The sequence below is a fragment of the Streptomyces sp. NPDC048751 genome (assembly GCF_043198595.1).
In the GTDB taxonomy this organism is placed as follows: Bacteria; Actinomycetota; Actinomycetes; order Streptomycetales; family Streptomycetaceae; genus Streptomyces.
The window spans coordinates 1-55774 of sequence record NZ_JBICUX010000015.1 but is presented as its reverse complement, the minus strand read 5'-3'; the positions used below and the strand labels follow the sequence as shown (position 1 = coordinate 55774).

Annotated in this window: 51 protein-coding genes, 1 rRNA gene, 4 pseudogenes and 2 riboswitches (1 of these 58 cut by a window edge); of the genes and pseudogenes, 24 read left to right on the top strand and 32 right to left on the bottom strand. The window is 70.1% G+C overall.

Going from position 1 to position 55774, the window contains the following annotated elements:
• The 11 genes and pseudogenes from ACGFNV_RS36810 to ACGFNV_RS36760 form a co-directional block, all read left to right on the top strand.
• Nucleotides 1-385: the end of an LLM class F420-dependent oxidoreductase gene (locus tag ACGFNV_RS36810; RefSeq protein WP_393628671.1), read on the top strand. Its footprint begins 539 nt before the window's first position; only the last 385 of its 924 coding nucleotides appear in the window; the start codon falls outside the window, past its left edge; its stop codon occupies nt 383-385.
• A 79-nt stretch (nt 386-464) separates the two neighbouring features.
• Nucleotides 465-1289, top strand: a complete 825-nt coding sequence (locus ACGFNV_RS36805) for a DUF1684 domain-containing protein (protein WP_393628669.1) — start codon at nt 465-467, stop codon at nt 1287-1289.
• Nucleotides 1290-1378: 89 nt separating this feature from the next.
• Nucleotides 1379-1492: riboswitch (SAM riboswitch) on the top strand.
• 19 nt (nt 1493-1511) lie between these two features.
• A complete protein-coding gene (locus ACGFNV_RS36800; RefSeq protein ID WP_311318808.1) occupies nt 1512-1643 on the top strand; it encodes a putative leader peptide in 132 nt (43 codons plus the stop codon).
• A gap of 215 nt (nt 1644-1858) precedes the next feature.
• Entirely contained in the window at nt 1859-3478 is a 1620-nt protein-coding gene (locus ACGFNV_RS36795; RefSeq protein ID WP_393628667.1) for an ABC transporter substrate-binding protein, read from the top strand.
• 3 nt (nt 3479-3481) lie between these two features.
• Nucleotides 3482-4441: an ABC transporter permease gene (locus ACGFNV_RS36790; protein ID WP_393628665.1), complete on the top strand. Its 960-nt coding sequence runs from the start codon at nt 3482-3484 to the stop codon at nt 4439-4441.
• Nucleotides 4438-5361, top strand: a complete 924-nt coding sequence (locus tag ACGFNV_RS36785; RefSeq protein ID WP_393628663.1) for an ABC transporter permease — start codon at nt 4438-4440, stop codon at nt 5359-5361. The genes ACGFNV_RS36790 and ACGFNV_RS36785 overlap by 4 nt, the downstream gene beginning before the upstream one ends.
• Nucleotides 5358-7043, top strand: coding sequence for a dipeptide ABC transporter ATP-binding protein (locus ACGFNV_RS36780; protein ID WP_393628662.1), 1686 nt, complete (start codon nt 5358-5360; stop codon nt 7041-7043). Before ACGFNV_RS36785 ends, ACGFNV_RS36780 begins: the two co-directional genes overlap by 4 nt.
• Nucleotides 7044-7056: 13 nt before the next feature.
• A complete protein-coding gene (locus ACGFNV_RS36775; RefSeq protein WP_393628660.1) occupies nt 7057-8115 on the top strand; it encodes an LLM class flavin-dependent oxidoreductase in 1059 nt (352 codons plus the stop codon).
• Nucleotides 8116-8200: 85 nt separating this feature from the next.
• Nucleotides 8201-8521, top strand: a pseudogene (locus ACGFNV_RS36770) (alpha/beta hydrolase domain-containing protein); the annotation flags it as partial.
• A 199-nt stretch (nt 8522-8720) separates the two neighbouring features.
• Entirely contained in the window at nt 8721-9383 is a 663-nt protein-coding gene (locus tag ACGFNV_RS36765; protein ID WP_393628659.1) for an NADPH-dependent F420 reductase, read from the top strand.
• A 588-nt stretch (nt 9384-9971) separates the two neighbouring features.
• A pseudogene (locus ACGFNV_RS36760) lies at nt 9972-10124 on the top strand (carbohydrate ABC transporter permease); the annotation flags it as partial.
• Between the two features lie 3 nt (nt 10125-10127).
• On the opposite strand, the gene ACGFNV_RS36755 reads toward ACGFNV_RS36760, so the two are convergent.
• The 3 genes and pseudogenes from ACGFNV_RS36755 to ACGFNV_RS36745 all read right to left on the bottom strand — a co-directional run bounded on the left by ACGFNV_RS36755 (nt 10128) and on the right by ACGFNV_RS36745 (nt 12402).
• Nucleotides 10128-10613 (bottom strand): nuclear transport factor 2 family protein, encoded by a 486-nt coding sequence (locus ACGFNV_RS36755; RefSeq protein ID WP_393628657.1) that lies wholly within the window; start codon nt 10611-10613, stop codon nt 10128-10130.
• 59 nt (nt 10614-10672) lie between these two features.
• Nucleotides 10673-11153, bottom strand: a pseudogene (locus ACGFNV_RS36750) (sulfite oxidase); the annotation flags it as partial.
• A 796-nt stretch (nt 11154-11949) separates the two neighbouring features.
• Nucleotides 11950-12402: a 4-oxalocrotonate tautomerase family protein gene (locus tag ACGFNV_RS36745; RefSeq protein ID WP_393628655.1), complete on the bottom strand. Its 453-nt coding sequence runs from the start codon at nt 12400-12402 to the stop codon at nt 11950-11952.
• On the opposite strand from ACGFNV_RS36745, the gene ACGFNV_RS36740 reads away from it, so the two are divergent.
• Nucleotides 12395-12883, top strand: a complete 489-nt coding sequence (locus ACGFNV_RS36740) for a MarR family winged helix-turn-helix transcriptional regulator (protein ID WP_393628654.1) — start codon at nt 12395-12397, stop codon at nt 12881-12883. The genes ACGFNV_RS36745 and ACGFNV_RS36740 overlap by 8 nt on opposite strands.
• 194 nt (nt 12884-13077) lie before the next feature.
• Here the strand turns inward: ACGFNV_RS36740 and ACGFNV_RS36735 are convergent, their stop codons facing one another.
• Nucleotides 13078-14307 (bottom strand): GNAT family N-acetyltransferase, encoded by a 1230-nt coding sequence (locus ACGFNV_RS36735; RefSeq protein ID WP_393628652.1) that lies wholly within the window; start codon nt 14305-14307, stop codon nt 13078-13080.
• Between the two features lie 259 nt (nt 14308-14566).
• Here ACGFNV_RS36735 and ACGFNV_RS36730 point away from each other — a divergent pair, with 259 nt between their 5' ends.
• The gene (locus ACGFNV_RS36730) at nt 14567-14791 is read left to right on the top strand and encodes a hypothetical protein (protein ID WP_133931764.1); all 225 of its coding nucleotides are present in this window, start codon (nt 14567-14569) and stop codon (nt 14789-14791) included.
• Nucleotides 14792-14818: 27 nt separating this feature from the next.
• Here ACGFNV_RS36730 and ACGFNV_RS36725 read toward each other — a convergent pair whose 3' ends face one another.
• From ACGFNV_RS36725 to ACGFNV_RS36710, 4 genes are all read right to left on the bottom strand, one after another.
• The gene (locus ACGFNV_RS36725; protein ID WP_393628650.1) at nt 14819-15652 is read right to left on the bottom strand and encodes a class II glutamine amidotransferase; all 834 of its coding nucleotides are present in this window, start codon (nt 15650-15652) and stop codon (nt 14819-14821) included.
• A gap of 2 nt (nt 15653-15654) precedes the next feature.
• Entirely contained in the window at nt 15655-16086 is a 432-nt protein-coding gene (locus ACGFNV_RS36720; RefSeq protein ID WP_393628649.1) for a hypothetical protein, read from the bottom strand.
• A gap of 14 nt (nt 16087-16100) precedes the next feature.
• Nucleotides 16101-16517 (bottom strand): SHOCT domain-containing protein, encoded by a 417-nt coding sequence (locus ACGFNV_RS36715; RefSeq protein WP_393628647.1) that lies wholly within the window; start codon nt 16515-16517, stop codon nt 16101-16103.
• Between the two features lie 98 nt (nt 16518-16615).
• A complete protein-coding gene (locus ACGFNV_RS36710) occupies nt 16616-17971 on the bottom strand; it encodes a hypothetical protein (RefSeq protein ID WP_393628645.1) in 1356 nt (451 codons plus the stop codon).
• On the opposite strand from ACGFNV_RS36710, the gene ACGFNV_RS36705 reads away from it, so the two are divergent.
• Nucleotides 17970-18107: a hypothetical protein gene (locus tag ACGFNV_RS36705; RefSeq protein WP_393628644.1), complete on the top strand. Its 138-nt coding sequence runs from the start codon at nt 17970-17972 to the stop codon at nt 18105-18107. The two genes, ACGFNV_RS36710 and ACGFNV_RS36705, sit on opposite strands and share 2 nt — an antisense overlap.
• Nucleotides 18108-18209: 102 nt before the next feature.
• Nucleotides 18210-18791 (top strand): potassium channel family protein, encoded by a 582-nt coding sequence (locus tag ACGFNV_RS36700; RefSeq protein WP_393628643.1) that lies wholly within the window; start codon nt 18210-18212, stop codon nt 18789-18791.
• Between the two features lie 39 nt (nt 18792-18830).
• Here ACGFNV_RS36700 and ACGFNV_RS36695 read toward each other — a convergent pair whose 3' ends face one another.
• The 4 genes from ACGFNV_RS36695 to ACGFNV_RS36680 form a co-directional block, all read right to left on the bottom strand.
• A complete protein-coding gene (locus tag ACGFNV_RS36695; RefSeq protein WP_133931758.1) occupies nt 18831-19028 on the bottom strand; it encodes a hypothetical protein in 198 nt (65 codons plus the stop codon).
• Between the two features lie 127 nt (nt 19029-19155).
• The gene (locus tag ACGFNV_RS36690; protein WP_393628641.1) at nt 19156-19677 is read right to left on the bottom strand and encodes a hypothetical protein; all 522 of its coding nucleotides are present in this window, start codon (nt 19675-19677) and stop codon (nt 19156-19158) included.
• 97 nt (nt 19678-19774) lie between these two features.
• On the bottom strand, nt 19775-21403 hold the full coding sequence (locus ACGFNV_RS36685; protein ID WP_393628639.1) for an MFS transporter: 1629 nt from the start codon (nt 21401-21403) through the stop codon (nt 19775-19777).
• A 544-nt stretch (nt 21404-21947) separates the two neighbouring features.
• On the bottom strand, nt 21948-22436 hold the full coding sequence (locus ACGFNV_RS36680) for a GNAT family N-acetyltransferase (protein ID WP_393628638.1): 489 nt from the start codon (nt 22434-22436) through the stop codon (nt 21948-21950).
• Nucleotides 22437-22757: 321 nt separating this feature from the next.
• On the opposite strand from ACGFNV_RS36680, the gene ACGFNV_RS36675 reads away from it, so the two are divergent.
• Nucleotides 22758-23177, top strand: a complete 420-nt coding sequence (locus ACGFNV_RS36675; protein WP_393628636.1) for a hypothetical protein — start codon at nt 22758-22760, stop codon at nt 23175-23177.
• A gap of 454 nt (nt 23178-23631) precedes the next feature.
• On the opposite strand, the gene ACGFNV_RS36670 is transcribed toward ACGFNV_RS36675, so the two are convergent.
• The gene (locus ACGFNV_RS36670) at nt 23632-26343 is read right to left on the bottom strand and encodes a LuxR C-terminal-related transcriptional regulator (RefSeq protein ID WP_393628634.1); all 2712 of its coding nucleotides are present in this window, start codon (nt 26341-26343) and stop codon (nt 23632-23634) included.
• Nucleotides 26344-26556: 213 nt separating this feature from the next.
• On the opposite strand from ACGFNV_RS36670, the gene ACGFNV_RS36665 reads away from it, so the two are divergent.
• Entirely contained in the window at nt 26557-27366 is an 810-nt protein-coding gene (locus ACGFNV_RS36665; RefSeq protein ID WP_393628632.1) for a PhzF family phenazine biosynthesis protein, read from the top strand.
• A gap of 65 nt (nt 27367-27431) precedes the next feature.
• On the opposite strand, the gene ACGFNV_RS36660 is transcribed toward ACGFNV_RS36665, so the two are convergent.
• Together ACGFNV_RS36660 and ACGFNV_RS36655 are read right to left on the bottom strand one after the other, a co-directional pair.
• Nucleotides 27432-28232, bottom strand: a complete 801-nt coding sequence (locus ACGFNV_RS36660) for a CPBP family intramembrane glutamic endopeptidase (RefSeq protein ID WP_393628630.1) — start codon at nt 28230-28232, stop codon at nt 27432-27434.
• 455 nt (nt 28233-28687) lie between these two features.
• Nucleotides 28688-30205 carry a glutamate--cysteine ligase gene (locus ACGFNV_RS36655; protein WP_393628628.1) on the bottom strand — a complete coding sequence of 506 codons (1518 nt, stop codon included), beginning with the start codon at nt 30203-30205 and terminating at the stop codon, nt 28688-28690.
• 588 nt (nt 30206-30793) lie between these two features.
• On the opposite strand from ACGFNV_RS36655, the gene ACGFNV_RS36650 reads away from it, so the two are divergent.
• The 3 genes from ACGFNV_RS36650 (at nt 30794) to ACGFNV_RS36640 (ending at nt 33135) form a co-directional block, all read left to right on the top strand.
• The gene (locus ACGFNV_RS36650; RefSeq protein ID WP_133931715.1) at nt 30794-31381 is read left to right on the top strand and encodes a hypothetical protein; all 588 of its coding nucleotides are present in this window, start codon (nt 30794-30796) and stop codon (nt 31379-31381) included.
• 266 nt (nt 31382-31647) lie between these two features.
• Nucleotides 31648-31854 (top strand): DUF5999 family protein, encoded by a 207-nt coding sequence (locus tag ACGFNV_RS36645; protein WP_393628970.1) that lies wholly within the window; start codon nt 31648-31650, stop codon nt 31852-31854.
• 210 nt (nt 31855-32064) lie between these two features.
• Nucleotides 32065-33135, top strand: a complete 1071-nt coding sequence (locus tag ACGFNV_RS36640; RefSeq protein ID WP_393628626.1) for a LacI family DNA-binding transcriptional regulator — start codon at nt 32065-32067, stop codon at nt 33133-33135.
• Nucleotides 33136-33159: 24 nt separating this feature from the next.
• On the opposite strand, the gene ACGFNV_RS36635 is transcribed toward ACGFNV_RS36640, so the two are convergent.
• From ACGFNV_RS36635 to ACGFNV_RS36615, 5 genes and pseudogenes are all read right to left on the bottom strand, one after another.
• Nucleotides 33160-34227 carry an endo-1,4-beta-xylanase gene (locus ACGFNV_RS36635; RefSeq protein ID WP_393628624.1) on the bottom strand — a complete coding sequence of 356 codons (1068 nt, stop codon included), beginning with the start codon at nt 34225-34227 and terminating at the stop codon, nt 33160-33162.
• A 55-nt stretch (nt 34228-34282) separates the two neighbouring features.
• Nucleotides 34283-35047: a carbohydrate ABC transporter permease gene (locus ACGFNV_RS36630; protein ID WP_393628969.1), complete on the bottom strand. Its 765-nt coding sequence runs from the start codon at nt 35045-35047 to the stop codon at nt 34283-34285.
• A gap of 68 nt (nt 35048-35115) precedes the next feature.
• Entirely contained in the window at nt 35116-36114 is a 999-nt protein-coding gene (locus tag ACGFNV_RS36625; RefSeq protein ID WP_393628622.1) for a carbohydrate ABC transporter permease, read from the bottom strand.
• Nucleotides 36115-36120: 6 nt separating this feature from the next.
• Complete coding sequence (locus tag ACGFNV_RS36620; protein WP_393628968.1) at nt 36121-37413, bottom strand: extracellular solute-binding protein; 1293 nt, start codon at nt 37411-37413, stop codon at nt 36121-36123.
• Between the two features lie 614 nt (nt 37414-38027).
• A pseudogene (locus tag ACGFNV_RS36615) lies at nt 38028-38252 on the bottom strand (potassium-transporting ATPase subunit B); the annotation flags it as partial.
• Between the two features lie 309 nt (nt 38253-38561).
• Between ACGFNV_RS36615 and ACGFNV_RS36610 the strand changes: the two are divergent.
• From ACGFNV_RS36610 to ACGFNV_RS36600, 3 genes are all read left to right on the top strand, one after another.
• Nucleotides 38562-40517 (top strand): amino acid transporter, encoded by a 1956-nt coding sequence (locus ACGFNV_RS36610; RefSeq protein WP_393628620.1) that lies wholly within the window; start codon nt 38562-38564, stop codon nt 40515-40517.
• Nucleotides 40518-40595: 78 nt separating this feature from the next.
• A complete protein-coding gene (locus tag ACGFNV_RS36605; RefSeq protein ID WP_393628618.1) occupies nt 40596-40991 on the top strand; it encodes a molybdopterin-binding protein in 396 nt (131 codons plus the stop codon).
• Between the two features lie 70 nt (nt 40992-41061).
• Nucleotides 41062-41481, top strand: a complete 420-nt coding sequence (locus tag ACGFNV_RS36600; RefSeq protein ID WP_393628616.1) for a molybdopterin-binding protein — start codon at nt 41062-41064, stop codon at nt 41479-41481.
• 68 nt (nt 41482-41549) lie between these two features.
• On the opposite strand, the gene gcvP is transcribed toward ACGFNV_RS36600, so the two are convergent.
• Nucleotides 41550-44435: an aminomethyl-transferring glycine dehydrogenase gene (gcvP, locus tag ACGFNV_RS36595; RefSeq protein ID WP_393628615.1), complete on the bottom strand. Its 2886-nt coding sequence runs from the start codon at nt 44433-44435 to the stop codon at nt 41550-41552.
• A 179-nt stretch (nt 44436-44614) separates the two neighbouring features.
• A riboswitch (glycine riboswitch) is annotated at nt 44615-44710 on the bottom strand.
• Between the two features lie 113 nt (nt 44711-44823).
• Between gcvP and ACGFNV_RS36590 the strand changes: the two genes are divergently transcribed.
• Nucleotides 44824-45195 carry a PRC-barrel domain-containing protein gene (locus ACGFNV_RS36590; protein WP_393628614.1) on the top strand — a complete coding sequence of 124 codons (372 nt, stop codon included), beginning with the start codon at nt 44824-44826 and terminating at the stop codon, nt 45193-45195.
• 140 nt (nt 45196-45335) lie between these two features.
• Here ACGFNV_RS36590 and ACGFNV_RS36585 read toward each other — a convergent pair whose 3' ends face one another.
• The 11 genes from ACGFNV_RS36585 to rrf form a co-directional block, all read right to left on the bottom strand.
• A complete protein-coding gene (locus ACGFNV_RS36585; protein ID WP_393628612.1) occupies nt 45336-46748 on the bottom strand; it encodes a DNA polymerase IV in 1413 nt (470 codons plus the stop codon).
• A gap of 70 nt (nt 46749-46818) precedes the next feature.
• Nucleotides 46819-47502: a MerR family transcriptional regulator gene (locus ACGFNV_RS36580; protein ID WP_393628610.1), complete on the bottom strand. Its 684-nt coding sequence runs from the start codon at nt 47500-47502 to the stop codon at nt 46819-46821.
• A gap of 287 nt (nt 47503-47789) precedes the next feature.
• A complete protein-coding gene (locus ACGFNV_RS36575; RefSeq protein ID WP_026253112.1) occupies nt 47790-48263 on the bottom strand; it encodes a bifunctional nuclease family protein in 474 nt (157 codons plus the stop codon).
• Between the two features lie 104 nt (nt 48264-48367).
• Entirely contained in the window at nt 48368-49105 is a 738-nt protein-coding gene (locus ACGFNV_RS36570; RefSeq protein WP_393628609.1) for a MerR family transcriptional regulator, read from the bottom strand.
• A 42-nt stretch (nt 49106-49147) separates the two neighbouring features.
• On the bottom strand, nt 49148-50053 hold the full coding sequence (locus ACGFNV_RS36565) for an FHA domain-containing protein (protein ID WP_133931701.1): 906 nt from the start codon (nt 50051-50053) through the stop codon (nt 49148-49150).
• A gap of 61 nt (nt 50054-50114) precedes the next feature.
• Nucleotides 50115-51011 (bottom strand): DUF881 domain-containing protein, encoded by an 897-nt coding sequence (locus ACGFNV_RS36560; protein ID WP_393628607.1) that lies wholly within the window; start codon nt 51009-51011, stop codon nt 50115-50117.
• A gap of 5 nt (nt 51012-51016) precedes the next feature.
• On the bottom strand, nt 51017-51349 hold the full coding sequence (locus ACGFNV_RS36555) for a small basic family protein (protein ID WP_003988855.1): 333 nt from the start codon (nt 51347-51349) through the stop codon (nt 51017-51019).
• Nucleotides 51346-52251: a DUF881 domain-containing protein gene (locus ACGFNV_RS36550; RefSeq protein WP_393628606.1), complete on the bottom strand. Its 906-nt coding sequence runs from the start codon at nt 52249-52251 to the stop codon at nt 51346-51348. Before ACGFNV_RS36550 ends, ACGFNV_RS36555 begins: the two co-directional genes overlap by 4 nt.
• 98 nt (nt 52252-52349) lie before the next feature.
• Nucleotides 52350-54845: a sugar phosphate nucleotidyltransferase gene (locus ACGFNV_RS36545; protein ID WP_393628604.1), complete on the bottom strand. Its 2496-nt coding sequence runs from the start codon at nt 54843-54845 to the stop codon at nt 52350-52352.
• 116 nt (nt 54846-54961) lie between these two features.
• Nucleotides 54962-55570 (bottom strand): CDP-alcohol phosphatidyltransferase family protein, encoded by a 609-nt coding sequence (locus tag ACGFNV_RS36540; protein WP_393628603.1) that lies wholly within the window; start codon nt 55568-55570, stop codon nt 54962-54964.
• Between the two features lie 109 nt (nt 55571-55679).
• Nucleotides 55680-55774: ribosomal RNA gene (gene rrf, locus ACGFNV_RS36535) — 5S ribosomal RNA — on the bottom strand; the annotation flags it as partial.

Sequence of the window (55774 nt, the reverse complement as noted above, 5' to 3'; positions counted from 1 at the left end):
GCCCTACCTGGCGGGACCGCGCGCCCTGGCGGACCGCATCGTGCCCACCCTGACCGTCGCGGCCGAGGCCGCCGGCCGCCCCACGCCCAGGATCGTGGCCCTGGTGCCCGGGGTGGTCACGGACGACGTCGACGCGGTGCGGGCCAAGGCCACCGAGAACCTCGCCTTCTACGAACAGATCCCTTCCTACGCCCGGGTCATCGAACTCTCCGGCGCACGGCGGGCCGCCGACCTGGCCGTCATCGGCGACGAGAAGACCGTCGAGGCCGAGGTACGCCGCTACCGTGACGCCGGCGCCACCGAGGTCGTGTTCTCAGCCACCGAGATCGCGGGAGAAGCCGATCGTCGACGGACCTGGCGACTCCTCGGCGAACTGGCCCGCTGAGTACACCCGTCGGCTCGACAACCCCCTTGCACCCCTGCGTCCCCTGCCGAAGGCACCCACGGAACAAAGGAGATTCCCCATGACCACCGAGGCCGCCACCACGGACCTGCACGCCTTCACCGAGACCTGGCTGGAGTGGTACCGCGCCCAGGAGACCCGGCTCGCCGCCCCGCACGGGTTCCTGGCGATCACCGGCCTGCACTGGCTCGACGACCGGCCACAGCGCTTCCCGGACGCGCCCGGCGCGTGGCGCACCGGCCCCGAAGGCGTCGTCGTAGACCTCGATGACGGCGAGGAACTGGTCGTCGACGAGACGCCGGTGCACGGTGAACACCGCTTCGGCGTGCTTCCCGAGCGCGGCGGCGTCGACGCCGTGTGGGGAGACGCGGTCATCGAGGTCGCCAAGCGCGGCGGCCACGACATCGTGCGTCCCCGGCACCCGGACGCCCCGCTGCGCACGGCCTTCACCGGAACGCCCGCCTACGCCCCCGACCCGCGCTGGGCCGTGACGGGCCGCTACATCCCCTTCGACACGCCGCGGCCGACCACCGTGGGCGCCGCGGTCGAGGGCCTTGAGCATGTGTACGACGCTCCCGGCAGGGTCGAGTTCGAGCTGGACGGACGCCTGCTGTCGCTGACCGCGTTTCCCGGCCCTGGTGCGGGCCGACTGATGGTGCTGTTCACCGACGCGACCTCCGGAGTCACCACCTACGCCGCCAACCGGGCCCTGTCCCTCGAACCGCCCGCCGCCGACGGCACGGTCGTCGTGGACTTCAACCGCGCCGCGAACCTTCCGTGCGCCTACACGGACCTGGCCACCTGCCCGCTGCCCCCGGCCGAGAACCGGCTGCCGGTGGCCATCGAGGCCGGTCAGAAGATCCCCCGCGAGCGAAGCGGCTCCTGAACCGGACACACTCTCGCCCCGGACTCCCCTGACGAGGCGTCCTTTTGCGCCATTGACGTACGCCAAGTCTGGTCCGTACGATCACGAACGGCATTGAGTGTCAGCGTCAAGCCCTGGCTCGCTGACCGGCAACCCTCCCGCGCGGCGGGGTGCTCCAGGTGAAAGCCCGGCGGGATCACTGACGATCTCTGCAAGCGCGTGGCCCCGTGACCGGGGCCGAAAATGTGGAGGACCGATATGCGGCACGGTGGTGACCTCAGCGCCCGCTTCGCCGGCGCCACCGTGTTCTCCCGGCTCTCGCGTCGGCGCCACATCGACCTCAAGCGCTCGACCAGTTGTCTCTGTCAGGCCTGACGGGCCTTCCCACCGCTGGTCGCAGTACGGCACCTGCCATCGCCGCACCCGCCTGCGCCTGATCTCCGTCTGTCTTTGATCCCGCGTTTCGCCCTGATCCCCGTCTGCACAGCGCTCCCCGGCACCCGCGTCGCGCCGGCCGGGGCCGCACGCCCACGCACGGCCGTGCCTCGTACGGCATCCGTGCCTGGTGACACGAGTAGGAGAAGCCCTCCGTGACTGCACTTCCCGATGTCAGAACCTCCCGGTGGGCGGCACTGACCGCCCTTGTGACCGCCAGTGTTCTGCTGACCGCCTGCGGCTCCGGCGGCGGCGATTCCGGCAGCGGCTCCGGGCAGCCCGAGTCCGGCGGCACCCTGACCTTCGCGGTGGGTTCGGACGCCGGCTGCGTGGATCCGCAGCAGGTCGCCAGCAACGAGACCATCTACTCGGTGCGCCAGATCGTGGACTCCCTGACGGACCAGGACCCGAAGACCGGCAAGATCGTGCCGTGGCTGGCGAAGAGCTGGGACATCAGCTCCGACGCCACGACGTTCACCTTCCATCTGAGGTCGGGCGTTACCTTCAGCGACGGCTCGAAGCTGAGCGCGCAGGTGGTCAAGGACAACTTCGACGCGGTGCCGAAACTCGGCGCCCTGGGGACGCTCGCCGAGGGCTATCTGAGCGGCGTCAAGAGCACCACGGTAGTCGACCCGCTCACCATCAAGGTGACCTTCAGCCAGCCCAACACCCAGTTCCTGCAGGCCACTTCGACCCACTCGCTGGGGATCGAGTCGTCGGCGAGCGTGAAGAAGACCCCGCAGCAGAAGTGCAGCGACGGGGTGATCGGGTCCGGGCCCTTCGTGCTGAAGCACTACGTGCAGAACCAGTCGATCACCCTGGCCAAGCGCACCGGATACGCCTGGGGTTCCTCACGGTGGAGCAAGAAGGGCGAGGCGTACCTGGACAAGCTGGTGTTCAAGGTCGTACCGGAGGCGGGCGTACGGGCCGGAAGTCTCCAGTCCAGCCAGGTAGACGCCATCAGCAGCGTCGGGAAGGCCAACGAGGCGGCGCTCAAGGGCGGCCAGGTCAACCTCCAGCGACGGGCCAACCCCGGCGTCGTGTTCGGTCTCGGCCTCAACAATTCGCGGCCGGCCCTGAAGGACGCGAGGGTGCGCCAGGCGATCCTGTTCGCCGTCGACCGGCAGCAGATCGCCGACACCGTCTTCCCCACCGGCACCCAGCCGGCGACCAGCGTCCTCGCGCACACCACGCCCGACTACGCCGACCTCGCCTCCGGCCTGACCTTCGATGCGGCCAAGGCCAAGTCCCTGCTGGATTCGGCCGGCTGGAAGACCGGCAGCGACGGCGTCCGCACCAAGGGCGGCAAGAAGCTGAGTCTGACCGTCAAGTGGTTCCCCAACGCCTCCACCAACCAGCCCGCCCTGGAGCTGATCCAGCAGCAGCTCAAGGCCGTCGGTGTCGACGTGGTCCTCAAGCAGCTCCAGGTCACGCAGTTCGCCCCAACCCTCCAGTCGGGTGACTTCGACGCGGTGTGGGGGAACGTGACCCGCGCCGACCCGGACATCCTGCGCAGCTCCTTCTCCACCAAGCTGGCCAACTTCTACCACCTGCCCGCGAGTTCCCTCGACACCGCGCTGTCCGAGCAGGCCGCGACCGTTGACGCAGCCAAGCGCAGGCAACTGGTCACCCAGGCACAGCAGTCGCTCGTGCAGAACGCCTACTACGTGCCGGTCGTGGAGCTCCAGACCCAGCTGGGCGTGTCGAAGAAGGTGCACGACCTGAACTTCGACGCCTCCAGCCGGCTCCAGCTGCACGACACCTGGATCGGGTAGCACATGCGCCGCTATGTGATCAAACGGCTCGCTCAGGCGGTCGGGGTGCTGTGGGCGGCCTACACGGTCTCGTTCCTGGTACTGGACTATCTGCCGGGCGACCCGGTCACGGCGATGGCCAGCGCCGGAATGGACTCGGGGCAGGTCGATCCGAAGCAGATCGCCGCCCTGCGGCACGAGTACGGCTTCGACAAGCCGGTGCTGGTGCAGTACGCCGAGTACCTCGGCCGGGCGGTGCGCGGGGACTTCGGCGACTCGGTGTCCACCGGCCGCCCGGTCACCTCGACGCTGGCCGACGCGTTGCCGCAGACACTGCAGTTGACCGGCGCGGCGCTGCTGCTCGCGGTGGTCCTCGGCGGCGGTCTGGCGGTACTGGCGACCTACACCGCCCAGCGCTGGCTACGGCAGCTGCTGCTGTCGCTGCCGCCGCTGGGGGTGTCCGTCCCGACGTTCTGGGTGGGGCTGCTGCTCGTCGAGACGTTCTCCTTCCGGCTGCACTGGTTCCCCGCGTTCGGCAACGACGGCCTGAGGGGGCTGGTGCTGCCGGCGCTGACTCTGGCAGTGCCGACGGGCGCGCAGATCGCGCAGGTGCTCGCCAAGAGCCTGCTCACCGCGCTGGACCAGGCGTATGTGGAAACCGCGCGGGCCAAGGGCGCCGGCCGGTGGCGGGTCCATGTGCGGCACGCGCTGCGCAACGCGTCCCTGCCGGCACTGACGGTCGTCGGCCTGCTGGTGGGGCAGCTGATCGCCGGTTCGGTGGTCGTCGAGACGGTGTTCTCCCGCGACGGCCTCGGCCGGGTGACCGCGGCGGCGGTCACGGCCCAGGACATCCCGCTGGTCCAGGGGGTGGTGGTGTTCGGGGCGCTGATCTTCGTGACGACGAACCTGGTCATCGACCTGGTCTATCCACTCCTCGACCCGCGGATCGTGGTGGCCTCGGGCAGAAGGGCGGCCCTCGCATGAGCCAGAGCCTTGTCGACGAACCCGCCGAAGCGGCACTGGGACTGGCCCGCCCGGTCGAGGCGGGGCCGGAGCCTGAGCCCGGGCGCCGCGTGGGCGTACGGCGGCTGCTGCGGTTCGTGGTGCGCCGCCCGGGGTTGCTGCTGTCGGTGGTCGTCCTCGTGCTGGTGGTGCTGGCCTCGTTCTGGCCCGGCCTGTTCACCTCGCAGGACCCGCTGAAGGGCGTTCCGTCGCAGAACTTCCGCGGTCCGAGCGGCAGTCACTGGTTCGGCACCGACGAGCTGGGCCGCGATGTGTTCTCGCGGGTCGTCCACGGCGCCCAACTGTCCCTGAAGGCAACGCTGATCGCGGTGCTGGTCGCGTTCGTGGTCGGCGGGCTGCTGGGGGTGGTCGCCGGGTTCGTGGGCCGCTGGGTGGACGACGTGCTGATGCGCTTCGTCGACGTGCTGCTGTCCATCCCCGCGCTGTTCATGTCCCTGGCCCTGGTCACCGCGCTGGGCTACGGCACGGTGAAGGTGGCGGTCGCGGTCGGCATCGCCAGTGTGGCCGCGTTCGCGCGGGTGGCGCGCGCGGAGGTGCTGCGGGTGCGGCAGGCCGTCTTCGTCGAGGCCTCACGCGCCAGCGGAGCGCGCTGGTACTCGGTGCTGGGCCGGCATGTGCTGCTCAATGCGGCGGGCCCGGTGATCGTGCTGGCCACCCTCGACTTCGGCTCCTCCATCCTGGCCGTCTCCGCCCTGAGCTTCCTCGGCTATGGCGCACCCCCACCGGCGCCGGAGTGGGGCACATTGATCTCCGACGGCCGCAACTACCTCGCCAACGCCTGGTGGCTGACCGCACTGCCCGGGCTGGCGATCGCCGCGACCGTACTGGCCACCAACCGCATCGCCCGCGCGTTGGACGGCGAATGGTCCCGGCAGCGATGACCGACGAACGTGAGAACGGTGAGGACAGTGAGGACGTGACCACACCACTGCTGGAGATACGCGGCCTGTCCGTGTCGTACCGCACCCGGGGCGGCACGGTCGAGGCCGTCCGGGGCGTCGACCTCGACGTGTGGCCCGGAAGGGTGACCGCGGTGGTCGGCGAGTCCGGCTCCGGCAAGAGCACCACCGCGCACGCGATCACCCGGCTGCTGTCGGCGAACGGCCGGATCGACGCGGGCACCGCCCGCTTCGGCCGGCACGACCTCGCCTCCCTCTCGGAAGCCGAACTGCGCACCATCCGCGGGGCACGCATCGGACTGGTCCCGCAGGACCCGACGGTCTCCCTCAACCCGGTCAAGCGGATCGGCGACCAGGTCGCCGAGGTGCTGCGCATCCACGGTCTGGCGACACGCCGATCGGCTCCCGCCGAGGCCGTCGCCGTACTGGACCGGGCCGGACTGCCCGACGCGGCGGTCCGGGCGAGGCAGTACCCGCACGAACTGTCCGGCGGCATGCGGCAACGCGCCCTGATCGCCATCGCCATCGCCGCGAAGCCCGAGCTGATCATCGCCGACGAGCCCACCAGCGCACTCGACGTCACCGTGCAGCGGATCATCCTCGACCATCTCCAGCGCCTCACCGAGGAGTCCGGCACCGCGGTCCTGCTCATCACCCACGATCTCGGGATCGCAGCCGACCGGGCGCAACGGCTGGTGGTGATGTCCCAGGGCAAGGTCGTCGAGGCGGGCCCCACCCGTGACATCCTGGCCGACCCGCAGGACGAGTACACCCGGCACCTGCTGGCCAGCGCCCCGAGCCTGACCACCGCCCGGCCCCGCACCCCGGCCACCGCCGTCCCCAAGCCGGATACGGCGCCCCTGGTCGAGGTACGCAACCTGGTCAAGGAGTTCAGGCTGCCCCGCGCCGGGGACGGGCCCCGCACCCTGCGCGCGGTCGACGACGTCAGCTTCACCCTTCACCGGGGTCGGACCCTTGCCCTGGTCGGTGAGTCGGGCTCGGGCAAGTCCACCACCGCCCGCCTGGTGCTCCGTCTCGCCGACGCGAGTGCCGGACAAATTCTCTTCGACGGAACCAATGTCACCACCGCCAAGGGCGCCCAAGCCAGGCAGCTGCGCCGCCGCGCCCAGCTCGTCTACCAGAACCCCTACGCCTCGCTCGACCCCCGCTTCTCCATCGGCGAGGTGATCACCGAACCGCTGCGCGCCTTCAAGGTCGGCGACCGCGCCTCCCGGCTCGCCCGGGCCCGTGAACTCCTCGACCGGGTGGCCCTGCCCGCCGCGACCCTGGAGCGCCGCCCGGCGGAACTCTCCGGCGGGCAGCGCCAGCGCGTGGCCATCGCACGCGCCCTCGCCCTCTCCCCCGACCTGGTGGTCTGCGACGAACCGGTCTCCGCGCTCGACGTGTCCGTGCAGGCCCAAGTCCTGGACCTGCTGGCCGAGTTGCAGGCCGACACGGGCGTTGCGTACCTCTTCATCTCCCACGACCTGGCCGTCGTACGACAGATCGCGCACCAGGTCGCCGTCATGCGGGCCGGCCGGATCGTCGAGACGGGCCCGCCGGAGGAGCTCTTCACCGAGCCGCGCCACGAGTACACCCGCGAACTGCTCGCGGCCATCCCCGGCGGTCGTGTCCCCTCCCACACCGCCGAGACAACGAGCTGAGGACCGGCGTCGCATGAGCACTCCCACCATCACCTCACTGGCCTTTCTCACCCCGGGCAACTTCGCCGACGACGACCCGTACACCGGCCTGGAGGAAACCCTCCAACTCTTCGAGTACGGCGAACGGCTCGGCTACGACGGGGCCTGGATCCGCCAGCGCCACCTCGAGCACGGCGTAGGCTCCGCCGCGGTGTTCCTCGCCGCGGCCGGCCAGCGCACCGAGCGGATCGAGCTCGGCACGGCGGTCATCCCGATCGGCTACGAGAGCCCCTTCCGGCTCGCCGAGGACCTGGCCCTGGCCGACGTGCTGTCCCGCGGCCGCCTCCAGGTCGGCTTCAGCACCGGCATGCCGCACGCCGAACTGCTCGGCGACCTGGTGTACGACGGCGACTGGCGCGGCTTCGACCTGTCGTACGGCAGGATCGCCCGCCTGGTCGACAACCTGCGCGGGGACTATCTCGGCGGCCCGGACACGGTCATCCACTCGCCCGGCAACATCCAGCGCCCCCGCCTGCAGCCGCACAACCCCGGTCTGGTGCAGCGGATCTGGTATGGCGGAGGCAGCCCGCGCTCGGTTCGCTGGGCCGCCGAGAACGGTCTCAACCTGCTGTCCGGGAACATCGTCGCCGGCGAGGACACCGACGACTTCACCACCGCCCAGCTGAACCTGCTCTCCGAGTACCGGCGCAGCCTCGGCGACGACCGGCCGGCGGCGCGGGTGGCGCTCGGGCGGGTGATCGTGCCGTTCGACAGCGCCGACGCGGCCACCCGGGCCCGCTACCGGGCCTACGCGGCCAGTCGGCACGAGCGCACCCTGAAGCCGCAGACCCTGGCGGCGCTGGGCCCCAAGCGGTTCCTGTTCGCCCCGGACGTGGCCGGCACCGCGGAACAGATCCTGGAACAGCTGGCGGCCGATCCCGTCCTCGCACAGGTGTCGGAGCTGCGCCTGGAGCTGCCGTACGAGTTCCATCGCGAGGAGTACGAACAGATCCTGCACGACGTACGGCATCTGATCGCATCGGAACTGGGCTGGCGCCCCGCTTCCCCGGCGGTTCAGGAGGCAGGCTGGTGAGTGCTGATCCGGAGCGCCCGGTCCGGCTGGAGGTGCATGCCCGCGAGCCGTTCGCCGACGGCCATCGCTTCCCCGGGCGGGCGTACGCGCCCCGATGGTGGCCGTGCCGCTCGGCACCTACACCGGATGGAACACGCGAGCTCCCGGCCAAGGGCACGGTGCGCTGTACGAGTTCAGCGGCCCCACGTTCCCGTTCGCCGCCACGGAGGACGAACGGCTGATCACCGGCGACCCCCGTCCCAGCATCCAGAAACGCTACCGGGACTCGACCGACTACATCGCCAGGATCAGGGCCGCGGCCGAGGAACTCGTGGCACGGCGGCTGCTGCTCGAGGAGGACCTCGAACGCGCAACGTCGGCGGCAGCCGACTGGTCGCCTCCACGTCACCGCTTCGAGCTGCCGTGACGGTCAGGCAACCCCGGCGTACTGGACGGCACAGGAAACACAGGACATCCGCGCGTAGGGGCGTCGGGTGGCACGGCCGACGGAAACCAACGCTAGTCCGGATTGACGTACCAACCGCGCTGAAACCACAGCTGCCGTCGGCCGACGCCAGAGGACTGCCGGATGACTGCCGGATGACGGCGTACTGGGCACGGGCACCATGGCGGACGCGCTCGCCAACCATTGGGTCCGGGCCGGGCACGGCGTGGCCATCGGAGGGCGAGACGTGCACAAGGCGGAGCGGCTCGCGACGCACCTCGGGGGCAGCGCGAAACCTGCCAGTCTCCGCGCGGCGGCCGAGTACGGTCAGGTGATGCTGGCCGCGCTGCCCTTCGGCGCGGGGGCGCGCGTGGCGAGGGAACTGCGGGCGGTCCTGGACGGCAAGGTGCTGTTCGACTGTTCCAATCCGGTCGGTCCGGGCTTCCGGCTGCTGACACAGGGCGGTCTCTCAGCCGCACAGCAACTGGCCCCGGCAGCACCGGGAACTCATGTGATCAAGGCGCTCAATCTCTGCCACGAGGATGTGTGGCGCATGTCGCCGCCCATCTTCGACGGGCGGCCACTGGCTGTTCCGGTCGGCGGAGACGACGAAACGGCCCTCGCGCTTGTACACCGGTTGGTACGGCATGCCGGCTGCGAGCCCGTGGCGGGCGGCGGTCTCGAACGAGCGGGACTGCTCGAAGCGACCGCCGCGCTCTTCATCGGGCTATGGGTCGGCGAGAGAGCCGACGCCCAGGCAATCGCACCCCCGCCGGCCTATGCCGCCCGACCGAGACACGAGGAGCCAGAAGACGTCGACGACTCTCTTCGTCAGGAGTTCTAAGTGCTGGAGCGGATACGTCCAGTGTTCAACTCCGCGCGCAATGCGATCATTTGGGGTCATTGATTGCGATCTTGAGTATGCGGACTGACTCTCGGCGTGAAAGCGGGCCCTGGCCCCTCTCGGCCCCAAGTACCTTGTCCTCGCCCGCAGTTGGTGGTGAGGACACCGCGACTCAGGATACCGAGAACGTCGGCAGCGTCAGCGACCCGCACTCCAGGCCCTACGGCCACGTCTGACGAACGATTCGTCAGACGTGCGCACACGCGGCCTCACCGTGGGCAAGGTCTGCTCGGGCAACCGGCCGGCAGCAAGTCCTCCGTCTTCAAGATCCCCGGCTGGCAGACCTCGGCCCAGAAAAGCGCCGTCGGCGGCTACCTCAAGTCCCGGACGTCTCGGCGCACGCCAACCCCAGCCCCGGCGTCTCGATCTACTCGCGGGGCACCTTGCAGTCGGCGGCGGGACCAGCGCCGCAGCGCCGGATTGGGCGGCCTTCGCGCATTGCACAGCCAGTAGGCCTCTGCGGCCGACAAGGCCAGCCTCGGCTTCGCCAACCCCGCCCTCTACTCAGCGAGCGGCACTGGCTTCCACGAGGTGGTGCTGTCGTCCTTCACCACGTTCCAGGTCGTGCGGCGGTACGAGCTGTTCGTCTCGGCGGCCGTGTCGATCCTGCCGCTGCTGGTCGTGTTCCTGTGCTTCCAGCGGTGGATTGTGGCAGGGGTGGAACGGTCCGGGATCGACTGAGGGCTACACCGGCCGCCTGCCGGCCGCGACGAGTCCCGCGACCGGCTCCACATGGCGACGGCTGATCAGCCAACGGCCGTCCTCCTGCTCGAAGTCGTCCTCGACGAGCCCCACCACCGTCCAGTCCGCGGGCCGGTGCCGCCCGTCGGCCGTGCGGGTGGCGCTCCAGTGCCACACCGTGGCATAAGCCTGCAGGTGGGGCCGCCCCTCGGTCCACTCGATCAGGGTCTGCCCAACGACGTGCGCGACCGTGGGCTCGTACCGGACCCCCCGGCCCGCGGACATGAAGGCGGTGAACTCGTCGCGCCCGTCAAAGCGCTGGGTGGGTCCGGGCATCACGGCGTACTCGATCAGCGCGTCCTTCGTGAAGCACTCCACGAGTTGCTCGTACCGGCCCGTGTCCACCAGCCGGAAGAACTTGTAGAGGGTCCGATAGATCTCCCGCTCGGCCTTGATTGCGGCCAGGAGATCGTCGTTCGGGGAGGTCATGTCATCCCTTCCGGGCTCGCTGGTCGACGTTCCGATCCTGATGTATCGGACCGGCGGCGTCAGACCACGGTCACCGGGTGCCGCACCACCCCGTCGAACAGATAGCCCTGCGTGTTGAACACGGCGGCATCCGGTTGGGTGCGGCGAGCCGTGTCGGTGGCGCGGGCCAGCAGGAGCGTCGAGCCGTGCGTGCCGGGCGTCCAAGGGAGGGACCAGCGCGTCCAGGTGCCGGAACGCGGCCGGTCGTGTAGTCGGGCCCGACGCCAGCTCGCCCCGCCGTCGGTGCTGACGTCGACCCGCGCAACAGCGCCCGCGCCCGACCAGGACCGGCCGTGCAGCACCTGGCCTTGCCCCGCCGGGAACGACGCCACTGGCCAGCTCGAAGGCGCTCTTGATCGTCTGCCGGGTCAGCGGTGCGCTGCCCTCCTCCGGGTAAGCGGGGCCGAACAGCCGGTAGAAGGTGGTGTTCCACGGCGAAAACAGCGGCCGCGTGGACACCTCAATGTCGCCGACCCACTTGATCGACGCGATTCCCACCCACATGGATAGGCCCCCAGCGAAGTCGAGCGCAACCAGCAACTCGTCCTCCATCAGCGACTCGAATGCATGTCGACGCCCAGTACCGACAATAGGCTCAAGTCCCGGACGGTGACGCTGCTCCGTTCGCCAACTGAAAGTTCGCCAGGGACGCATCCCCGCCAGGGGAAGCGTCTTCACCGCATCGACCGGGGCGACGACCTCCCCATGGGCGGTACGCCGCGAGGTCGTCCACCGCCCTTCCCGCCCAGGACCCAGCGCCAGTTCACCCTGCCGCGACGCGATATCTGAACGGACAATCGCCAGCTCATCCCAACCGCAGGAATGAGACCACAGAGGGCTCACGACCGCGTTCGGCCCTGCTGTACGCGCCGCCACCGGGTGCATGCTCAACTCCATCGCAAACAGAAGAGCAAAAGCATTCTTCACCATCGTCGCATTAATTGATTTATACGACAAGAAGACTAAAGGCGCGCCAACGTGCCAAATCACCCTGCCAATCGATGCCAAGTACTACTGAAAACTCCTGACAGGTTCCCAGCTCACAGGCATTGTTGAGTGACAACTCTCTCTGAAAGTCTCAGTTGTTCATTCGTTCGCAGGGACATGTCCTGTCTCACTCAATCGAGCCGGTTCCTCAACGAACCGAGTCGTTCAGGCTTCCTTCTCGGCGAACCTGGTCGCGCGGTTGAGCGTGCCGACGGTGCTGGATGGCGGTACCGGCTCAGGTGGATCACGCGGGGCCGTGCATCGAGTTGTCGTACGTGGACGCGGTGCAGGGGGTGGTCCAGATGGAGGGTCACACGGTGAGGACGCCGCCGACGAAGGTACGTTCTGGCGGTGACGCCACGAGTTCGACCATGGTGCCGGCGCGGAGGTCGTCGCCGACGACGCGCGTGATCGCGTCGGTGAGCGCGGCGCCGAGGCGCGCGGTGATCTGGGCGGCGTCGGGGCGGTCGAAGACGCCGGCGCGGACGCCCAGGATCACCGAAGCATTTGTGTCCACGGCCTTGCCACCCTGCGCGAAACGGCCTGCGGGGACTCCGGCCAGGCGGACGCTTACGAGGTCGCGGGCCCATTCGCCATAGACGTCGACGACAGCGTCGGTCAGTGCGGCGACCAGCATGGGTTCGTTCCCGGTCAGCCTGTTCTCTGGGAGGTGCACGGTCAGATGCGGCATAGTGGACCCCGTTCCCTTTGAATGCAAAGCCTTTGGTTTTAAAGATATCTGGAAGAGGTCGCCGATGTCCACGGAATCGGACGGTCCAGCCGTCCATGAGGCCGTCCGCACCCTGCTGTTGCTCATGCCACGGCTCGTGGGCCGCGCCAAGCGCCTGCCCATACCTCCGGCGCTCCAGGGGCTGGACCTGGCACCGCGACACCTCGCGCTGCTGGCCCACCTGGAGTACGACGGCCCCACCAGCATCAACGAGCTGGCCGCTCGGCTGGAGGTGGCCCCGACGACCGTCAGCCTCATGGTCAGCGAGCTGTCACGGCCGGGCGTCCTGCAGCGCACTGCCGATCCCGCCGACCGCCGCCGCCGCATCATCGCCATCGCCCCCGCCTACGCCGCACCGATCGGCGAATGGCTTTCTGGCAGCGCCTCTGCCTGGGAACGCGTCATGCGCGGCCTCGCCCCCGCGGAACGCGCCACAGTCATCACCGCCCTGCACGCCTACGAGGCCGCCTTGGAGCAGGCGGGCGACCAGCATCGGAACGCGCAGCTGGGTTAGCGGGCTCGGCGGAGTCGGCATAGCGCGGCCTGCTGACACAGCCGCTCTCGCTTCTCACCAAGATTTTTCCGCCTCGAATCGCTTGATACTCCATGTCCGCAACGGAGTGATCACGCGAGTCCGTGACTACATGGACGGCTCAGGAGCCGCCAGCGCCAGGGCCTGACGGCCCGTCGGGGGCGGCGAGGGCGCGGTCAGAACCAGTGCAGGCAGTGCGGGGTGCGCTCGGCGCGGAAGAGGGCGTCGGCGCGGGTGGCCGCGTCCGGGTGGTGGGCCCGGATGTGTCCGGCCCGCACGAGCGTGCTCGGGGCGGTGCCGCCGAGGTACACCGAGCCCAGGTCGCGCACGTCCAGGGACAGGTCGGGCTCCCGGTCCGTCGGGACGCAGTCGGCCTTGTTGTCCTTGACCGTGAGCAGGTAGCGGCCGTGCTCGCCGAGGAAGGGGTCCTCGACGTCGAGGACGAGCTCGCCGTCCATGAACCAGCCGCGCGCGGTCAGCGCACGCGGGACGTCCAGCAGTCGCACCCAGAGCCAGTCCATGTCGCCGCTCACCTCGCCGGCGCGGAAGTCCGCGAGCTGCCGGCGCAGCGGGTGCTGGGGCGGAACGTGGTTGAACACGACCTGAGAGACCAGGTCGTGGCCGAGCACGAACCGGGCCAGGGCCGTGAAGACGGCGTCGGCGGCGGCGATGGTCTCGTCGACCGTCAGGGTGCCGGACTCGATCGAGTAGCTGGCGTAGCCGTCCGGGACGCCGTCGGCGTCACGGTGGACGGCGACGTAACGCGGCGCCGGAGAGATCGGGGGCTGCCCCGCACGCAAGGCCCACCAGCGGTGCGGCCGGGACAGCGCGCCGGGCTGGGCGCGGCGATACCGGTCGTAGACCTCTTCCAGGATGTCGCCGCACTCGGCACGACGCAGCACCTCGACCGAGCCGTTGTCCGGGCCGGTCGCCGACGCGTCGGCCGTTGCGCGCGCCCGGGGGTGGGCGAGGGCGGCCCGGTGGCGCTGCACCGTCAGCCGCTGTGTGTAGGTCGCCGGTCCGTAGCCGAACCTGCCGTAGATCGTGGCCTCGGAGGCCAGCAGTACGGAAAGGAACTCCCCACGGGACCGCAGCTCGGCGAGCTGCTGCCGCATCATCGCGCTGAGCACGCCCTGGCGCCGGTGCGAGGGCAGGACGCCGACGGCGGTCACCCCGGGGGCCGAAACGAGGGTCTCACCGGGCAGGGTGAGCTCGAAGGAGTGCGTGGCGGCGGTGCCGACGGGCCGGCCGTCCGCTGTCAGGGCGAGCATGCACCGGTCCGTCTCGAGCGCCGACCACCACAGCCCGCCGCCCTCGACCGGGGTTTCCGGGAACTGTCCGAACGCGGCATGGACGGTGTCGATGAAGACGTCGAGTTCCTTGTCGGTCGTGGGACGTATCTCCATCGCTGCCGCTGCCTCCTCGGGATACCGGCACCACGGCTGGTGGTGCCGAGCCACAATGCAGCGTCGACCCGGGGTCCGGTCAAACGAATTACTGCTCGGCGCGGACCCGGCCCCGCGCCGCCACCTCGTCTCGTCTCCCCGCGCCATCCGACGAGTCGTCACATTCGGTCGGCGCGAGGACAATCACACCCACCCCGGATAGTTTCTGGCCACAGCATCAGGGACCTGTCCCGGCCGCCCCGTTTCCTACACTGACGGGATGAACAACTACACGTGCACCCACTGCGGCACCGTCGGTCTGATGGAGGGTTTCATCGAGGATGCCGGCGAGCACTCGCGCGGGTACGCGCGCTGGATCGAGGGCGCGTTGGAGCGGGGCATTCTCGGCGGTGCCAAGCGGATGGGCCGGCCCCGGCGGCAGATAGAGGCGTTCCGCTGCCCCAAGTGCGGGCACCTGGAGCTGTTCGCCACCGGTGAGGTGTAGTTGGGCCAGGCGCGCGGGTGCGCCGCGCTACACCGGCTGCGGGGTGAAGGGCAGCAGTTCGTCCGCCCCGCTCTGGACGACCCCGTAGCTGCTCTCGGGTACCTCGTTCCAGGCGCCGGGGAGGTCGCCGAGGGGCTCGGAGACGACGAGGCGGGTCTCGTCGGACGCCTCGCGCAGGAAGGCGAGTTCGGGGTGGAGGGCGCGCAGGGACTCCACGTCGGTGCTGTAGTACAGGGAGCGGGAGGCGCCCTGGGTGGAGTAGCGGAAGGCCCACATGCGTTCGCCATCGGTCACGGCGATCGTCATCTGGAGCGGGAACTCCACACCGTGCCGGCGGCCGGTCTCCTCCACGAAGCCGGCCATCCGCGCGACGGCGCCCGGCGGATCCTGCTCCAGACCGAAGGTGAGCGCCAGATAGAACATCGTCTCGGAGTCCGTCGAGCCCTCGATGCCGGGAAAGAGCTCCGGGTCGACAGCCAGGGCGAGGTCGCGCCGGATCTGGTGGAACTCGGCGATCGACCCGTTGTGCATCCACATCCAGCGGCCGTGGCGGAACGGATGGCAGTTGCTCTGCTGCACCGCGGTACCGGTCGAGGCCCGGATGTGCGCGAAGAAGTGCGGGGAACGGACATGGTCGGCGATCTCCCGCAGATTGCGGTTGTTCCACGCCGGCCCGATGTCCCGGTAGACCGCGGGGGTGTCGACATCGGGCGCGTACCAGCCGACGCCGAACCCGTCACCGTTGGTCGTCTCCACGCCCAGCCGGGAGTGCAGGCTCTGGTCGATCAGCGAGTGCTGCGGCTTGTACAGGATGGTGTCGAGAAGGACGGGGGTTCCCGAGTACGCCAGCCAACGGCACATGGCTACCGCCTTTCCGGGTCGGAGGACTCGTCCTGCCGGACCACGCACAGGGCCCAGATGACGAACGCCGAGAACGCGATCACGACGATCGACCAGACCGGGTAGTACGGCAGGGACAGGAAGTTGGTGATGATGACGAGCCCGGCGATGACCACACCGCCCACGCGCGCCCACATCGACGCCTGGAAGAGGCCGACACTGACGACCACGGCGACGGCGCCGAGGATCAGATGGACCCAGCCCCAGCCGGTGAGGTCGAACTCGAAGACGTAGCCGCTCGTCGCGACGAACACGTCGTCCTTGGCGATGGCCATGATGCCCCGGAGGACGGCGAGCAAGCCTACGAGCATGAGCATGACTGCCGCAAAGACGGTCAGCCCCTCTGCCCACCCCCTCGCGGCGGTGTGCGGGTGCCCTGTGTGTGTCGCGGTCATCGTGCTCCCTCGTTTCAGTGTCGCGTGAGGACCTGTTCCTTCGCCCGGCGGAACTCTTCGTCCGAGATGTCCCCGCGGGCACGGATCTCGGAGAGCCTGGCGAGTTCGTCGACGCTGCTGGTGCTGCCGCCCTTGGCGGTCTCCCGGATGTAGGAGTCCAAGGCCTGCTGCTGGGCCCGTGCCTGCGCGGCCTCCCTGCGGCCCATGTTCTTGCCCCGGGCGACCACGTAGACGAAGACACCCAGGAAGGGCAGCAGGATGGCGAACACCAGCCACCCGGTCTTGGCCCAGCCGCTCAGGTCGTCGTCGCGGATGATGTCGACGACGACCCGGAAGAGCAGGATGAACCACATGATCCACAGGAAGAACCACAGGATGGACCAGAAGACGCTCAGCAGCGGGTAATCGTAGGCAAGGTACATCCCACTCATCTCTCTCCTCCGTTGCGGGCCGTGGCCCGGCAGCCGTTCCGTGCGACTCTCAGCGTGCGCACGGCGAGCACGGGCCGTCCTCACCCGAGGCGGGTGAGTCAGGGCACCGCCCGTCCCGGTTCATGGGCGCCCTCGCCCGGGGCGGGGTTCGCGGCGGCGAGCACCGCCATGACGGCCAGGGCGATCAGCACCAGGCCCAGGACGAGCACCACCGCACCCACCGTGGGACGGTTCCAGAGCAGGAGCGCCAGGGCGCCCGCCCCGATGGCGACGCCGGTGGTCCAGGAGCGGTGGGTGGCCAGCCAGCGGCCGGTCGACCCGGTGCGCAGGCCGGCACCGCTCAGCGCCTCCCCGGCCGCCGTGGCCCCCCGCTGGGACAGCGCCCGCACGCCGCGGGCGACACGCCCCGGTCCGTACAGGTAGGCCGCCAGGGCCGTGATCACGGAGACGACGAGGAGCGTGCGCGTGCTGTCGCGCAGGAAGCGGACGAAGGTGTCGTAGATCGTCGCGGCCGCGTTCTCGGGCAGCGCCGACGGGGGGACCGCGTCCAGATAGACCCGTCGTACGACGGCCAGCCCGACCAGCAGCACCACCATCATCACGCCGATGCCCACCGCGGTGATCAGCAGCATCACCCGGTGCCCCGGAGCGGTCCACACGGCGAGGGCGGCGAGGGCGACGGTCAGTACGGGCAGCCAGGTGCCCATGATGTCCAGCAGCCGCATCGCGTCCTGTGCCTCGCTCAACTTGTCCGTCTCGAACAGCGTGACCTTCTTGTCCGGAGCGGGGATGGCCGAGGCCTTGTCGAAGCCCGCGTCGACGAGGCGCTGCTTCACCTCGTCGACCACGGTGCCGAGGTCGAGCTGGATCGTGTCGCCCGTGGCGCGAATGGCGCCCTCCTGCGATCCGGTGAGCATGTTCACCACGGCCGCGTGCGCCTGCCGGTTGGCGGTCACCCAGGCCTGCTGGAAGACGTCACTGGTGATCACACGGCTGATGGTGCGCTGTGCGACGGTCTGGACCGCCGAGCGCAGCGGACCGGCGAGTGCGTCGGCGCTGTCGACCACGGCCTGCGGCGCCCCGGCGTCCTGGAGCACCTTCTTGAGCGAGTCCGTCACCGCGTTGACGTCCACGTTCGCCACGACACGGGCGGTGAGCTTGTCGATCACGACCTTCTGCACGTCGGGGTCGGAGGCCAACGGCTCGACCGTCTGCACGTATCGGCCGGTGTCGGCCACCTCATCGTCGACCCAGGCCGCGACGACGGCCAGCGGGGCGAGCAGGAGGGTCACCACCAGGAGAATCGCGGCGCCCGCCTTGCGCAGTCGCCGGTGACGTACGCCCGCGGCGCGACGCAACCGCTCGTACTCGGCGCGTTCCGCCGGAGTCAGCTCATGACCGCTCTCCGGGGTCCCGCCGGGGTGGGGCGAGTCTGGGGTGCTGCCCGGGACCATGGCCTCTCCTCGGTCGTACGTGCCGTCCGGTCTCGGCGTGGCGCGCGGCGCCGGGCGGTGGGTGTTCCGTGCGGTGCGGCTCGCCAACGCCAGCGTCCCGCGCGCCGTCGGCCACCGGGTCACCCGAGGCGGGTGATCCCCGGGTGCCGCGGAGGGCGGTGAACTGGTGCCGGAGCCGCGCGCCGACGCGCGGCGGAACGGACGTAAGGACGCGGCGGAACGGACGCAGAGACACGAGATGAACGATCCAGCGGCTGCCCGGAACGAGCCCGACCCACCGGAGCGGAGCACGCCTCCGGAGCGTGCGGGGGTTCGGGCGTCGGTCGTGTCCGTCACGAGGGCCCTGGGTGTCGCGGCCCTTGTCGTCACCGCGTACTACCTGCTGCCCATGGACAGGGCCGACAGCGCCGGTGACGCGGTGCTGCTCTCGTGCGGCCTGCTGGTGGTCGTCGTGGTCTTCCTGTGGGAACTGCGGGCCACCGTGCACTCGGCCCACCCCCGCCTCAGAGCCATCGAGGCCCTGACCGCCACGCTGGCGCTGTATCTGGTGCTCTTCGCCGGCACCTACTACCTCCTGGAGCGCTCCTCCGCCGGCTCCTTCAGCGAGCCGTTGACCAGGACGGACGCCCTGTACTTCACGCTCACCACGTTCAGCACCGTCGGCTACGGCGACATCACCGCGCGGTCCCAGACGGGGCGGGTGCTGGTGATGCTCCAGATGATCGGCGGGCTGCTGATCGTGGGGGTCGCGGCACGTCTGCTCGCCGGCGCGGTCCAGGCGGGTCTGCGCAGGCAGGGCCGGGACACGCCACCGGACTGAGCACTCCTCGAAGTCTTCGCTGAAGTCCTCGCTCCGCGGTCACTCCGGCAACTGACGCATCTCCAGCACCCGCAATCCCAGTGACTGGCAGCGGGCCAGCAGCCCGTACAGGTGCGCCTCGTCGACGACGGAGCCGTACAGGACCGTCTGACCGGACATCACCACGTGGTCCAGCTCAGGGAAGGCTCTGGTCAGCGTCTCCGACAAGTGTCCTTCGACGCGGATCTCATAGCGCATGGAGTGCTCTCCGCCAGGTGGCCTGGGAGGGGCGGGCCGCGCCCTTCCCTGCGATCGTCCGCCCCGGTGCACCGCCCGGCCTCACCCTGCGGAGGTGATACGGCCGTCCTGCACGGCGCCACCCGCGTCAATGCTTCAGGAACAGCTTGAAGGAGATGATCAGCAGACCGAGCAGCAGGTTCACCGCGGCGGTGGCGGCCACCATGCGCCAGGAGGCGTCGGCACGTCGAGCCGCGGCCGCCGACCAGCCCACCTGCCCCGCCACGGCAACGCCCAGCGCGAGCCACAACGCCCCCGGTACGTCGAGGCCGAGCACGGGGCTGACGGCCACGGCGACGGCAGGTGGGACGGCGGCCTTGACGATCGGCCACTCGTCGCGGCACACGTGCAGCACGATCCGGCGGTCCAGGCTCTGCTGCGCCAGGCGCGCGCCGAACAGCTGGGCGTGCACATGCGCGATCCAGAACACCACGCCGGTGAGCAAGAGCAGCAGCACCAGTTCCAGGCGCGGGAACGAGCCCAGGGTTCCCGCGCCGATGATCACGGAGGTGGCGAGCATCGACCCGTAGACACCACCGGTGTAGTCGGCCCGGGCCCGGCGCTCGGCGGTACGCACCGCACGGGGCGTGCAGTGCCCGGTCGCGGACATCGCGGCCTCCCTCGGGATCAGTGCCTCCGGCGTCAGTGCCTTCGGCCGAACGCGTCGGCATCGGACGGGCCCGGGTGGACCTCCCGGCCTCCCCGCATCAGTGCCCCGGGGCCGGCCCGGCCGCCGCCGCACCGCTGTCGGCAAGGTCCTCACGGCTCCCCCGCCCCGTCGGCAGATGCGGTGTGACCAGGAAGGCGGCCAGCGTCACGCCCCCGGTGGCGAGGATCGCCGCTTTCAGGCCGTCCAGCTGCGCCGAGGCGTAGGAGTCCGTCAGGGCGTCGACCTCGGACGCCGGCAGCCCGGCGTTCTCGGCGGCCGAGCGCACCTGGTCGGTGGGAACGAAGCTGATCCCCGACTCGAGGGCGACACTCGTCGCCCGGCGAGTCTCCTCCGACAACCGTGGGTTGTCCTCCACCTGCGCGGTGAAGGCGTGCGCCAGCGCGCCGATGAGCAGCGACCCGATGAGCGCGGTGCCCAGCGCGGAGCCCAGGTTCTGGGCGGTGAACTGGAGCCCGCCCACCTCGCTGCGCTCCTGCTCGCCGACACTGGACTGGACGACGTTGCCCAGTTGTGAGGCGAGCAGGCCCATGCCGACGCCGAGCAGGGCCATGGCGCAGGCGAACTGCGCGTCGTCGATGTCCGGCTCGATCGTGGCCAGCAGCCACACGATGGCCCCGAGCAGGGTCAGCAGGGCCACCCGCACCATCCGGCGCGCTCCCACCGTCCGCCCCAGCCGGGCGGCGACCATGGAGGCGACGAGCATGGCGACGGACACGGGGAGCAGCCGCAGCCCGGTCTGGAAGGCGTCGAGTCCCTGGACCACCTGCAGGTACAGAGGGATGGTGAAGAACAGTCCCAGCAGCACGAGGTTCTGGAACAGCAGCGACATCAGGCCGGACCGCAGGACGGGCCTGCGCAGCAGGGCCAGATGTATCAGGGGCTCGGTGCCCCGGGCGTCCCGGCGCCGCTCCCAGCGTACGAAGACCGCCAGTACGACCACTCCGGCGCCGATGACGAACAGCGTCGGCGCGAAGCCCAGGACGGTGAAGGGCGGATTGCGGGGCTGCACCCATCCCCACGTGCCGCTCTGCAGCACACCGAGCACACCGAGCCCCAGGCCCGCCGCCGAGAGGACCGCGCCCACGCCGTCCAGGTGAGGACGCGGACCGGTCCGGGGGAACTCCGTGATCACCCGGCGGAAGCACAGGACGGCCAGCACGACCACCACCTCACCGGCGAAGACCAGCCGCCAGGTGAGGTACGTCGTCACCCACCCCCCGAGCAGCGGGCCGACCGCGATGCCCGCACCGGCCAGCCCGCCGATGACGCCGTAGGCGACGGCCCGGTCCGGGCCCCGGTAGGACTCCGCGACGAGGGCCGCCATGGCCGGCAGCACCATCGCGGCACCGAGCCCTTCGATCACCGACCAGCCCAGCGCGAGCACCCACAGGGTCGGCGCCACGGCCGTCAGGGCCGACCCGACGCCGTAGACGACGAGACCGAGGAAGAACAGGCGGCGGCGCCCGAAGATGTCGCCGAACCGGCCCCCGATGATCATGAAGGCCGCCATGACCAGCGCGTAGAGTGTGATGACGGCCTGGATGGCGGTGACCTCGGTGTCGAAGTCCTCGACGAGTTGGCTGATGGAGACGTTCATGACGGACGTGTCCAGGACCATCAGGAACTGGGCCGTCCCCAGGACGATCAGAGCCCGCCAATGCCTCACCGTCTCCACCTCGCCGAGTCGGCCCGGGACGCCGGTGGGCATCGTTCGGGCAGCGACCGCCGCCCGACCGGCCGCCACCTCCATCGCAGCTCAGGAGCCGGATGGACGCCTCACCCGCCACGGGGGAACCTGCGGACGCGCGGCCGTGATCACAGACCGGCTGAGGGACGGTGGGCCGTGCGGTCAGGCCGGTTCACCTGGGTACACCTGCACGTGCTGATCCAGCAGGTAGCGGGACAGGCCCGCTCCGAAGGTGTCAGTGCCCTCTACACCGGCCCGGCGCACCTTACCCAGCTGATCGGCTCGTTCATCCGCCCCCGTACCGTCGGCCTGACAGCCGTGCACCGGGCACTGATATCGTCCCCGGGCTGCCGCTTCGCTCGTCCCCCGTACAGGCCATGCTCCACCTCCCCCAACCGCTGGCGCAGGCGTTCCCCCGCAAGGGCAGGGGCGACGGCACGCACGGAGCGCGCGGCGTCGAGCGGCTCTGCATGCCGGCCACCCTGCAGGTGAAGCCGGGTGCCCTGCGAACCGGCACACCGCGTCATTCCGAAGTAACGCGAAACTCGAATTCGGGACGGTCCCACGGCACGGCGGGCGGGTTCGCGAACACGGTACCGATCCGCACTGCGCCTGCGCGGTGGTAGAAGTCCTCGGCGGGAGCATGCGACACGACCTTGACACGGTCGAGCCCTGCGGCACGGGCCTCGGACTGCATGTGCGTGACGAGCAGCCGTCCGATACCCCGTCCTTGCACTTCGTCGGCGACGAACAGCAGGTCGAGCTCAGGTGGAGCGAGGACGAGCGAGTAGAACCCTAGGACCCGGCCTCCGTGCTCGTCGGCGCCGACGGCCACAAAGACGCGGTGGGCCTCGATGTAATCAGGACCGACCCGGTAGCCCGCGACTGCGGCTGCGTACTTACCCTCGTAGGCGCCTGAGCCCCGCACGAGCCGCGTGAGCCGTTTGGCATCCCGCGCGACGGCCCTCCGTATCGTGATCGGCCGGCTGATCGGGAAGCTGCGTGAACTCATCGGAAGAGTATTTCGCACCTGGGTGTCGCGCTCGTCCGCACGGGCCTGGCCGGAGCGAGCGACAGCATCCGGGATGCAGCTGCAGCACTCAGACCGTGGACGGGTGAGCGGCCGCGGAGCGACAGCCAAACCCCTGGGCTCAAGCCGATGCTGCCGGCCGCCGAATTGATCTGCCGCAGCGACAGGTTCCGGGGGCCTGTGTGCGCAGCATGCGCTCGGCACCGGCCAGAGCAGGGCGGCGCGCAGGTCTCCGTGGTGATGGGACCGTGCTACACGGCCCCTCCTTGCCCGTCGTGTTTCCGCCGCCCGCGCTCGAAGGGCATGGTCGAGCGGGTGTGGGCGGACGGCGAGAGCGCCGAATGCCTGCCGGCGCCCAAGTGGGGGCTGGAGGCGTTCAGCGAGTCACTCGCCCAGGAGGTCGCCGGCTTCGGCATCAAGGTGACCCTCGTCGAGCCCGGCGCCTACGGCACCGACTGGGGCGGCTCCAGCGCGGTCTGGGCCGAGGGACAGCCGCCGTACCAGCCGGTGCGGGAAGCCATGGTCGCGGCCGCGGCGGAAGTGCCGCAGCACGACCCCGCCCACGTGGGCGCCGCGATCCTCGCGGTCGCCGATGCCGCCGAGCCGCCGCTGCGGGTCTTCTTCGGCAGCGCGCCCCTCGACATCGCCGAGCAGGTCTACGCCTCGCGCCTGCAGACCTGGCGCGACGGTGCCGACATCTCCGCACTGGCCGAGGGCCGCTGAGCCCGGCCTCCCGGGCCCCAGTAGGTCGAAGCCGACCGGTCAACGACTTCGTACGGCTGCTGTTCGAGCGAGACGGCGCCTGCTGATCTTGCTGGGACCACAGCCGGACCGGACCCCGGTACCGCCAGGACGGAGTGCGGAAGTCCCGGCGCTGCCCCAGACTGACCGCCGGTCTCGTCGTCGCGTACTCCCGACCGGATCCTCACCGTGTCGGGGGACGGGCAGCCCGGCACGCGACACGGACCTGAAAGGCGCTGAAACAAGCATCTGCGCAGGTCAGAGACATCGATGACCGCATAGGCGCAGGTCAGCGCCATGAGGAACTGGGCCGTGCCCAGGACGATCAGAGGCCGCCAATGTCTCGTGGTGTCCACCTCGCCATGACACCCCCTCGCGCACGTCCCGCGCCTCACCCACCACGGGCGAGTCGGCGACCCCGAGCCGGGGCGACGGTTCAGATCAACCGCAGCTCGCGTGCGCGGCGCACGGCGTCGTTGCGCCGGTTCACCGCGAGTTTGCGGTAGACGCTCTTGAGGTGGGTCTTGACGGTGTTCACCGACACGTACAGGTCGGCGGCGATCTCCTCCGTCGACATCATCCGGGCCAGCCGGACCAGTACATCGCGCTCGCGTCCGCTGAGCGCCTCCACGACCGGTGGCGGCCGGTCGTCGGGCGGTGGATCACGGGTGAGTGAGGCGGGCGCGGCCGGAGCCGGGGTCAGCGGGGCGGGAGTGAGCCAGCCCGCCGCCAGCCCGCGCAGGGGCGCCGTGCCCAGCAGGGGGCGGATCCAGGGTCCGGCTTCGATGAAGGGGCGGCGCAGCTGTTCGCGGCGTGCCTCGTGGAGAGCACGGGCGACGAGCACGCGTGCGCGGGCATGGTCCCCGGCCGCGTCGGCGGCCTGCGCCCTGACCAGCAGGGCGCGTACGGTCACCGCGGGGCCCGTGCGGGCCTCCGGGTGCGCCCGGTCGAGCAGGTCGATCGCCGCGCCGGGCCGCCCCGCGGCGAGGTGGGCCCGGGCGGCCCCCACCACGCAGGCCGGCTGGTCGTCGGGGACCGCCCGCAGCACCCGGGCGGCGGTCTCCGGCCGACCCGCGGCGAGGTGGGCGGCGGAGGCGACCAGCGCCGTGTGGCCCCGGGCCCAGGGTGAGACCACGTCGGCGGTGAGGGCCGGCTCCGCCGCGTCGAGCGCGGCGCGCGTGTCGCCGCGCGCCAGTAGCAGGTGTGAGGTGGTGATGGCCCGGCCGGCCGCCAGCACCGGGTCCCGCGTCACGGGGTCGGATTCCGCGAGCGTGTCCAGGAGGGCCTGCGCCCGGGCCAGCTCGTTGCGGTCGACGGCCACCGCGGCCAGGACCAGTCGTCCGACGCCGGAGCCGGACGACTGGGGCAGGCCGAACCGTTCCGTCTCGGCCATCGCCGCCCGTGCCGTGCGCTCCGCCCTGCCGAGCCAGCCGTTCAGGTAGTCGATCAGGGCCAGGCGGCCCAGGGAGTCCTCGCGCGGGAGCGCCGTCGATGCTCCGCCGGCGCCGTCGGCCACCGCGGACAACGCGGCCCGGGCCTCCCGGAAGTGTCCGGCCCACAGCCTCGCCGACCCCAGATGCGTCAGCAGCAGGGCCGTGAGCTCGGGGTGCTTGTCCAACAGGTGGGCGGGGACCGCACCGCGCAGTTCCTCGGCCGTCTCCGCCGCCCGCTCCGCCCGTCCCGGCGCGCCGGTCAGCCGGGCCGCCAGGGCTTCGAGCAGGGCCCAGCTCAGTCGTGCCGCCGCCAGGCCGGGCGCGTCCCCGGCCGGGGCGCGCTCCCCGCCCAGGCTCTGCTCGGCGAGGCGCAGGTGGGTCAGGCCGCGGTCGAGGTCGCACCGGGCCAGTTCACGGGCCGCGCGGACGAGGTCCGTGGCGGGGCTCGTCGCCTCGGGCGCCATGTGTGAGAACAACTCCGCCAGGTCGTCGGAGCGCAGGCCGGTGAAGAGCTGGCCGATGGCGAGGTCGTCGACGAGGACACCGGCGGTGAAGTCCCAGTCACCCGCGGCGGCACCGTGCCCGAGGGCCTCCGCGAGGGACCCGGAGCGCCGCAGCCACTCCGCGGACCTGCGGTGCAGTACGGGCTCCAGGCCGGGATGACGTACCCGCAGATGGGCGCGGAGGATCTCCCCGAACAGCGGGTGGAGGCGGTACCAGGTGTGCCCGAGGTGCTCGACGAACGCGTTCTCGCGATGCAGACCGGCGAGGATGGGCTCGGCATCCGTGCGCTCGGTCAGGGCGTTGGCCAGTTCGGGGCAGAAGCGCTCGAGGACGCTGACCCGCAGCAGCAGGTCCTGCGTCTCGGTGCTCTGCCGCTTGAGCACCTCGGCGAGCAGGAAGTCGGCCACCGCCGTGCGGTCGGCCTCGAACTCCTTCAGATACGTCTCCGGGTCCGGGCTCTCCTGCGCGGCCAGGGCGCACAGTCTGAGGCCGGCGGCCCATCCCCGGGTGCGTTCCACGAGCGCCCGCGCGGCCGGCACCGCCAGGCGCAGCCCGTGCAGCTCCAGCAGTGTGGCGGCCTCGTCGGGGGTGAAGGCCAGCTCCGCGTCCCTGACTTCCGTCATGTCGCCGGCCGCCCGGTACCGGTGCAGCGGCAGCAGCGGTTCGGTGCGGGTGACGAGGATCAGACGCATGCCGGGTCCCGCGTGGTGCAGGACGAACTCCAGTTGTTCCGCGATCTCCGGGGCGCCCACCCGGTCGTACTCGTCGAGCACCACGAGCACGGGCCGGTCCCGGTCCCTCAGCGCGGCCGCGAGCCGCGCCAGCAGCGCGCGGTCCACGCGGCCCGCGTCCGCCGGGCAGCCGACCTCGGGGGGCAGCGGTACGCCGGAGGCGCGCAGGGCCTGGAGGAGATACGCCCAGAACATGCCGGGCGCCTGGTCGGTCGCCTCGGCGGTGAGCCAGGTGACGGGCCGGTCCCGGTCGGCCGCCCAGTCGGCGACCAGCAGCGTCTTGCCGGCGCCCGCGGCTCCGTTGACCATGGTCAGCGGCGTAAGGAGAGCCTGGTCGAGGTGCTCGAACAGCCGCTCGCGGCGCAGGAACGTGGTGGGCCGGGCCGGTACCGCGAACCGCGTGGTCAGGAACGGATCGCCCAGGGGATCGGCACGTGGGCCGCTCCGCTCCCCCGAATCGTTCACCTCGGACACGGCCATCGAGCTCACCACCACTGCTCGTCAGGTCATGGGCAGCGCTCTCACCTCAGCATCCCAGTGTTCCGCCGGAGCCGCGCGCCGTGCCGGGCGTCGTGCCGACGCGGGCGCACCACCCGTCGGGGGTGAACCCCGCCCGCGACCTGGTGGAAAAGCGGTCCAGGATTCACGAATTGGCCTTGGTCGCGGCGCCGCGCAGCCCCTAGCGTCAGCGCCATGCGGATTCGAATCGTCGACGCCTTCACCGACCGCCCCTTCGCCGGAAACCCGGCCGGGGTCCTGCTCCTCGACTCCTTCCCCGACGACGACTGGCTCCAGAAGGTGGCCCTGGAGGTCAATCACGCGGAGACCGCCTTCGCCCACCGTCTCCCCGAGGGCGGCGAGGCCAACTGGGCGCTGCGCTGGTTCACGCCCGCCACGGAGGTCGCGATGTGCGGCCACGCCACCCTCGCCACGGCCCACGTCCTGCACACCACGGGCGCCCACCAGGGCCCGGTGCGGTTCGCCACCCGCAGCGGCGTCCTCATCGCCACACCCGAGCAGGACGGCTCGATCACCCTGGACTTCCCGACGGCCCCGCTCACCCCCGTCGACGTCCCGGACGGAGTCGACGAAGCCCTGGGCGCCGCACCACGCGCGGCCTTCGACACCGGCCCGAACGTCGGCGACCTGCTCCTCGAGCTCGCCGACGAGAAGACGGTCCACGCCCTCAGCCCCGACCACAAGGCGCTCGCCGCCTACTCCTCGCGCGGCATCATCGCCACCGCCCGCGCGGAGGACCCCGCCCTGGGCTACGACTACGTCTCCCGGTGCTTCTTCCCGAACGTCGGCATCGACGAGGACCCGGTCACGGGCAGCGCCCACACCGCCCTCGCCCCGCACTGGTCCGAGCGCCTCGGCCGCCCCGCCCTCACCGGCCTCCAGGCCTCACCCCGGTCCGGCCGCGTCCGCACGGAGCTGCGCGGCGACCGCACCCTGCTGAGCGGACGCGCGGTCACGGTCATCGAGGGTGAGCTGCTCGTGTAACCACGGGAAGGCGTGAGCGCGCGGGAGGGGCGTACGACAGGCCCGTACGCCCCTCTGTCCGCAGCTCACGCCGTCGGCAGCCAGCCCACCTTGCCCGCGAGCAGGGCATATCCGACGAACGCCCCGATGTCGAGGAGCGAGTGCGCCACGACGAGGGGGCCGACGCGTCCCCAGCGCCGGTACAGATAGACGAAGACGACGCCCATCACCATGTTGCCGATGAAGCCGCCGATGCCCTGGTAGAGGTGGTACGAGCCGCGCAGCACGGAGCTGGCCACCAGTGCGGCGCCGGGGGTCCAGCCCAACTGGCCGAGCCTGCGCAACAGGTAGCCGACGACGATCACTTCCTCGACGATCGCGTTCTGCATCGCCGAGAGGATCAGTACCGGGTACTTCCACCACACGTCGGGCAGGGCCTCCGGCACCACGGTGAGGTTGAAGCCGAGGCCGCGGGCGGCGAGGTAGAAGGCGATCCCGGTGCTGCCGATCACGGCCGCGATCCCGGCACCGCGGCCGAGGTCGAACCAGGGGCGGGTGCGGTCGAATCCGAGGGTGCGCAGGCCGGCCCCCTCGCGAAGGAGGAAGTGGGCCACGAGGGCGACGGGCACCAGCGCCGAGGCGATCCCGAAGAGCTGCCAGGCCAGATCGAGCCAGGGCCGGCCCGGCGCGGCGGAGGCGTTGAGGGTGGCCGCCTGGTCCTTGAGGCCGCCCGGTTTGGTGACCGACCCGACAAAGCTGATCAGCGCCGACACACCGCTGGCGCCGAGCGACAGGCCCAGCACGAGCAGCGTCTCGTCGCGGAACACGCGCCGCGAGGGCCGCTCCCGCGGGTACGACTCCTCCGCCGCCCCAGCCTCCGCCTGCACTCCAGCCTCCAGTCACCCGCCACACCGTGACGTCACAGCATGCCCGACCAGTATGGTCCGCGACTCAGCACCCCCACGAACACGGCCCCAGCCGACCCCGGCACCCCGCACCCCGCACCCCGCACCCCGCACCCGCCCACGTCACACGCATACCCCCAGCCCCGCCACAGGCCAGCCCGGCCCACACCAGCTCGGCCCCGACTCACGCCATACGGCAAGCCCGACCAACGCCAGTCCAGCCCCGGCCACACCAGCCCAGCCCCAGCTCACGCCACACGCCAGCCCAGCCCCGGCCCACGCCACGCGGCCGCACGCCAGCCCAGCCCCGGCCCACGCCACACGCCCAGCCCGCCGCCCACACGCACGTCCTACCGCCGCCGCCGCGATCCCCCACCACGGCGCGGCCCTGCGGGCCGACGACCCCACCGCCGCCGGACCCCGGCTCACACCGCAGCTCAGCCCAGCGGCACCGGCTCCGGCAGCCCCACCGGCCAGGTGTGGACCGGCTCGCCGATCTCCGTCAGCTCGCGGTATCGGCGCGTGGTGGCGGCCAGGGCCACCTCGCGGCTCAGCCCCATCTCGAGCCCCCGGTGGAACGTGGCGGCCTGCCACTCCGCGCCGTTGAACCGCCGTCGGCACCGCTCCTCGATCACCCCGAGATACAGGTCCCGGTCCACGGCCTCGACGCCCCACGCCTCCAGGCCCGCCTCCGCGAGCGGCAACAGCTCGTCGCGTACCAGGCTCACGGCGTCGACCTGGACGGTGCCCCCGAGCCGCCCGCGCCGCGGCCACTCCAACCGCGCGTCGATGCCGTACCGGCACGCCGCGTCGAAGTTCGCGGCGGCCGTCTCGAACGGCATCCGGGTCCACACCGGCCGGGACTCCTCGGCGAGGGCGCGCACCAGGCCGTAGTAGAACGCGGCGTTGGCGATGACGTCGGTGACGGTGGGCCCGGCCGGCAGCACCCGGTTCTCCACGCGCAGGTGCGGGACACCGTCCGCGATGCCGTAGACCGGGCGGTTCCAGCGGTACACCGTGCCGTTGTGCAGGACGAGCTCGGCGAGCTTGGGCACACCGCCGGCGTCCAGCACCTCCAGCGGGTCCTCCTCGTCGCAGATCGGCAGCAGGGCCGGGTAGTAGCGCAGGTTCTCCTCGAAGAGTTCGTACGCCGAGGACACCCACCGCTCGCCGAACCAGGTGCGCGGCCGCACGCCTTGCGCCTGGAGCTCGGGCGGGCGGGTGTCGGTGGACTGCTGGAACAACGGCGGCCGGGACTCGCGCCACAGCTCGTGACCGAACAGGAACGGCGCGTTGGCACCGACGGCGACCTGGGCGGCCGCGACGGCCTGCGCGGCGTTCCACACGTCCGCGAAGCGGCCCGGCGTGACCTGGAGGTGCAGTTGCACTGAGGTGCAGGCGGCCTCCGGCGCGATGGACCCGGCGGTGCACGTCAGCCGCTCCACGCCGTCGATGTCGAGGCGGAAGTCCTCACCGCGGGCCGCCACGATCTGCTCGTTGAGCAGCGCGTAGCGGTCGACGTCCGAGAGGTTGGCCGAGACCAGGTCGTCCCGGTCGAGCGTCGGCAGAATGCCGATCATCACGATTCCGGCGTCGACCTCGCCCGCTTTCCGATCGGCATATGCCAGTGACGTACGGAGTTCCTCCGCGAGCCGATCGAATACCCTGCCACCCAATCGGTGTGGAGCTATGTTGACTTCCAGGTTGAACATGGCGAGTTCTGTTTGGAAATCTCGACTGGCGATGCGTTCCAGTACTTGCGCATTCAGCATTCTGGGCATGCCGTCGGCTCCGGCGAGATTCAATTCGATCTCGAGCCCCATGAGGTTCTTCGGCCTGTCGAACCGCTCCTCCGCCAGGAGCCGCTCCAGCCCCGTCAGGCATCGCCGGAGCTTGTCGCGGTAGCGCTGGCGATCGGACAGGTCGAACCCACCTGCCACGACCTTCTCCCCCATCGAAGCGTCCCTCCTCGGATGGGCAGGCCGATGGATCCGCCCGCCGGTGGTAGCCCCCGGTGGCCCGGGTCAGGTGGCTTATGCCCAACCGAAGCGATCGATAACGTCCCGGCCGGACGTGACGCCCGCTACTCTGGTGGAACGTGACCGGCGGCACATTCACCGGGCATGGTGCAGTGTGCGCATTCGGGTACCCCTCAGCCCTCGTGAAAAACGCCGACGGCAATTGGCCGACCGCTGCGGGCGCATATCCCGAGGTCACCGCCGTGCGATGGACCCTGAATCGGGATGATTCTCTCGAATCGCCGACTGAATGGACTCTTGCGGAGCCCCTTGGAAGCGGCTAGACGAAACACAGTCGAAGCTTGCCTCCTATAAACTCCGCGAACAAGGCAGAGAAGGTTGGCGCCCGGTCGATGGAAGCTGCCGTCATGGCGACGTACGGCAGGGCCGTATCCGTACCTCTCGTTCCTCTCGTCCACAGACCCCGCCCCTGCCTCTCTGACCCCCGAGAGCTGACAGTGCCGTCCGCCCCCGCCTTGCCCCGCCCTCGCGCCACTGTGCCTGTCGAATGAGAGGCGACCCATCATGCCGCTGCATGTCACCCCGGCTCCCGCGCCCGCGCTCCGCTCCGTCCTCACGGCCCTCGGTTCCCCCACCGCGGTCCTCGAGGCCCGAACTCCCTCCCTGCGCACCGCACAGGGGCCCGCCACCCCCGAGCTCCCGCTGCCCGTGCACGTACTGGACCGGATCACCCCCGAGGGCGTCTCCTCCACCCGGCTGACCGGCTGGCGGTTCCTGATCCGCTGCGGCGACCGCGCGGTGGCAGCGGCCGAGACCATGCTGACCCCTGACGGCTGGGCCTTCTCGCACTTCTTCGAGGGCCCGTACGTCGCCTCCCACGAGCGCGCGCTGCAGCAGGCCGAGGCGTTGCAACAGCCGTACCAGCCGCGTCTGCTGTCCCTGCCGAGCCTGTACATGCTCACGCTCTGGCTGCACGGCGACTGCGACGCGGATGCCGCCGAGCACCACCCGGCCGCCACGGACCTCCTGGTCCCGCTGGCACCGGCGCCGCCGGGCATCGCGGCCCACCGACCGCACCGGGTAGCCGAGTTGCTGCCGGTACTGACCCACCGGGTGACCCCGCCGACCCCGCTCCTGGGTTCGCCGGCCTGACACCTCGCCTCCGCGCCCCGCCGCCTGAACGCAGGGCGGCGGGGTGCGTCCTCCGCCGACGGACTAGCCCCATCCGGCCATCACGAACCATCCGAAGTGACCGCCCAGTTGGGATGAACCATCCGCGTGAGCGACGCGTCATCAACCTGTGAAGAAGCCGTGCTGCGAAATCCCTGCGGATCGACGCCCTTGGGGCAACACTGGGTTCCGACCACATACCGCAACGGGGGGCGGACATGACCACGACAGAGCGAAAGATCCCACCCATGTGCCAGCACCAGCCACCGTGTCCTTCAGCCGACTCCGCCGACCGGGAATCCGCCCGTCTCGTGGCGCACCACCCGGAGCAGGGCTGGAGCCTGCTGTGCAACGGCGTTCTCCTGTTCGAGGACACCGGTGAGCTCCTGCCGGACGGCCAGATCATCGCCCCGCACCGCCCGCTGGGTGCGGAAAGCGTGATGACGGCAGCCTGAGCAGCACCGGGCGGGCACCGAATTCCGCCCGGGAGACATGAGGGGCCGGCCGCAGACCAGCGCTGCGAACCGGCCCCGACGCATGTCCGCGGGCGGTCACGCAGCGTAGTTCCGCGACTTGGCTCTCGCGACGGCTTCCCAGGGCCACCCGTTTTCCGGAAGACTCCTGGAAGTTTCGAGAAAGCGTCCGGAACATCGGAGGTGGGGGTATTGGCAGCGCGTGAGGCCGACGCCGAGACGGCGTCAGAAGGGCGGGGCAAGGTCACGATCACGGAGATCGCCCGGCAGGCCGGGGTTTCCGTGCCCACCGTGTCCCGGGTGGTCAACGGACGGTCCGACGTCTCGCCGCAGACCCGGGCCCGGGTCGAGGACCTGCTGCGCCGCCACGGCTACCGCAAGCGCCCGCAGACCACCACCTCGCGCGCCGCCCTGCTCGACCTGGTCTTCAACAACCTCGACAGCCCCTGGGCGGTGGAGATCATCCGTGGGGTCGAGGAGGTCGCCCACGCGGCCGGGGTGGGCACCGTGGTGTCGGCGATCCACGGGCGCTCCGGCGACGCGCGTGAGTGGATGCGCAACCTGCGGGCCCGCGCCTCCGACGGCGTCATCCTGGTCACCTCGGCCCTGGACCCCGTCCTGCACGAGCAGTTGCGCATCCTCGGCGTGCCGCTGGTGGTCGTCGACCCCACGGGCTCACCGGACCTGGACGCCCCGACCGTCGGCGCCGCCAACTGGTCCGGGGGCCTGACCGCCACCGAGCACCTGCTCTCCCTCGGCCACCGCCGGATCGGTCTGATCGCCGGACCGCCCCGGCTGCTGTGCTCCCGGGCCCGCTTCGACGGCTACCGCGCCGCCCTGGAGGCCGCCGGCATCCCCGTCGACGCCTCGCTCGTCGTCCCCGGCGACTTCCACCCCGAGTCCGGCTTCACCGGCTGCAACACGCTCCTCGACCTGCCCGAGCCGCCGACCGCGCTGTTCGCGGCCAGCGACCAGATGGCACTCGGCGCGATCGAGGCCCTTCGGCGGCGGGGGCTCAGGGTGCCCGAGGACATGAGCGTGGTGGGCTTCGACGACCTTCCGGAGGTCCGCTGGTCGGCCCCGCCCCTGACCACGGTCCGCCAGCCCCTCGCCGACATGGGCAAGGTCGCCGTCCGCACGGTGCTACGGCTCGCCCGGGACGAACAACCGGACTCGCCCCGGGTCGAGTTGGGCACGGAACTGGTGATCCGCTCCAGCACCGCCGCACCACGCGGGCTGAACCAGGCAGGGCCTCCCGCTTGAACGGCAGGTCCTAGTGCCGCGGTACTAGCTCAGCGCCTCCCGTATCGCGTAGTACGCCGGCTTCGGCCGGAGCTGCTCGTCCCACGGGAGGGCGGCGCCCTGGCCCTCGAAGAACGCCGGGATCCAGCTGTACTTGTCGGTGTAGTCCCACACCGTGATCCCGACGCACCGGCGCACCGCGAGGCATGCCTCCGTCATGTCCCGGTACCAGTCGGCCTGCTGGGCCAGCTTCTCCTCGGTCGCGGGCAGCAGCATCCGTACGTCGACCTCGGTCAGCGCGGTGTCGAGGCGGAGGCGGGAGAAGCGGCGGAGGTTGTCCTCCAAGGTGGCCGGATAGCCGTACTGGAGGGCCAGGTGGGCCTGGAGGCCGAAGCCGTGGAGGGGGACGCCCTGGGCCTTCAGCTCCTTGGCGAGGGCGTAGTAGGCGTCGCTCTTCGGGCCCACCGCCTCGACGTTGTAGTCGTTGAGGTACAGCTTCGCCTTCGGGTCGGCCTGGTGGGCCCAGCGCAGGGCGTCGGCGATGTAGCCGGGACCGAGGGTCTTGTAGAAGATCGTCTCGCGGTAGGTGCCGTCCTCGTTGAACGCCTCGTTGACGACGTCCCAGGAGTAGACCTTGCCACGGTAGTGCCGCACCTCGGTCTGGATGTGTTTCTTCAGTACGGCCCGCAGTTCGTCGGCCGTCCAGGTGCGCGAGGTGAGCCAGCCGGGCAGCTGGCTGTGCCAGACCAGGGTGTGGGCGCGGACCCGCTGGTGGTTCTTGCGGGCGAGCTTCACGATCTCGTCGCCCTGGGAGAAGTCGAAGACCCCCTGCTGCGGCTCGGTGGCGTACCACTTCATGCCATTGCCCGGGGTGATCATGTCGAACTCGTCGCCCAGCATCTTGGTGTAGGGCGCGTCGGTGAGTTCGGGGTTGTCGGTGGCACTGCCGAAGTAGCGCCCGTGCCGCTGGGCGAGTTCGGCGAGCGTGCGCTGCTTGCCGTGCTGCTCGGTGGCCTGGGCGGCGGGCCCGGTGACGATGCCCGCGCCGACCAGCACGGCGGCGAGGGCGCCGGCGAGTCTGAGCCGGGTACGGGAGCGGGTGGTCGTACGCATGGGGCGACTCCTCACGATCGATGGTGTGGGTGAGCCGTACGTCCGCGGGCGCGGGTCATCCCTTGGTGGCGCCGGCGGTGAGGCCGCCGACGAGCTGACGCTCGGCGACCGAGTAGAAGGCGAGGGCGGGGACCATGGCGAGGACGAGGTAGGCGAAGACCCGTGCGGTGTCCGAGGAGTACTGGCCCTGGAACTGCTGGACGCCGACCGGAATGGTCCACCAGTCGGGCTCGCTGAACACGAGCAGCGGCAGCAGGAAGTTGTTCCAGCTTCCGACCACCGCGAGCACCGACACCGTGCCGAGCGCGGGACGGGCCATGGGCAGCAGGATCCGCCAGAAGAAGCCGAACGGGCCGCAGCCGTCCAACGTGGCCGCCTCCTCCAGTTCGGCCGGGATCTCCCGGAAGAAGCCGCGCAGGATCACGATCGTCATGGGCAGCCCGAACGCGGCCTGCGGCAGGATCACCCCGAGCGGGTTGTCGAGCAGGTCCAGCGAGCGCAGCAGCAGGAACAGCGGCAGGACCGCCACCGCGAAGGGGAACATCAGCCCCATCGTGAACAGGGTGAACATCGCCTCCCGTCCGCGGAAGGCGAACCGGGCGAAGGAGAACGCCGCGAGCGCCGACACGGCGACGACCAGCACGGTCGTACCCACCGCGATCAGCGTGCTGTTGCCGAGCATCCGCCAGAAGTCGCCCGAACCGAGGATGCCGGTGTAGTTCGAGGTCACCCATGGGTCGGGCAACCCGATCGGGTTGCGGGAGAGCTGGTCGGTGGACTTGAACCCGGAGAACACCGCGTACAGCAGCGGTACGCCCATCACCGCGCCGACGGCGACGAGGACGACGTGCAGGGGCAGACTCCTGCCCCGGCGCTTCTGACCGGCCGTCACTGTCCGCCTCCCCGCATGGTCGTGGTGGCCCCTTCGAGGTCGCGGCGGAGCACGAACCGCTGGTAGGCGAGTGCGAAGACGAGGCTGATGCCGAAGATGACCACGCTGATCGCGCTGGCATAGCCGACCTGGTAGCGCTTGAAGCCGTACTGGAACATCGTGATGGCCATGGTCTCGGAGTGGTGGTCGGGGCCGCCCGCGGTGATCACCCACACCAGGTCGAAGAGCTGGATCGAGCCGATCACGGACAGGAAGACGCTGATGCGGAGTGTGGGCGCGAGCAGCGGCAGGGTGACGTTACGGAACCGCTGCCAGGGTCCGGCGCCGTCGACGATCGCGGCCTCGGTCAACTCGGCCGGGATGGACTGCAGTCCGGCCAGGTAGAGCATCATGTGGAAGCCGAAGTACTTCCACATCATGACCAGGAAGACCGTGGCCATGACGGTGGAGGGGTCGGAGAACCACTTCCCGCCGAATCCGTCCAGGCCGATGCCGCCCAGGACGTGGTCGGCGAGTCCGTCGTCCGGCGCGAAGATCATCGAGAAGAGGATGCCGGTGATCACCTCGGACAGGATGTACGGCGCGAAGAACAGCATCCGGTAGAAGGCCCGGCCACGCAGCCGCTGGTTGAGCAGTACGGCCATGGCGAGCGCGAACGGCAGTTGCAGCGCGAGCGAGAGCACCACCAGGACGAGGCAGCGCCACAGGTCGCCGAGGAAGACCGGGTCGTCGAAGAGCCGGGTGAAGTTGTCCGGGCCGATGGAGTCGGAGGGCATGCCGAAGCCGCCCCACCGGAAGAAGGAGGCGTAGAGCGCGAAGAGCATCGGCAGCAGGACCAGCAGTCCGAACAGCGCGAGCGCGGGCACTTGGAAGGAGACCGCGGTGAGCCAGTGCAGCACGCGCCGCCGTACGCGCCCCGGCGCGGGCCTGCCGGCCGGGGCCGGGGGCGCGGTGTCGGGGCCGGAGCGCTTGTCCGGCAGGAAGGTGGAGGTCATCGCGGCCTACTGCTCTTCCTTCGCGACCTTGGTGATCGACTGCGCGACCTGCTCGGCCGACTTGGAGCCGGCGACGAGCCCGGCGACGCTGTCGTTGACCTCCTGGCCGACAGCGGGCGCGTAGGCCTGGTCGAGGTAGAGCTGGAAGCCGGTGGTGGCCTTCAACTGCGCCTGGACGGCCTTCAGGTTGGGGTCGGTGAGCGCGTCCTCGGCCGCCGTGACCACCGGGAGTGTGCCGGTCTTCTTCACCAGCTCGCGGTTGGTGCCGGCCGAGGCGAAGAACTTCAGGAAGTCGACGGCCGCCTGCGGGGCGCCCTGACGCAGCGCGAGTCCGCCGCCTCCACCGAACACCTCGGTGAGCGCTCCCTTTCCGCCCTCGACCGTGGGGAAGGGGAAGAAACCGAGGTTGGCGCCGAGGCCCTTGCCCTCGGTCCGCTCCACTGTGGGCGCCCACTGACCCATCAGCTCCATGGCGGCCTTGCCGTTGCCGACGGCGGCGGCCTGCCCGGTGGGCCCGGAGTAGGCGGCGCCGAGGAACCCCTTCTGGAACGGCTGGAGCGCGACGAGCTCCTTGAGGTGCTCACCGGCCTCGACGAACCCGGCCCCGGTGAAGTCCTTGCTGGCGGCGGCCTTCTGGAGGGCGTCGATTCCGGCGGTGCGCATCGCCAGGTACGCCCAGTAGTACATGCCGGGCCACTTCTCCTTGCCGGCGAGGGCGATGGGCGCGACCCCGGCGGACTTCAGGGCCCGTACGGCGTCGAGGAAGCCGGACCAGGTGGTCGGGGGCGTGGCGATCCCGGCCTTCTTGAAGAGCGCCTTGTTGTACCAGAAGCCGACCATGCCGATGTCGTCCGGGATGCCGTAGACCTTCTCGTCGAGCAGGTACGGCTCCTTCGCGACCGGCAGCAGGGTGCCCGTCCAGTCCTTGGTCCGGTCGGTGAGGTCCTCCACGAGGCCCGCGTCGGCCTGCTGCTTGAGGACACCGCCGCCCCAGGTGTGGAAGATGTCCGGCAGCTTCCCGGAGGCGGTCAGCGCGGTCATCTTCGACTTGTACGCCTCGTTCTCCAGGGCGACGATCTTTATCTTCACCTTGGGGTTCTGCGACTCGAACTGGCGGGCCAGAGAGGCCCAGACGCCCTTGGCGGGTTCGGTGGTCATGATGTGCCACCACTCCAGGGTGGTCGTCCCCGACGACCCCCCGTCCGAGCCGCCGCCGCAGCCGCTCAGTGCCGTGATGCTCAGACCGGCCGCGGCGGATGCCGCCAGGAAACCGCGGCGGGACAGTGCCGGCTCGCCCATCATGCGCTCCTCGGGGGTGCGAAAGTTTCGGAGTTGATCCTGAAAGGTTCGTCGATGCCGCACCCTAAGGACAGCGTCCGACGAGTGGCAACCCCTCGGACACGGTGAATCCACTGACGACCCTCGGCAAACTGCGCGACACGTGCGCAGAGTTGGGGTCAGAGAGGACCGCCGACCAGGACCGCGGGGCATTCTGGCTCCGGGGGGAGTGGCCTTGGGCAGCTGTACGTCCGTCGCTCTGATGTCGGCGGTCAGAAGGAGCGGGCCCGGGCGATACCTGCCGCGGGCGAGGCGCTGCCGCACCGGGCCGATCCACGCGGGGACCTCTTCCGCTCCCCGGGCACATCGATGTCACGGTGGCTTGGGTTCAGCGGGGCGCCAGGCCGCTGTGACCCCGGGGTGCCACCCTCGGACGATGGGGCGTGGACGCCGGAGTGCAGGGGCAGCACCAGGTCGGGATGGAATGCGCGAGGACGGAGTTCTCGTACGTCCGAACGGACCTCTGCCCCTCCTCCCGCCCACTCGAAACATTCGGCCTGACTGACGAACATTACGGAGTGGACGGGAGGAAGGGCACCCTGGGCAAGAAAGGGCTCGGCGTCACCTGCCCTCGGCGAGGCCGGCCGCATGATGTTCAGCTTGTCCAGCCCGGGATAGACCGCCGCGAACAGGGCCGGGATGAGCGCGAGGTACTTCGCGACGTCGTCGGCGATGGAGAACGTCGTCAGCGCGCCCCGGGTGATGAGGAGCTGTTTGCCGATCCCGACGATCTCGATGAGCTTCGTCGGGTCGGAGTCGAGGTCGACCATGTTGCCGGCCTCCTTCGCGGCCGACGTCCCCGGCCTGCAGTGAGCGGGCCCGGCGCCCTGCCCCGCCGATCACCCGCCCCCGTGCCTTGCAGCCTGTGACGCTGGGTGGCCACTCCGGCCGTCGGCCACGCCGTCCCCGTACGGCTCAGTCGGGGCCTCGCCGGTCCCCGAACCACCGTCTTGATGCGCGGCTACGTGCCGACGGCCAGTCTTAACGGAAGCTTGACGCGCAGGCCACCCATGATCCATAGGCCCAGGCGTCACTCTCTGCTTACGCTGGTGCCGCCGTCCGCGTGATGGCCAGAACCGCACGCTGACCCGCACCTCAGGAGCACGCCGATGGCCACGACCGAACAGCCGGCGCCCAGCCGCTTGCGCGCCTGGATGCTGGAGGGCCTGTCCGACATGGGCAAGGGCCAGGGCCATCAGGGACCGCACGCCCAGCCCGAACCCGCGCACCAGGGCCAGCGCTGGTACCGGGTCATGTGCCTGACCGGTGTGGACTACTTCTCCACCCTCGGCTACCAGCCCGGCATCGCCGCCCTCGCCGCCGGCCTGCTGTCACCGGTGGCGACCATCGTGCTGGTGATCGTCACCCTGGCGGGCGCCCTGCCCGTCTACCGCCGGGTGGCCGAGGAGAGCCCCCACGGCGAGGGCTCCATCGCGATGCTGGAGCGCCTGCTGTCCTTCTGGCAGGGCAAGCTGTTCGTCCTGACCCTGCTCGGCTTCGCCGCCACCGACTTCCTGATCACCATCACCCTGTCGGCAGCCGACGCCTCGACCCACCTCGTCGAGAACCCTCATCTGAACAGCGCCCTGCACGACAAGCAACTGCTGATCACGCTCATCCTCGTGGCCCTGCTCGGCGCGGTCTTCCTCAAGGGTTTCCTGGAGGCCATCGGTGTCGCCGTGGTCCTGGTGGGCCTCTACCTCGCGCTCAACGTCGTCGTGGTGGTGGTCGGGCTGTGGCACGTCGCCACCGAGGGCCATCTGATCACCGACTGGTCCAGTGCCCTGACCGCCGAGCACGGCAACGTCTTCGTCATGATCGGAATGGCACTCGTCGTCTTCCCGAAACTCGCGCTGGGTCTCTCCGGCTTCGAGACCGGCGTCGCCGTCATGCCACACGTCAAGGGCGACCCCGGTGACACGGAGGAGGAGCCCAAGGGCCGGATCCGGGACACCAAGAAGCTGCTCACCACGGCCGCCCTCATCATGAGCGTCTTTCTGATCACGACCAGCTTCATCACCACCCTGCTCATCCCGGAGAAGGAGTTCGAGTCCGGCGGCCAGGCCAACGGGCGCGCCCTCGCCTTCCTCGCCCACGAGTACCTGGGCAACGCCTTCGGCACGGTCTACGACATCTCCACGATCACCATCCTCTGGTTCGCCGGCGCGTCCGCGATGGCCGGCCTGCTGAACCTGATGCCCCGCTACCTGCCGCGCTACGGCATGGCGCCGCACTGGGCACGCGCGGTCCGCCCGATGGTCATCGTCTTCATCCTGGTCGCCTTCCTGGTCACCTGGATCTTCGACGCCGACGTCGACGCACAGGGCGGCGCCTACGCCACCGGCGTGCTGGTCCTGATCAGCTCCGCCGCGATCGCCGTGACCATCGCCGCCCGCAAGGCCGGCCAACGGAACTGGACGATCGCCTTCGCGGTCATCTCGGCGGTGTTCCTGTACACGACCGTCGTGAACGTCATCGAGCGCCCCGACGGCGTGAAGATCGGCGCCTGCTTCATCGCGGGCATCATCCTGGTCTCGCTGCTGTCCCGGCTGGCCCGCGCCTTCGAACTGCGCGTGACGAGCGTGACGCTCGACCCCCTGGCGGAACGCTTCGTACGGGACATGGCCAGCCGCAAGATCCGCCTCATCGCCAATGAGCCCGACAGCCGGGACAAGGCCGAGTACCGCGACAAGATCGAGCAGATCCGGGAGGACAACGACATCCCCGGCCAGGAGGACTTCGTCTTCGCCGAGGTGACGGTCACCGACCCCTCCGAGTTCGAGGCGAGTCTCACCGTACGCGGCGAGGTCCTGCACAACCGCTATCGCGTACTGACCATGGAGTCCTCCTCCGTCCCCAACGCGCTGGCCGCGCTGCTCCTGCACGTCCGCGACACCACCGGCTGCACCCCGCACATCTACTTCGAGTGGACCGAGGGCAACCCCTTCGCCAACTTCCTGCGCTTCTTCCTCTTCGGCCAGGGCGAGGTCGCCCCGGTCACCCGGGAGGTGCTGCGCGAGGCGGAACCGGACCGCACCCGCAGGCCGCGCGTGCACACGGGCTGAGTACGGCACGCGTACGCGGGACCCCAGAGATCACCCCGACCTCCACGGTTCCCGGCCCGCGGCCCTATCGTGACCGGCATGCAGTCCTACACAATCGGCCAGGCGGCGCGGCTGCTCGGCGTGAGTCCCGACACCGCGCGCCGCTGGGCGGACGCCGGCCGGGTGGCGACCCACCGCGACGAGACCGGGCGACGCCTCATCGACGGCAAGGATCTCGCCGCCTTCTCCGTGGAACTCGCCAAGGCCGGGAGCACCGAGGAGGGCACCTCGTACACCTCGGCCCGCAACGCCTTCCCCGGGATCGTCACCGCGATCAAGCTCGGCGACGTGGCCGCTCAGGTGGAGATCCAGGCAGGCCCGCACCGCCTGGTCTCCCTGCTGACCCGTGAGGCCGTGGAGGACCTGGGGCTGGAGGTGGGCATGGAGGCCACCGCCCGCGTGAAGTCGACAAACGTACACATCGACCGCACCTGAACGGACGCGCGAAGGGCGCGCAGACCACGCATACCCGACATAACACATCGAGGGCTCTACGTTGATGCCCATGACGATGAGCATCCGCAACCAGCTCCCCGGCACCATCACCGCCATCGCCCCAGGCGAGGTGATGGCCACCGTCGGCATGCGTCTCACCGGCGGCCAGCCCCTCACCGCGGCGATCACCCTGGAAGCCGTGACGGAACTCGGCCTCGCCCCCGGCTCCGCCGTCCGCGCCCTGGTGAAGTCGACGGAGGTCGCGCTCGCGACCGGTCCGGTCGAAGGCCTGTCCATCCGCAACCGGCTCCCCGGCACGGTCACCGACATCGCCACCGGCGGCGCGATGGCCTCGGTGAAGCTGTCCATCGAGAGCGGCGCGCTGACGGCCGTCATCACCGCGGACGCCGCCGCGGACCTCGCCCTCGCCCCCGGCTCGTCCGTGGTCGCCCTGATCAAGTCGACCGAGGTCGCCCTCGCCACGGCGTGAAACGCCGAGGGCTCCCCTTTCCGGCCCCGGAGACCCGGAACCGGAAAGGGGAGCCCTCGACCCTCGGCTCAGTCCTCGTACGCGTCCAGCGGCGGGCACGAGCAGACCAGGTTCCGGTCACCGAAGGCCTGGTCGATACGGCGCACCGGCGGCCAGTACTTGTCGGCCGCCGAGACCCCGGCCGGGAACACGGCCTCCTCACGGCTGTACACGTGCGCCCACTCACCGCCGAGCGCGGCGGCGGTGTGCGGGGCGTTGCGCAGCGGGTTGTCGTCCGCGGGCCATTCGCCCGAACCGACCTTCTCGATCTCCGCGCGAATCGCGATCATCGCCTCGCAGAACCGGTCCAGCTCGGTCAGGTCCTCGGACTCGGTCGGCTCGATCATCAGCGTGCCGGCCACCGGGAAGGACATCGTCGGCGCGTGGAACCCGTAGTCGATCAGCCGCTTGGCGACGTCGTCGACGCTCACGCCGGTGGCCTTGGTCAGCGGCCGCAGATCGATGATGCACTCGTGCGCGACGAGCCCGCCCGGCCCGGTGTACAGCACGGGGTAGTGCGGTTCGAGCCGCTTGGCGATGTAGTTGGCGGAGAGCACGGCCACCTGCGTGGCCCGCTTCAGCCCCTCGTCGCCCATGAGCCGCACGTACGCCCACGAGATCGGCAGGATCCCCGCCGACCCCCAGGGCGCGGCCGAGATCGGCCCCACGCCCGTCTCCGGCCCGGCGGCGGGCTGCAGCGGGTGGTTCGGCAGATATGGCGCCAGGTGCGACCGCACGCCCACCGGCCCCACGCCCGGGCCTCCACCGCCGTGCGGGATGCAGAACGTCTTGTGCAGGTTCAGGTGCGAGACGTCACCACCGAAGTGCCCCGGCTTGGCCAGCCCGACCAGCGCGTTGAGGTTGGCCCCGTCGACGTACACCTGGCCGCCGGCCTCGTGCACCTGCGCGCAGATGTCGGCGACGTGCTCCTCGAACACCCCGTGCGTCGACGGGTACGTGATCATCAGCACCGCCAGCTCGTCACGGTGCTGCTCGATCTTCGCCCGCAGGTCCTCGACGTCGATCTCACCGTCCTCGGCGGTCTTCACGACGACGACCTTCATGCCCGCCATCACGGCACTCGCGGCGTTGGTGCCGTGCGCGGACGACGGAATGAGACACACGGTCCGCTGCTCGTCACCGTTGGCCCGGTGGTATCCGCGTACGGCGAGCAGGCCGGCCAGCTCACCCTGCGACCCGGCGTTGGGCTGGAGGGACACGTTGTCGTACCCGGTGACCTCGGCCAGACGCTCCTCCAGCTCCCGGATGAGCGTGAGGTAGCCCTGCGCCTGCTCGGCGGGCGCGAAGGGGTGCAGCTGGCCGAACTCGGGCCAGGTGACCGGCTCCATCTCCGTCGTCGCGTTGAGCTTCATCGTGCAGGAGCCCAGCGGGATCATGCCGCGGTCGAGCGCGTAGTCCCGGTCGGCCAGCCTGCGCAGGTAGCGCAGCATGGCGGTCTCGGAGCGGTACTGGTGGAAGACGGGGTGGGTCAGGAACTCGTCGGTGCGCAGCAGCTCCCGCGGCAGTGAGTCCTCGGTGGCCGCGTCCAGGGCCTCGATGTCGCCCTCGACCCCGAAGGCGGCCCAGACCGCACCGACCTGGGCCCGCGCGGTCGTCTCGTCGCAGGCGATCGACACGTGGTCGGCGTCGACGAGGTGCAGGTTGACGCCGTGCTCCCGGGCGGCGGCGACGACCTCCGCGGCCTTCGCGGGCACCCGCACGGTCAGGGTGTCGAAGTAGGCGCCGTGCACGACCTCCACCCCGCCCGCCGCGAGTCCTGCGGCGAGAACGGTGGCGTACCGGTGGGTCCGCCGCGCGATCGCCTTGAGCCCCTCGGGGCCGTGGTACACGGCGTACATCCCGGCCATGACGGCGAGCAGCACCTGCGCGGTGCAGATGTTGCTGGTCGCCTTCTCCCGGCGGATGTGCTGCTCCCGCGTCTGCAGCGCCAGCCGGTAGGCCTTGTTCCCGTCGGCGTCCACGGAGACGCCCACCAGCCGCCCGGGCAGGCTGCGCGCGAACTTCTCGTGCACCGCCATGTATCCGGCGTGCGGCCCCCCGAAGCCCATCGGCACACCGAACCGCTGGGTCGTCCCGACCGCGATGTCGGCTCCCAGCTCCCCGGGCGACGTCAGCAGCGTCAGCGCGAGCAGATCGGCGGCGACGGTGACCAGCGCACCCAGCTCGTGCGCCTGCTCGATGACCGGCTTGATGTCGCGTACGGCACCGGAGGCCCCCGGGTACTGGATCAGCACACCGTTGATCTCACGCTCGGCGATCTCGGCCGGGATCCCCTCGCTGAGGTCCGCGACCACGACCTCCACACCGGTCGGCTCGGCACGCGTCTCGATCACGGCGATGGTCTGCGGCAGCGCGTCCGCGTCGACCAGGAAGAGGCCCTTCTTGTTCCTGCCCATGCGCCGGGAGAGCGCCACGGCCTCGGCGGCGGCCGTGCCCTCGTCGAGCAGCGAGGCGCCGGAGGTCGGCAGCCCCGTCAGGTCGGCGACCATCGTCTGGAAGTTCAGCAGGGCTTCGAGGCGCCCCTGCGAGATCTCGGGCTGGTACGGCGTGTAGGCGGTGTACCAGGCAGGATTCTCCATCACGTTCCGCAGGATGACCGGCGGAGTGAAGGTGCCGTGGTAGCCGAGCCCGATCATGGAGTCGAGCACCTGGTTGCGATCCGCCAGGGACCGCAGCTCGGCCAGCACCTCGGCCTCGGTGCGAGCGCCCGGCAGGTCCAGCGCGTCGGCGTTCTTGATCACATCCGGGACCGCGGCGGCGGTGAGCTCGTCCAGGGAGCCGTAGCCGACCTGTGCGAGCATCTTGGCCCGGGCCTCGTGGTCGGGGCCGATGTGGCGCTGTTCGAAGGGGATCCCCTTCTCGAGCTCGGAGAGCGGAATGCGGTGGGCGGTCATTGCGGAGGCCTCCTGGTCTGACACGACCTTCGAGGGGCACCACTGCACGGGTACCCGGACGGCCTCCCCCTCTGTCATCTCGACCTGAGAGCTTCACCGGATCGCCCGAAGGCCTCCGGCTTTCACCGTCGGTGAGAGCGGAAGCCGTCGACGACATCCGCCCTGCTTTCCAGAGTGACCTCGTCCGTGCGGTACGTGGGCCTGAGAGATTCCGGGGAGGATTTGCTCCTTCGGCGCCTCCGATGATGTCTGGAGGACTCTCCCGCACGGGGTCAGCAGCCGTTGTCAGCGTACCAGCGAGATCTCCGCACGGGCCTTCGAGTGGCCACCTTCCCCAATGTGCTCTTTTGTAGTGCTTACGGATGAGTTGCGAGCAAGTGGAGGGCCCGTGCAGACCGACATCGATCCGCGCAACCTGATCGGCCGCAAGGCGTTCGACCGCAACGGCACCAAGATCGGCACGATCGACGAGGTCTACCTCGACGACGCGACCGGCGTGCCCGAGTGGGCGGCCATACGGACCGGCCTCTTCTCCCGGGACGCCTTCGTCCCCCTCGAGCCCAGCGAACTCATCGAGGGAACCCTGCATGTCCCCTTCGACCGCGCCCTCATCAAGGACGCCCCCGACTTCGGCGTGGGCCGCCATCTCTCCCCCGAACAAGAACTCCAGCTCTACCACCACTACGGCCTCGACCTGGCCCCACCTCCTCCCCTCCCGGACCGCGACTTCGGCAAGGTCGCGGGCCCGGACGAACCCTGACCGGTCGCGCCACCAGTTGCCCTGGGGCCTGTTGCGGGCAGACGTGCCGCTGGGGCGATGGGGGGCCCCGCTCGAGCGAATCCGAGAGTGGGGGAGGGTGGGCGCAGCGGCACCCGTCAGCGCCGGGCTGCGCGACCCACCTACGGCCTGCCCGGCGGACCCGCGCCTGCCTCACCCACATCCCCTGAACCGGCACCCAAAGGCCCAGCCCCTGCAAGGGCTCGCCGTGTAACCAACGGCACCGGCTCCACCCCCTCCAACGCAGGATCGTCAACCCGAAACGTCCGCACCCGCCCCGGCTCGGACCCCGGCGTCTCGAACCGTACGGTCACACGCCCTACCCCACTCCCCTGCACCCACCCGAGCCCGTACACGGAGTGCCGCACATCGTGCCCCGGATGCCACCGTCGCTCAGCGGGCTCGGGCTCCCCCATCACCACCTCCCCGCGTGTCTCTTCCTCCGGCTCCTCGACGCCCTCCCCCGCCGCCTGGGCGAACAGATCCTCCTGCGTGTAGTCCGCGAGCCCGCTGACCCCCACCCCCAGCAACCGCACCCCACCGGTCGTGTCCACGGAGTCCAGCAGCCGCCCCGCCGCCTCCCGCACCACCGCCGGATCGTCCGTCGGCCCCCGCAACGTCTCCGACCGCGTCAGCGTCGAGAAGTCGTACCGCCGCACCTTCAGCACGATCGTCCGCCCCGACAACCCCGCCGCCCGCAACCTCCGTACACACCGGTCCGCCAGCCGCCGGACCTCCAACCCCACCCGCACGCGATCGTGGATGTCCACGTCGTACGTGTCCTCCACCGACACCGACTTCGCCTCCCGCTCCGCCACCACGGGCCGCTCGTCGTGCGCCAGCGCCATTGCGTACAGAGCGTGCCCGTGCGCCTTCCCGAGCAGCCGTACGAGCTCGTCCTCCCCCGCCTCGGCGATCTCGTCGACGGTGGTGATCCCGGCCCGCCGCAAGTGGTCCCCCGTCGCCGGCCCCACCCCCGGCAGGGTCCGCACCGACAGCGGCCCGAGGAGCGCCCGCTCGGTCCCCGGCTCGATCAGCACCAGCCCATCCGGCTTGGCCCGCTCGGAAGCGATCTTCGCGAGCATCTTGGAGGCCGCCAGGCCCACCGACCCCGTGAGCCCCGTGAAGTCACGTATGTCGGCGCGCAGCCTCGCCCCCACCAGCAGCGCGGACTCCTCGTCCCAGGCCGCTCCCCCCGCCTCCAGATCCACGAACGCCTCGTCCAGGCTCAGCGGCTCCACCAGCGGCGACAACGCTCGCAGCAGCTCCATGACCTGATCGCTGATCGACCGGTAGAACTGGAACCGCGGCACGAGATACGCGGCGTTCGGAGCGAGCCGGCGCGCCTGGGCCATGGGCATCGCCGAGTGCACCCCGAAAACCCGTGCCTCGTACGAGGCGGTCGCCACCACCCCGCGCGGCCCGAGCCCGCCCACGATCACGGCCTTCCCGCGCAGACTCGGCTTGGCCGCCTGCTCCGCCGAGGCGTAGAAGGCATCCATGTCGAGATGCAGGATCGTGGGCGCGGTTCTCACATCTCCGATGCTGCCCTACGCCACTGACAATGCCCTCCCGGCACCGCCCTCAGCCGCCCGCCGGCGGCTCTCAGACCGCCCGGTTGCGCCGCCGCGCCAGCTCGTCCGCCGGATTGTGCCCCATGAGGGTCTCCCCCGTGTCGATCCGCTCCCCGTGCAGCTGCGACAGCGCGCTCTCCACGTCCCGCCACACCACACCCACGGCGATACCGAAGATGCCCTGTCCGCCCTGGAGGAGCGCGTGCACCTCGTCGGGTGACGTGCACTCGTAGACCGTGGCACCGTCGCTCATCAACGTCATCCGCTCCAGATCGCGGAAGCCGCGCTCGCGCAGGTGCTGAACGGCGGTACGGATGTTCTGCAGCGACACCCCGGTGTCGAGGAACCGCTTGACGATCTTCAGGACGACGACGTCCCGGAAGCTGTACAGCCGCTGCGTCCCGGATCCGTAGGCGGGCCGTACGCTCGGCTCGACGAGCCCCGTACGGGCCCAGTAGTCGAGTTGCCGATAGGTGATGCCGGCGGCCGCGCAGGCCGTCGGACCGCGGTAACCGATCTCCTCGGTCTCCATGGACGCCGCCCCTCCGCCGCTCGGCACGGCCGCCGGTCGCTGCGGTGCGTGGTCGGCCGCGCTGCCGGGGTGGGGGTACCCCCTGCTCGAGCGGAGCCGAGAGCTTGGGGGAGGGTACGGACCGCTTCCCCCGGAACCGAGTCCCGGGGCACCCCCAGTCGTACCGTCGCCGCTGCTTCTCACGCCGACCTCCGTCCTTGACCTGCCTTCTCGACGGTAGGCAGTCACCAGGGGTGCGTCAACGATCGCCACACTCGGCACGCCGAGTGATAATCACCCAAGGAGTGGTTTCCCGTGCCCCACCGCGGGGAAAGGCTAGCCGAATGCGTTCACGGAGAGCCGCAGGACGCACTCCCGCGCCACTGGCAAATACCGGCATTTCGGTACACGTCCCGTAGGGCTGCCCGTGAGGCACGCATCACGGAGGCGAGGCCCCGCGGACACGGGGCCGTTCCGGTCGCACCGACGCGCTACTGGCTGCTGGTGCCGAAGTCCTCGGGCGAGATCTGGTCGAGGAACTCGCGGAACTTCTCCACCTCGTCCTCCTGCTCGTCCGGAATCGCGATGCCCGCGTCGTCGAGCACCGTGTCACTGCCGTAGATCGGCGTTCCGGTGCGCAGTGCGAGCGCTATGGCATCCGACGGGCGGGCGCTCACCTCGACCCCGCTGGCGAAGACCAGCTCCGCGTAGAAGACGCCTTCACGAAGATCCGTGATGCGCACTTCCGTGAGCTCCTGGCCGACGGCCTCCAGCACGTCCTTGAACAGGTCGTGGGTCAGCGGTCGCGCGGGGGCCATGCCCTGCTGGGCGAAGGCGATGGCCGTCGCCTCCCCCGGCCCGATCCAGATGGGGAGGTAGCGGTCGCCTCCCACTTCACGCAGGAGCACGATCGGTTGGTTGGAGGGCATTTCGACCCGGACACCTACGACATCGAGCTCGTTCACACAGCAACCCTAGGCCGTGCCCGGGACGTTTGGGTAGTCGGGCCGGGAACCGGCGGCCGATCAGGCCATCCCGGACCCTCCCGACGGGCCGGCGAACAGCCCGCTCAGGGCAGCCGGACCCCGAGGGCCGTCTGCACCAGCGCGGCATGCAGCTTCACCGTGAGCCCCGCCAGCTCCTTGGTGCGGGCCTCGGCATGGGCCCTGGTCTGCGGATTGCGGTGCCGCTTCAGCGGGGCCACCACCTGGTCCACCAGTCCCGCCTCACGGTCGGCGGCGGCCTTCATCATCCGCAGATGGCGCGGCTCGATCCCGAACCGCCCCAGCTCGAGCACGAGCGAGGCCACGGTGACCGTCTCGGCGTCGTACACCCCGCCCTCCAGCGGTGTGACGAGCCCGTACGACTCCCACTCGGCGAGTTCCCGCTCGTCGATCCCGGCGGCGGTCAGCAGCTCGGCCTTCCCGATCCGGGCGGCGGTGGGCCCCTCCGGCGCCTCGGGCCCGGTCTCACCCTCCCGCTGACGGCCGAGCCCGGGCAGCTGTACGGCTTCTCCGCGCTCCATGGCGTCCAGATGCTCACGGATCACCTTGAGCGGCAGATAGTGGTCCCGCTGCATCCTCAGGACGTGACCGAGGCGCTCGACGTCCTCGGCGCTGAACTTGCGATACCCCGAGGGGGTCCGCTGCGGCTCGATGAGCCCCTCCGACTCCAGAAAACGGATCTTGGAGATGGTGACTTCGGGAAACTCGTCGCGCAGCACGGTCAGCACCGTGCCGATGCTCATCAGTCCACTGTCCGCGGCGGCGGCGCCGTGCCCGGCGCCGCCCCTCGGTGTATGAAGCATGGACCTTCCCTGGGGTCCCCCCGGACCACGTCCGGAGGAGGGTCAGTAGCCCCGCTGGCTCGCGTGGAAGACCAGCCGGTACTTGCCGATCTGCACCTCGTCACCGTTCGACAGAGCGACCTGGTCGATCCGCTCGCGGTTGACGTACGTACCGTTCAGACTGCCCACGTCGGCCACCGTGAACGAGCCGTCCGGGCTGCGCCGGAACTCCACGTGACGGCGCGAGACCGTCACGTCGTCCAGGAAGATGTCGCTCTGCGGATGACGCCCGGCCGTGGTCAGGTCGCCGTCCAGGAGGAAGCGGCTGCCCGAGTTCGGACCGCGACGCACGACCAGCAGCGCGGAACCCAGCGGCAGCGCGTCCACGGCCGCCTGCGCCTCCGGAGACAGCGCCGGAAGCTGCGTCTGGCCGGTGGCCTCGGAGTCGTAGGCCTCGAGGCCGGAAATGGAGATCGTGGAGGTCGTCTCCGACGCGCGCTCGGGAGCGACACCCGGCCGCAGCGGAGCTCCGCAGTTGGAGCAGAAGCGGCTGTTCTCCGCGTTGCGGTTACCGCACCTCGTACACACCAGGGCCGACATAGGGGAAAACCCTCCACCCGTACTTGAGGTTGACGGTTGTCCGAAACCTATGCCTCCGGACTGGGCAGGGTCAACAGACGGCGCGCCCTGACCTCCGGAAATGTCACCACCCGGACCACCTACCTGGTCCCGGAACAGCGGCCGCTGGCCTTCCGCGTCGGGCTGCGCGCGATGACGAGCGGTCGCGTTGTCGCTGCCCTCTCGCGCACTCTTGCCGAACAACTTCGCAAACAACTTCACGGGCGATTCCCCTTGACCGAAACAGACCCGCCCGTGGGGCAGGACGAACCCTGACTGAATACACCGGCCGACCCGGACATCCTCACAACGTCCGTATCCACCAGACAGTTTCCACCACGCACCACCCATTCGGTGCGCCGACCCCCCGCAACCTCATGCCCCCGTCGGACGGCCCCCATGCACCCCCGGTTCACTGGGAGGACGACCGAGCGTAGTCAGGCTGCTTCGCCGCTCGCAAGGCGTCCACGACGATCTTGGTCGATCGCTCGACGGCGACGGTGGCCTGCTCCTTCTCGAGAGTCTGCACCACACCTCCAGGGATGTTCAGTGCCGGTTCGAGATCCTGCGGCTTGCCGATGACCTTGAAACGATAGGGCGCGGTGATCTTGTTCCCGTCGACGCTCACGCTCTTGCCGGAATCCGTCAGATACGTGTTGGCGACGACGCGAACGCCGTTCACCTGGATCGCCTCCGCGCCGGCCGCGCGCAGCTCCTGGATCGCGTCGAGCAGCATGTCCGCTTCGACCGTCCCCTTCGTGTCGTCGATGGTCATCGTGATGCCGGGGCCCTGCGCCGCCACCGTGCCCGCCAGAATGCCGAGTTGACGCTCCTTCTCGACCGTCTGCTTGCGGGCCTCCTCCGCTTGGTCGGAGCTGTTCTCCAGTTCCTGGCGCTGCTTCTCGAGCCCTTGCTTCTCGTCCTCAAGACGCTGCGTACGGTCATCCAGTTCATCGAGGATGCGTACGAGATCTTCCTGACGCGCGCCGCGAAGGGCGCTGTCGCCGTCACTGTTGGACGCCACCTGGACGGCCAGACCGAAGCCGAGGCCGAACAGAAGCACTGCGACGATGAGTTGGGCCCGCGTGACCCGCGGCGGCCACAGGCCCTGCGCCAGCCGCTGCCGCCCGGTCGACGCGGACTTCGCCGTCCCCTCGGACGCCTCCTGCCCCGCCGCGGCCGCCGGAACCTCTTCGGGCAGCTCCTTGCGCAGCCTGTTCTCGTCCGTCTCCACCGTCTCGGCGTTTCCCGCCGCCTCGGCCTTCCCTGTCGTCTCCGCCGTCTCCGCCGTCTCGCCGCGCTCGCTCATCGGCCTCACGCCCGGAAGACGTGCCGGCGGATCGCGGCGGCGTTGGAGAAGATACGGATGCCGAGGACGACCACGACACCGGTGGACAGCTGGGCGCCCACGCCCAATTTGTCGCCCAGGAACACGATCAACGCGGCCACCACCACGTTCGACAGGAACGACACCACGAAGACCTTGTCGTCGAAGATGCCGTCGAGCATGGCCCGCAGACCTCCGAAGACGGCGTCGAGCGCCGCGACGACGGCGATCGGCAGATAAGGCTCGACGACCGCCGGAACCTCAGGCCGGACCAACAGGCCGGCCACGACTCCCACGACGAGGCCCAGTACGGCGATCACGATGTGCCCTTCTCAGTTCTCGGCTGTGCTGTACGTACGATCACACTCGGAGCGGCCGGCAGCCGGAGGTCGTCCTCCGTGGAGATCCCGGTCCGGATGCCGTAGCTCTCCTGCAGGGCGTGCAGATAGAGCCCGTCGGCGCTGTTCTGGAACCTGGTGCTCAGCCGTTTTCCGTCCCCCACCGCGAGCACCGTGTACGGCGGCACCAGCGGCTTGTTGTCGACCAGTATCGCGTCACCCGCGGCCCTGATCGCCGACAGCGCCGTCAGCCGCTGCCCGTTGATGGAGACGGCCTCCGCGCCCGACTCCCACAGCCCGTTGACCACGCGCTGCATGTCCCGGTCACGCACACGTCCCGTGTCGGAGAAACCGGACGTCTCGCGCGGGTTGCCGTCGCCGCCCGTGGTGGCTTCCTTGGCGTCGTTCACGACCAGTTTCACACCGGGGCCGTGCACCTCGAGGGCTCCCGACAGGACACCCACCAGCTCCGCCTGGTCGCCGCCTCCACTCTGCTTGAGCGCTTCGCGCTGCCGGGCGCTCACGTCGTCGCGCAGCTTGTCGACGCTGCCCTCCAGCTTGTCCGCCGCCTCGGTCTCCTGGTCGATGCGGTCGACCAGCTCTTCGCGCTCCTTGGCGACGACGGGGGCCGCGACCCGCGCCTGTGCCGCTCCGACGGTCACGACGAGGGCGGCGAGGACGAGTCCGGCGGCCAAGCCGAGCTTCGCCCTCAGGGTCTTCGGCAGGCCGCCCTCACCCTCGGCCTTCTTCCGGGCGGCGGCCTCGGCATAGCCGTCGTCGAGGCTGTGGTCCATGACGTTGGTGAGCAGCGACATGGACGCGTCCGGCCGCGAGGGGCGCGTGGGTGTGCTCCGAATGGGGGGCTGCTGCGGCATGCCGCACATCGTCGCACGTCGCGACCACTACCTCCGAATGGCCCCACCGGCGTGCCGGACAGGCCCCCTGGAGGACACGTGTCCGGCACGCACGCGTGCAGTGTGTTTCAGCGCCCCGCGCTGTCCACGACCGCCGACCACTCGTCGAGCAGCGCCTGGGCCGACGCGTCGTCGGGCCCCTCAGCCCACAGATGGGTGACCGCCTCGGCCGGGTCGGGCAGCACCATCACCCAGCGCCCGTCGGTCTCTACCACCCGGACGCCGTCCGTGGTGTCCACGAAGCGATCTCCGGCCGCCTCGACGACTCGCCGCATCACAAGTCCCTTGACGGCCCACGGGGTCGCCAGATCCCGCTTCAGGACGTGCGCACGCGGAATCCTCGCGTCGATCTGGCTCAGCGTGAGCTGCGTCCGCGCCACCAGCCCGATCAACCGCACGAATGCCGCCGTACCGTCGAAGACGCTGCTGAACTCCGGGACGATGAACCCGCCCCTGCCGTCGCCGCCGAAGATGGTCGACTCGTCCCGCCCGACGCGCGTCAGGTCGTCGGGGGACGTGGTCGTCCACTCGACCTGCGTTCCGTGGTACGCCGCCACCTGCTCGGCGATCCTGGTCGTGGTCACCGGCAGCGCCACCCGCCCACTGCGCCGCTCCGCGGCCACCAGATCGAGCATCACGAGCAGGGCACGGTCGTCCTCGACGATCCGCCCCTTCTCGTCGACCAGCGACAGCCGCTCACCCACAGGGTCGAACCGCACCCCGAAGGCCGCCCGCGAGGACGCCACGATCTCCCCGAGCCGCACCAACCCCGAGCGCCGCATGTCGGCGCTCTCGGTCGGCCGGGACTCGTCGAGACCGGGGTTGATGGTCAGCGAGTCCACACCGAGCTTGCCGAGCAGACTGGGCAGAACCAGCCCCGCACTGCCGTTGGAGGCGTCCACGACGACCTTGAGCCCGGACTCGGCGATTCCCGTCGTGTCGACGTTCCGCAGCAACGACCCGGTGTACGAGTCGAACACACTGGCCGGGAAGTGCAGGTCCCCGATTTCCCCCGGGAACGCCCGCCGGTACTCCTGCCGCGCGAACACCCGGTCCAGCTTCCGCTGGCTGGCCTGCGACAGATCGGCGCCCTGCCCGTCGAAGAACATGATGTCCACGGAGTCCGGCACCCCGGGCGAGGTCCGGATCATGATCCCGCCGGCACTGCCCCGCGCGGTCTGCTGCCGCGCCACGGGCAGCGGCACGTTCTCCAGGTCCCGTACGTCGATGGCGCTGGCCTGCAGCGCGGAGATGACCGCCCGCTTCAGCGCGCGGGCGCCACGGGAGTGGTCACGTGCCGTGGTGACGGTGGAGCCCTTCTTGAGCGTCGTCGCGTAGGCACCGGCGAGCCGCACCGCGAGTTCCGGCGTGATCTCGACGTTCAGGATGCCTGTCACGCCGCGGGCGCCGAAGAGATTGGCCTGTCCCCGCGACTCCCAGATCACCGACGTGTTGACGAAGGCGCCGGCCTCGATGGTCTTGAACGGGTAGACCCGGACGTTGCCCTGCACGATCGATTCTTCACCGATCAGGCATTCGTCACCGATGACGGCGCCGTCCTCGATCCGGGCCGCGCGCATGATGTCGGTGTTCTTTCCGACCACGCAGCCCCGCAGATTGCTGTGCTGCCCGATGTACACGTTGTCGTGCACCACGGCCCTGTGCAGAAACGCCCCGCTCTTCACGACGACGTTGGAACCGACGACAGTGTGCTCACGAATCTCGGCGCCGGCTTCGACCTTCGCGTAGTCGCCGATGTAGAGCGGTCCCCGCAACTCGGCGTCAGGATGCACTTCGGCGCCCTCGGCCACCCACACACCCGGCGAGATCTCGAAGCCGTCGAGGTCCACATCGACCTTGCCTTCGAGTACGTCGGCCTGCGCCTTCACATAGCTCTCGTGCGTGCCGACGTCCTCCCAGTAGCCTTCGGCGACGAAGCCGTAGACCGGCTTGCCCTCCTTCATCAACTGCGGGAAGACATCACCGGACCAGTCGACGGACACATCGGGCTCGACGTAGTCGAACACCTCGGGCTCCATGACGTAGATACCCGTGTTGACGGTGTCCGAGAAGACCTGCCCCCAGGTCGGCTTCTCGAGGAAACGCTCGACCTTGCCTTCCTCGTCGACGATCGTGATGCCGAATTCCAGCGGATTGGGCACACGCGTCAGGCAGACGGTGACGAGCGCACCCTTTTCCTTGTGGAAATTGATCAGCTCGGTGAGGTCGAAGTCGGTCAGGGCATCGCCGGAGATGACCAGGAAGGCATCGTCCTTCAACGCCTCCTCGGCGTTCTTGACACTTCCGGCGGTACCGAGTGGCTTCTCCTCATTGGCATACGTGAGCTCCATTCCGAGCTCTTCGCCGTCACCGAAGTAGTTCTTGACCAGTGACGCCAGGAACTGAACAGTAACGACGGTCTCATTGAGCCCATGCCTTTTGAGCAGCCGTAGAACGTGCTCCATGATCGGCCGGTTGGCCACCGGCAGGAGCGGCTTGGGCATGCTCGAGGTCATAGGGCGAAGGCGCGTGCCTTCGCCTCCGGCCATCACGACGGCCTTCATGTCGGAAGCGTCCTCCTAAGAAGAGACGACGGTCTAGCCGACTTCACCCGTCAAGATTGTCCCGCACTTTTCCGTTGCGGGCCATCGAGCCACTGCTACCCCCCGTATCGACGGGATCAGTCGGCCATGGCGTCCGCACGGACCAGGCGGCGGACTTGTACCACGTAGAGGACTCCTGCCCACCAGTACAGCGTTGTACCCCATCCGGCGAACGCCCATCCGAAAATAGCAGCGAGTGACGCGATCCATCCACTTCCGTCACTCAGGAGCAGGAGCGGGAAGGCGTACATCAGGTTGAAGGTGGCGGCCTTCCCCAGGAAGTTCACCTGCGGCGGCGGATAGCCGTGCCGTCTGAGGATGCCCACCATCACCAGCAGAACCAGTTCCCGCGCCAGAAGTGCAGCGGTCAACCAGATGGGCAGGATCTCCCGCCAGGTGAGGCCCACCAAAGTCGAGAGAATGTACAGCCGGTCAGCCGCCGGGTCGAGGAGCCGGCCGAGGCTGCTGATCTGGTTCCAGCGCCGCGCGAGCTTGCCGTCCAGGTAGTCGCTGACTCCGCTCAACATGAGCACGAGCAGCGCCCAACCGTCGCTCTTGGGCCCCCCGAACTCGGGCCTGAGGATCAGCCACAGGAAGAGCGGCACGCCAACGAGCCGCGCCATGCTGAGGATGTTCGGGATGGTGAGGACCCGGTCTGTCTGGACGCGGGTCTCCTGGACCTCCACCCGGGGGCCTCCTGTGGGAAACGTGCCAACGATGCCCCCTGACCTTACCTCAACGCAAAAAAGCTCCGGCTCTTGGGCTATGTGCCCAAGAGCCGGAGCTCTAAAGGGAGTTCGGCGGCGTCCTACTCTCCCACAGGGTCCCCCCTGCAGTACCATCGGCGCTGTAAGGCTTAGCTTCCGGGTTCGGAATGTAACCGGGCGTTT

Coding starts and splice junctions, on each gene's coding strand:
- ACGFNV_RS36805 (WP_393628669.1), top strand. CDS start 465: ATGACCACCGAGGCCGCCACCACGGACCTGCACGCCTTCACCGAGACC.
- ACGFNV_RS36800 (WP_311318808.1), top strand. CDS start 1,512: ATGTGGAGGACCGATATGCGGCACGGTGGTGACCTCAGCGCCCGCTTC.
- ACGFNV_RS36790 (WP_393628665.1), top strand. CDS start 3,482: ATGCGCCGCTATGTGATCAAACGGCTCGCTCAGGCGGTCGGGGTGCTG.
- ACGFNV_RS36785 (WP_393628663.1), top strand. CDS start 4,438: ATGAGCCAGAGCCTTGTCGACGAACCCGCCGAAGCGGCACTGGGACTG.
- ACGFNV_RS36780 (WP_393628662.1), top strand. CDS start 5,358: ATGACCGACGAACGTGAGAACGGTGAGGACAGTGAGGACGTGACCACA.
- ACGFNV_RS36775 (WP_393628660.1), top strand. CDS start 7,057: ATGAGCACTCCCACCATCACCTCACTGGCCTTTCTCACCCCGGGCAAC.
- ACGFNV_RS36765 (WP_393628659.1), top strand. CDS start 8,721: ATGGCGGACGCGCTCGCCAACCATTGGGTCCGGGCCGGGCACGGCGTG.
- ACGFNV_RS36755 (WP_393628657.1), bottom strand. CDS start 10,613: ATGACCTCCCCGAACGACGATCTCCTGGCCGCAATCAAGGCCGAGCGG.
- ACGFNV_RS36740 (WP_393628654.1), top strand. CDS start 12,395: ATGTCCACGGAATCGGACGGTCCAGCCGTCCATGAGGCCGTCCGCACC.
- ACGFNV_RS36735 (WP_393628652.1), bottom strand. CDS start 14,307: ATGGAGATACGTCCCACGACCGACAAGGAACTCGACGTCTTCATCGAC.
- ACGFNV_RS36730 (WP_133931764.1), top strand. CDS start 14,567: ATGAACAACTACACGTGCACCCACTGCGGCACCGTCGGTCTGATGGAG.
- ACGFNV_RS36725 (WP_393628650.1), bottom strand. CDS start 15,652: ATGTGCCGTTGGCTGGCGTACTCGGGAACCCCCGTCCTTCTCGACACC.
- ACGFNV_RS36720 (WP_393628649.1), bottom strand. CDS start 16,086: ATGACCGCGACACACACAGGGCACCCGCACACCGCCGCGAGGGGGTGG.
- ACGFNV_RS36715 (WP_393628647.1), bottom strand. CDS start 16,517: ATGAGTGGGATGTACCTTGCCTACGATTACCCGCTGCTGAGCGTCTTC.
- ACGFNV_RS36705 (WP_393628644.1), top strand. CDS start 17,970: ATGGCCTCTCCTCGGTCGTACGTGCCGTCCGGTCTCGGCGTGGCGCGC.
- ACGFNV_RS36710 (WP_393628645.1), bottom strand. CDS start 17,971: ATGGTCCCGGGCAGCACCCCAGACTCGCCCCACCCCGGCGGGACCCCG.
- ACGFNV_RS36700 (WP_393628643.1), top strand. CDS start 18,210: ATGAACGATCCAGCGGCTGCCCGGAACGAGCCCGACCCACCGGAGCGG.
- ACGFNV_RS36695 (WP_133931758.1), bottom strand. CDS start 19,028: ATGCGCTATGAGATCCGCGTCGAAGGACACTTGTCGGAGACGCTGACC.
- ACGFNV_RS36690 (WP_393628641.1), bottom strand. CDS start 19,677: ATGTCCGCGACCGGGCACTGCACGCCCCGTGCGGTGCGTACCGCCGAG.
- ACGFNV_RS36680 (WP_393628638.1), bottom strand. CDS start 22,436: ATGAGTTCACGCAGCTTCCCGATCAGCCGGCCGATCACGATACGGAGG.
- ACGFNV_RS36675 (WP_393628636.1), top strand. CDS start 22,758: ATGGTCGAGCGGGTGTGGGCGGACGGCGAGAGCGCCGAATGCCTGCCG.
- ACGFNV_RS36670 (WP_393628634.1), bottom strand. CDS start 26,343: ATGGCCGTGTCCGAGGTGAACGATTCGGGGGAGCGGAGCGGCCCACGT.
- ACGFNV_RS36665 (WP_393628632.1), top strand. CDS start 26,557: ATGCGGATTCGAATCGTCGACGCCTTCACCGACCGCCCCTTCGCCGGA.
- ACGFNV_RS36655 (WP_393628628.1), bottom strand. CDS start 30,205: ATGGGGGAGAAGGTCGTGGCAGGTGGGTTCGACCTGTCCGATCGCCAG.
- ACGFNV_RS36650 (WP_133931715.1), top strand. CDS start 30,794: ATGCCGCTGCATGTCACCCCGGCTCCCGCGCCCGCGCTCCGCTCCGTC.
- ACGFNV_RS36645 (WP_393628970.1), top strand. CDS start 31,648: ATGTGCCAGCACCAGCCACCGTGTCCTTCAGCCGACTCCGCCGACCGG.
- ACGFNV_RS36635 (WP_393628624.1), bottom strand. CDS start 34,227: ATGCGTACGACCACCCGCTCCCGTACCCGGCTCAGACTCGCCGGCGCC.
- ACGFNV_RS36630 (WP_393628969.1), bottom strand. CDS start 35,047: ATGGGCGTACCGCTGCTGTACGCGGTGTTCTCCGGGTTCAAGTCCACC.
- ACGFNV_RS36625 (WP_393628622.1), bottom strand. CDS start 36,114: ATGACCTCCACCTTCCTGCCGGACAAGCGCTCCGGCCCCGACACCGCG.
- ACGFNV_RS36620 (WP_393628968.1), bottom strand. CDS start 37,413: ATGGGCGAGCCGGCACTGTCCCGCCGCGGTTTCCTGGCGGCATCCGCC.
- ACGFNV_RS36610 (WP_393628620.1), top strand. CDS start 38,562: ATGGCCACGACCGAACAGCCGGCGCCCAGCCGCTTGCGCGCCTGGATG.
- ACGFNV_RS36605 (WP_393628618.1), top strand. CDS start 40,596: ATGCAGTCCTACACAATCGGCCAGGCGGCGCGGCTGCTCGGCGTGAGT.
- ACGFNV_RS36600 (WP_393628616.1), top strand. CDS start 41,062: ATGACGATGAGCATCCGCAACCAGCTCCCCGGCACCATCACCGCCATC.
- gcvP (WP_393628615.1), bottom strand. CDS start 44,435: ATGACCGCCCACCGCATTCCGCTCTCCGAGCTCGAGAAGGGGATCCCC.
- ACGFNV_RS36570 (WP_393628609.1), bottom strand. CDS start 49,105: ATGCTTCATACACCGAGGGGCGGCGCCGGGCACGGCGCCGCCGCCGCG.
- ACGFNV_RS36565 (WP_133931701.1), bottom strand. CDS start 50,053: ATGGGTGGTGCGTGGTGGAAACTGTCTGGTGGATACGGACGTTGTGAG.
- ACGFNV_RS36560 (WP_393628607.1), bottom strand. CDS start 51,011: ATGAGCGAGCGCGGCGAGACGGCGGAGACGGCGGAGACGACAGGGAAG.
- ACGFNV_RS36550 (WP_393628606.1), bottom strand. CDS start 52,251: ATGTGCGGCATGCCGCAGCAGCCCCCCATTCGGAGCACACCCACGCGC.
- ACGFNV_RS36545 (WP_393628604.1), bottom strand. CDS start 54,845: ATGAAGGCCGTCGTGATGGCCGGAGGCGAAGGCACGCGCCTTCGCCCT.